Here is a 57,671-nt window from a genome sequence, read left to right on the forward strand (position 1 = left end):
TTGCCTGGCGGCCATAGCGAAGTGGAACCACCTGACTCCATTCCGAACTCAGACGTGAAACGCTTCCGCGCCGATGGTAGTGTGGGGATTCCCCATGTGAGAGTAGGTCACTGCCAGGCTCCTATCCCAATCCCTCGTCCTTACGGACGGGGGATTTTTTATTGCCTGCCTATAAGTGATAAAGGGTGATATGATTACGCCATCATGAAAAGAATCGTTAATACATCGCTGCAACCTTACCACTCATTTCGTTTAGCAACGCAAGCGACGGAACTTATTTTTCTTGAATCTCCTACTGACTGTTCTGTTGTACAAGACTCTGATTTCCTTATGCTCGGCGAGGGCAGTAATACCATTTTCACAACTGATTTTATGCGCCCGATTGTGATCAATCGTATTCGCTCGGTTGTTATTGAGCATTCAAGTTCTTCATTTGATATCACTGTCGGAGCTGGACTTAATTGGCACGCGTTCGTTGAGTCTTTGATGCAGCAACAGATTTATGGTCTCGAGAACCTTGCGCTCATACCTGGAACAGTCGGTGCTGCACCGGTACAAAATATCGGTGCGTATGGTCGTGAGGTAGGCGAACTTATTAACCAAGTTGTCGCCTGGGATAGGTCTAGCGGTCAGCTGGTAAAATTATCGAAAGCGGAATGTGAATTCGGTTACCGTGACAGCATATTTAAACGGCAACCGGAGCGTTGGATGATCACCCATGTGCAGTTTAGTTTACCGATCAAGTGGCGCCCTGTTGTTCACTATGGAGAACTAACATCACTTGGCGACAATTGCACTGCTGAGCAGGTTTTTAATAAAGTCATATCCATTCGTCAAAGCAAGTTACCTGATCCTGCGGTTATCCCAAATGCGGGGAGTTTCTTCAAAAACCCTGTTGTTGATAGGCATCAGTTCACTGAAATTAAGAAGAGCTTCCCAGATGTTATCGCTTACCAGTTGAGTGATAACAAGTTCAAACTTGCTGCTGGCTGGCTGATCGATAGGTTAGGTTTGAAAGGCTATTCTATCGGCGCTGCTGCCGTTCATGATAAACAAGCTTTAGTGCTGGTGAATCGAGGCAATGCAACGGGTGAAAACGTCATTCAATTGGCGCAATATATTCGGCAACAGGTGGCATCATCTTTTGGCGTTAAACTCGAAGCTGAAGTACGCCTCATGGACAGCCATGGGCTAATTGACCTGGATGTTTGTGAATGAGTAAAACTGACGATAAATTAGCGTTTATCATCGCAACCCTTGCTGATGGTCAGTTCCATTCCGGGGCGGACTTAGGTCGCAATCTTGGTATCTCACGTGCGGCAATCCATCAACTTGTGCATCAACTCGAAACGCTCGGTCTGGATATTTACAGTGTCCCCGGAAGAGGCTATCGACTTGCCCGAGGATTTACTGTGCTTGATCAAAGTAGCATCGCTGACCTACTTGGCACAGACGGGCAGCAATTTGAGCTCGAGCGTATCGTAACGTCCACCAATGATGTTTTGAAAGAGCGGATAAGATCGCAGCAATTGCAATCTGGCTATGTGGTCGTGGCTGAAGCGCAAACGGCTGGTCGTGGCCGGCGTGGACGCATCTGGCAATCGCCTTTTGGTGCGCACCTTTATCTCAGTATGTATTGGCGCCTGGAACGAGGGATGTCGGCTGCGATGGGGCTAAGCATTGCCGTCGGGGTTGCTGTCGCTGAATTATTGCAACAGCAGGGTATTGCTGGAGTTGAACTCAAGTGGCCAAATGATATTTTGATTCACAAGGCCAAATTAGCGGGTATTTTAGTTGAACTAGAAGGCCAAGCGGCAGCCGGTGCTGACGTGGTGATCGGTTTAGGACTAAATGTAGCAATGCCAGACTCAGTGGCGGATAAGATAGAGCAGGATTGGACGGATTTGAGTCAGTTGCTTGGTTCATCAGTCGATAGAAATTTTTGGGTTGCCGCACTTATCAAGGCTATTCGTGATTGTCTGGTATTATTTGAGCAAGAGGGGATTGCACCATTTATTCAGAGGTGGAATCGTTTTGATGCATTTCTTGGTCAACCGGTACAGTTAAAGCTCGGCGAACATCAAGTTATTCGCGGCATGGTACTCGGCATTGATGAAAGTGGTGCGCTACTGCTAAGGCGAGATGGTATAACCGAGCGATTTCACGCCGGAGAGGTGAGCTTACGTCATGACAACTAAATTATTACTGGACGCAGGAAATAGTCGTATTAAAGCCGCTCTACTGAGTTCTGAGTATCAACTCGAACCGCTATTTAATTACAGCTATGAAGAGCTTGAGGCACACCCGTTTGTGCTTCCAAATAACATCACTGAAACTCTGTTAGCCAGTGTTGCAAGCCAAACAAACGAAGCCAAAATCCGCGCATGGTTAACAGAGGCTATGCCGATCCATCATGTTAGTTCTGAAACCAGGGCCTTTGGGGTAACCAATAGCTATCAATCACCACAGAATTTGGGTGTTGATCGATGGTTAGCCATGATTGGTGCCTATACTGAGCGCCAGGAAAATACGCTAATTATTGATGCGGGTACAGCAATTACAGTGGATTGGCTCGCGGCGGATGGTGCTCATTTAGGTGGTTGGATTGTGCCGGGTGTGAGCCTTATGCAGGAGTCTATTGTCGCTCGAGCGCCGCGAGTCTTTAATGATCTCGATAGTGCTTTTGGTCGCGTCAATGAACTCGGGAATTCGACTCCTGACGCGCTTTTAAACGGCTGCGCAAATGCTTTTGTCGGGCTGGTAAAACAAGCCTTATCAGTAAGTGAGACAGAGCTTGATTGGTTTGATTATCGGATCATTTATCTCGGTGGCTCGCTGCCACTGCTGCCTGCTGAGCTTAAACGTCGTGGTGAATCGAGAACGGATATGGTGTTACAGGGGCTGGCAAAATATGCAACCCAAGCCAGTTAGGCTTGGGTTACATTGACATCGCATTATTTACGAGAGCTTATCGCGAAAATCCTCGTATTCGAATTTTCGAACCAGGTCAAAGTGTCCGTCGCGGCGCAAAATGCCAATACTCGGATGCTCCACACCATTAAAGAAAGTGGTCTTTACCATAGTGTAATGCATCATATCTTCAAAGATGATCCGAGTCCCTACCGCTAACGGTTCAGCAAAACTGTAGGAACCAATTACATCCCCTGCAAGGCATGAATTACCGCCGAGCTTATAAGTATGAGGGTACTCGTTAGGTTCTCCTGCGCCGGTCACTGTAGGCCGATAAGGCATTTCTAACACATCAGGCATGTGTGCGGTGGCTGAAATATCGAGGATCGCGATGTTGCCGTCATTTTCCACAATATCAACAACCTCAGCCACGAGAGGACCAGTTTGCCAAGCCACAGCTGAGCCTGGCTCCAAAATAACTTGTACCTGATAGGTCTCTTGAATTCGTTTGAGCTGCTGAATCAGGTGTTCAACATCATATCCAGCTCGCGTCATCAAGTGACCACCACCTAAATTGAGCCATTTCACCTTATGTAACAGTGCCCCGAACTTTTCTTCAACGGCAGCTAAAGTGCGTTCAAGAGCGACGGAGTCACACTCGCAAAGATTATGGACGTGAAGCCCTTCTAAGCCCTCAAGATCAGCATCGACAAGCTCCGCTGCGCGGACGCCTAAACGTGAACCGGGTGCACTTGGGTCATACAGCTCAGTGCTTGCTTCTTGATGCTCTGGGTTGACTCGCAAGCCAGCAGAGACGCCCGCAGCAAGTGTCTGGTCACGATAACGCAGCCATTGACCGATGCTATTGAAAGAGATGTGCTCACAAAGCGGAAGGATCTCATCAATATCTTTTTGCTTGTAGCCAGGTGCATAAGCATGCACGCTGCGACCAAACTCATATTTCGCCAACTTAGCTTCCCACACCGAACTCGCGGTACAGCCGACGAGGTATTCGCGAACGAGCGGAAAAGTCGACCACATTGAGAACCCTTTCAAGGCGAGAATGATTTGCGCACCACTCTCGTCTTGAACACGCTTCATCAATTGCAAATTACGCTCGAGCAAAGCCTCGTCACAAACGTAACAAGGCGATGGAATAGCGTCGTTGTGATAGGGCGTCGACATCGTTGTGATTATTCCTTAAAAGGTGATTCGCATTCGACCACGTGCCAAGGTAGGCCATATTTGTTAAGGCGCTCCATGAACTCATCCGGATCGAATTGCTCCATATTCCACACACCTGGTTTCATCCAATGGCCTTGCAGCATCATTGAAGCACCGATCATTGCAGGAACACCCGTCGTGTATGAAACCGCTTGAGCGCCGACTTCAGCGTTACAGACTGCGTGGTCACAGTTGTTGTAGATAAAGATAGTTTTTTCTTTACCATCTTTGATACCGGTGACGTAGGTTCCGATACAGGTTTTACCTGTGTAGCCCTCGGCAAGCGAGCCTGGGTTTGGCAGAACCGCTTTTAAGAACTCAAGAGGTGCGATCTTTTGACCTTGAAAATCAATCGGCTCGATCGAGGTCATGCCGATGCCTTCTAGTACTCGTAAGTGGTTCAAGTACGCATCGCCGAAAGTCATCCAGAAGCGAGCACGTTTTAAGGTCGGGAAGTGCTTAACCAATGACTCCAGTTCTTCGTGGAATAACAAATATGATGGGCGGACACCGACATTTGGATAGTCGAGGTCTTTGCGCACGCTAATCGGCGCAGTTTCATGCCATTCACCATTCTCCCAATATTTACCTTTTTGGGTGATTTCACGAATGTTGATTTCAGGGTTAAAGTTGGTTGCGAAAGCCTGACCATGGTCACCACCATTACAATCAACAATGTCGAGATAATGGATTTCGTCGAAGTAATGTTTCGCAGCATAGGCCGTATAAACGTTGGTCACGCCTGGGTCGAAACCTGCTCCGAGTAGGGCCATGATACCTTTTTCTTTGAATCGCTCTTGATAAGCCCATTGCCACGAGTATTCGAATTTGGCCTCGTCTTTGGGTTCATAGTTTGCGGTATCGAGATAGTGCACACCCGTTTCAAGGCAGGCATCCATAATAGGTAAATCTTGATATGGAAGTGCGACATTGATAACTAGGCTAGGCTCAACTTTACGAATCAGCTCTGCTACTTCGTTAGCGTTATCGGCGTCAACAGAATAGACTCCAACGACGCGATCACTCCCGACTTCTTGTTGTAGCTTTTCGCACTTTGAAACCGTCCGACTTGCAAGGTGTATTTCGCTGAAATACTCAGGCAACATGGCGCACTTTTTCACGACGACACCAGCTACGCCACCGGCACCTATAATCAATACTCGAGACATAGTAATAGACCCTTTAATTGCATCCAAAATTGGCATGATTTAAAGCGTGAAAGATAGCATAGATTGGCGCATTTCGCATATCTAATAAGATGTATTTTCGAGCAAAGATTTTGCCATTCTACGTAAGTTTTGCGTCGCTTGCTGTTGGCTCGAGCACTGAAGGTCGTGACAGATCGTATTGCTACTGACCTGTGCGGGCCAACTCTGGATAAAGTGGTACTGTCCTTGCTGATTGACATGACCGTCTAAATAAACAATCCAAGCGAAATGCGCATCATAAAAGGGTAAGTGACCAGAGCTAAAGCCCGTTAGGATTTGTTTTGCGCCATCCATGAGTTGTGGTGTTGCTGCATAACGTCCGCTTCGACGCCACCGTTGTTCCTGTTCGCAATAAAGCGCAAGGCTCTGCAGTAATTGTGAGCTGCCGGCACTAATTGGCACAGCCATAAGCGAACTCGGTGCGCCGCTACTCATATTCTTTTTGAAGCCATAGCGCAGTGGGACAAATCCGTTTACTTGCCAGAATCTATGTAACTCGGCAGTGTCACCAAAGCTGGTCCCAATCGCATCGATGCCAGCATTAGCAGCCTTGCTTTTCAATTCCCTCAGCATTGCACTGGCGTGGCCTTTTTGGCGGAACTCGGTGGTGACTGCGATGCGTGAGACACGCCACCAATACAGTTGCAACGCAAGCTCTGATTGCCGATAAAAACCTAAGGCTTGGGGAATCAAACCTCCCCCTTTAAGGCGTCGTGTGCCAGCCATGACAGAGTCTCGCAGGTCTGCCGCTAAAGCCGGTTCATCACAGTACCAAATAACGCCGATTAATTGTTCCTGCAAGCACAGTAACAAGCGCTGCTTCGGATCATCGAGTAATAAGCGCAGATCGTTAGGGCTGGTTTGGTAATGCGCATCAAGGAGTAATCGAACGACCCGGTGGAGCGTGTTCTCGTCGAGTTCAGCAGCGTGGCAATCGCGATAGTGAAATGAAGCCGCGTGTTGTGTGACCTCGGTTGCGGTTATATCTGTGAGCAGTAGTAATTTGTTGAGCCAGTTTTCAAGCGGGTCATCAGCTGCCCAGCGAAGCGGCTGGGTAAGTTGGTAGTGGTTATAATCAGTACGCTTGGCTAACCACTCTAAGAAACGCAGGATAAAGCCCCGACCACAGCCTTCATAGCCTTCAACTGTTGTCGCAATGGCTAATACCTCGAATGACTCGACCAGCTGCTTGAGAATATGCAGTGGGATCGCTGCCGCCTCATCAATGACCAACAGCTTTGATTGCGAGCGCTGTGTAGGATTATCCAGGAGTTTGTCCCAGGCTACAAATTGAGCACAATTCTCAGCATATTTAAGTAAGGTTGCGACCGCATTTGGGTGAGGCCCCGTCACTATGACATCTAACTCTGGCTGTCGAGCAACGAGAGCTTTTAGCGCAAGCCCTAAAGTCGTACTTTTTCCGCGACCACGGTCGGCGGTAAGCACGATACAGTCATGATCATGGCGCAGTAAACTTTGGATAACTTGCTGTTGGCTGGGTGTCGCTATGACACCCGTTTGTGCTTGTGTTGTTTGTTTGCGTGGTTTAGCCGCCTCGATACGAGACCAAATATTTTCCTCGGTGGTTGGTGTCACCGTGGTGACATAAGCTGTGGCTGAACTGAGTTCTAGCATTCTTTTAATAAAAGGTGTTTGCTGCTCGGGCAGCAACAAACAAAGGATGCCCCCAGCTTCAATGGTTCCGCTTAGTGCAGCTAATGCATCAATATTTAAATCGCTACTGAAATCGAGAAAGACTAACCGAGCATCTCGCCCTAAAAAGTCTCGATAACGATTCAGCTTGGGACCAAACTCGCCATCTCCATCAAGGGTAATGCAGGGATTTGCTTGGTGCAGCCGAGTTCTAATTCGGTCACGCCAGTTTTTGGGACCAGTAAATAAAAAGACAGCACGCTCAGGTGCTGCCTTTTGCTGAGTCATCTTTACGCTCACCCTAAATTAAAAGAGTTGCAGCAATGATGTGCCGAAGTATTTAGTGGCGACAGTATTGATGAAAATAACTGCCAAGATAACGGGTATAAAGGTCGTTATCGAGAAATTCACATAGCTGTGGAGCCATGACTTCGCATAGGCTGCATTACCGTCACTAAGCTCTTCAGTGAGGCGCGCGCGTTTCCAGCGGAAGCCGACAAATAAGCAAATTAACAGACCATTAAGCGGTAAGATGGTGTCATAGAAAATGTCATAGATGACATCAAAGACTGATTTTGATTGGTCTGCGTAACTGACAAACTCAGTGAAGAACGGCACTAATCCAAATGAGGTTGCCGCAATCAGAGTTAATACGGTCATACTCGATGCCATAACCAGCAATGAACGCTTCCGAGAAACGTTAAATTTCTCCATGAAAGACGAAGTAGGCACCTCAATGATCGAGACCAGCGAGGTAATTGCAGCCACAAACGCGAGCAAGAAGAACACGGTTGCAGCGACACTTGCTGGGAAGTAACCAATGATCTCGGACAATGCGAGGAAGATTTTCGGGAAGAATGAGAAAATCATGCTGACACTGCTATCGCTGAGAGATTCAGGGTTAGTGTCAGGATAAATCGCAAAAATCGCAGGAAGTGTCATCAAACCGGCAATGAACGCAACAGAAGTATCGGTTACTGCGACCAGTTTACCCGAAGTGACAATATCATCATGACGGCGGAAGTATGAGCCATACGTGATTAAAATCCCCATACCGAGTGACAGCGAGAAGAAGGCTTGCGCAAGCGCACCATTGACCACATCACCAGTGATTTTGCTGAAATCGGGAACGAGATAAAACTCAACGCCGGCCCAGGCATTATCAAGAGTCAGTACGAATACAACCAGTGATAACAGCATCACGAACAATGTTGGCATCAGTACTTTTGATGCACGCTCGATACCATTCTTAACACCGCCCATCAGAATCACGTTAACGACTAAGGTGACTGCGATAAGGTAATAGACAAAGTCATAATTTTGGACAAACTGACCGAAATACCCGTCACTTGCTAAATCATTGAGGTTGCCCATCAAGGATTGGACTAAGTAGCCAAATATCCAAACAGTGATCACCATATAAAACACGGCAATCATAAAGGGGGTAATGGTTGCCAGGATGCCAGCTAAACGCCACTGTGGTTTGTTATCGCCAAGTTCGGTGTAAGCACGGTAAGGACTATGCTGAGTTTTTCGACCTAAGCCCATCTCAGCCAACATGACAGGTAGACAGATAAACGCGACAAATAAAGCATACAAAATCAAAAATGCACCACCGCCATTTTTGGTGGCGGCTACCGGGAAGCCCACTAGGTTCCCAATACCAACTGCAGAGCCTGCTGCGGCTAGAATGAATCCAAGTTTGGAACTGAAGTGTTCGCGCGATGTGGCCATCTTAGTTACCTTGTTATTATGATGATTTGGTGTCTACGCATTCGCTGCGTGCAAAGTTGCTCAATCCTAGCGCAATGCGGTTTGAGCGGCAAGTGAGCTGACTGTAACAAAAAAGCCAGCCCCAAATCGGGGCTGGCAACCATGTCAATCGTATGGAGAAGTCGTTCATTAGCGGAGCTAATAAAGCATACTGTATAATTTTCTACGATAAGCAGCGGCGAGTGGATCACCTGCGGGTAAAGAATTAATGACGCGCAGGGCTTGCTCTTTTGCATTCGCAAACCCAAGCTCACGACTCAAGACGAAGAAAATATGCTCTAGAGCCTCTTCGTAACGCTGCACCTCAAACAGTTTAGCCGCCAGTTCGAGTCGTAATTCGAATTGCTCGGGTTGCGCCTCAACTTGTTGCTGTAATTGTCGCAACTCAGGTGAGTCGGCCGCTTGCTCGGCAAGCTCAATTAAGCTCAGAACATGATGATAGCTCTGATCGTGATCAGCCATCGAAATTGTCTCAATAAGCTCTTTTGCCTGCTCGATTCGACCCACTCTGGCTGCCGCTTCGGCCAGTACTAACCTCACATCCACACGTTCTGAGTTGAGATCATAGGCTTGTTTGGCTGCACTGTAGGCGTCCGCGTAATTTTCTTCTGCTAGCAGGGCTTGCGCCTGAGTTAACGATTCATCTTCAGCTTTAGGTAGATGGGGCTCAAGTCGAGCGCGAATGGCGGCTTCGGGTTCGACCCCCGCAAAACCATCAATGGCTTGTCCATTTTTAAATAAGGCCACAGTAGGTAGACTACGAATGCCAAATTGGGCCGCTAATTGCTGTTCTGCTTCACAATCAATTTTTGCCAATACCAAATCGTTTGGATATTCTGCCGCGATTTTCTCCAGTACCGGCATCAGCTGCTTACACGGCTCGCACCAGTCAGCCCAAAAATCGACCATGACTAACTTGTCTTGTGAGCCAACTAAGATTACTTGTTGAAAGTTCTCCAAGGTGACGTTGACGATATTATTTGTGTTCACTACTTCTATCACTCCATCTCTAATTTCGGTTTAACCTAACCAGCGCAGTAGCTTTTGTTTAAACGAGGTATAGGGAGGGTAACGAAAATTCGGGTCACTCCAAAACGGTCGAGACATGACAGACTTTAAATGCGAGAAGGTATCGAAACCGAATTGGCCATGATAGCGCCCCATGCCGCTTGGTCCAACGCCACCAAAGGGCAGTTCAGGGTTGAGCATGAACATCAAAGTATCGTTGTTGCACTGATTTCCTGCATGGGTTGCTTGGGTTAATTGGTTGAGCTTAGCTTTGTCTTTACTGAACCCATATAGTGCAAGCGGCTTATCACGATCGCAGATGAAATCAATCGCCTGCTGTAAATCAGTAATTTTGACGATCGGTAAAATCGGACCGAAAATTTCTTCCGTCATCACCGCACTTTCTAAATCCACGTCAGTGAGGACAGTCGGTGCAATAAAGCGTTCCTGCTCGTCATAATCCCCTCCAATCGCGATAGTGCCATCCTTGAGGTATTCGACTAACCGCTGCCAATGACCGGCAGAAACGATGCGACCATAATCTTCAGTATCTTGCGGGGAGCTGGAATAAAACTCAGTAATGGTTGCTTTGAGCTGCTCGACGAATTGGTCATGCACTTCATCGGCCACCAGAATGTAATCAGGGGCGATACAGGTTTGTCCCGCGTTGAGCCATTTGCCCCAAGCGATGCGCTTTGCCGCAACCTTTAGGTCTGCATCTGCAAGAACTACTGCCGGACTCTTACCACCGAGTTCTAGTGTCACTGGCGTTAAATACTCTGCAGCAGCTTTCATGACGATTCGGCCGACACGGCCACCGCCGGTATACATGATATGATCAAACCGCTCGCTTAGCAGTTGCTGAGCAACCTCGGCGCCTCCAGTTTGAATCCAAACGGCTTGTTGGTCGAGATATTCAGGAATTAACTTAGCCAGCAAATCGGCTGTTTTAGGGCTCAACTCTGAGGGCTTTAAGACAACACAGTTACCGGCAGCTAAAGCAGCGACTAACGGACTTAACAGTAATTGAAGAGGGTAATTCCAAGCACCAATAATAAGCACCACCCCAAGTGGCTCGGGGTATAAACAGCTTTTGCCTGGCCAAGCCATCAGCGGCTGCGAGACGCGCCGCGGGGCACTCCACTTTTTCAAGTGCTTGAGAGTATGTTTAATATCGCTATGAAGATAACCCAGTTCCGTTAACCAGCCTTCGGCTGCTGACTTGCCAAGATCGCTGGCGAGCGCATCGAGTAGCTCTTGCTCATGTTCAGTAAGGAGTAAATCCAATTGATTCAACTGCTTGCGACGCCAGTCTAACGGACGTGTCAGGCCGCTGCGATAGGTTGCGCGTAATGTTTCGATCATAGGGTTCCCTTTTCTTATCTGTTAAAGCGGTTGCGCTATAGCACCATCATCTAGTGAATACGTAAGAATGGCAACTGCGACCACAATAATTTTGCACTCAAGCCCATTTTAGCGTATAGTTCGCGCACTTCAGGGTCACTACCGCTATTGATGGGAGCGGCTTTACCCCTGATACGTTGGGGTAGCACGCACCTGAAACACGCCAGAGTGTTCATCATGTTCTGTAGCTTGGTGCAAATCCCCTTTGCATGACAGAAATGATGTGAGAAAAATATGTCTGATAAAATGACAGAGCTATCCTTTGCGGATATGGCTCTACCTGCGCTTGTGCTCAAGCAACTTGAAAAATTAAATTTCACCACTCCTACTCCGATCCAAGTTCAGGCGATCCCAGCCCTTATGGCGGGCAGTAATGTGCTTGGTGAAGCGCAAACTGGAACAGGGAAAACCGCCGCTTTTGGTTTGCCTGGAATTGCGATGGTTGACGCTAAGCAACGGGCGACACAAATGTTAGTGGTTGCCCCAACTCGTGAATTGGCGATTCAGGTTGCTGATGCCTTGACCGAGTTTGCGGCTATGGTCCGTGGCTTAGAAGTCACTACAGTTTATGGTGGGTCAGCGTTTGGTCCACAAATCAAAGCATTACGTGGTGGTGCTCAGATCGTCGTGGGTACTCCAGGGCGCTTGTTGGATTTGCAGAAGAAAGGTGTATTAAACCTTAATTCATTGCGCTTCGCGGTTTTAGACGAAGCAGATGAAATGCTCAATATGGGCTTTATTGAAGATATCGAAGCAATCATGAGTGCAGTGCCTGAAACTGCACAACGCGCGTTATTTTCTGCGACTATGCCAACTGCGATTCGCAAGCTAGCGAAGACTTTCTTGGTCAACCAAGCGGGTGAGCAACCGCTGAATATTCAAATTGCTCCGAAAGAGAAGAAAACAGCGACCATTCGTCAGCGTGCATGGCAAGTTCGCGGTTTCACGAAACTCGTTGCATTAACTCGTTTACTTGAAACGTTAGAGTATCAGCGTGTTCTTATTTTTGTCAGAACGCGCCAAGATACTATGGATTTAACCGAGCAGTTACAGTCGAGTGGCTTTAAAGCATCTCCGTTAAGCGGTGATCTCACTCAAGTACAACGTGAGCAAACCGTGAGTCAGTTGCGCAGTGGTCACATTGAAATTTTGGTTGCGACCGATGTTGTTGCCCGTGGTCTCGACGTGCCAGAAATCACTCATGTGATCAATTACGATTTGCCTGGTGATAGCGAATCATATGTGCACCGGATTGGCCGCACGGGCCGAGCAGGGCGCAGCGGCGAGGGAATTTTATTTTTCCGCAATAAAGAGCGTCATTTGTTGAAGCAATATGAGCGTTTGACGAATGGTTCAATTGAGTTTTTCGAAATTCCGAATGCACAAGAGCTCGGAAAATATCGTCAACAACGTTTGAAAGACCAATTGGTACATACAAATGCGACCAGCGAATTAACTGAGTTGACTGCCATTGTGCAACAAATTCAAGCAGATACTGGCTTAACTGCAGAGCAGGTTGCGGTGGCACTGTTAGCCAACCAACAGCAACAACGTCCGTTAATCGTTCCTGCAGATCCACCAATGAAGAAATTTGCTGAGCGCAGTGAGCAAGATGCACGTCGTAAAGATAAACGTCGCGGTGATCGACCTGAGCGTGGGCCTCGTGTGAATGATATCGATTTTGAAACCTATAAAATCAAGGTTGGTCGTGAGCATGGTGCGCGCCCGCAAGATATCGTTGGTGCGATTGCTAATGAAGGGGAAATCGATAGCCGTTATATCGGTCAAATCCAATTGTTTGACCAACATAGTTTGGTGGAATTACCGAAAGGAATGCCAACTGCTGTATTGCGAATTCTGCAACGTGCTCGAGTTCGTCAGCAGCAAATGGGGCTGGAATTAAGCGATGAGCAGGTCACGCGCCGTCCCAAGCCAAATTTTGGCAAAGGACGTCCTGAGCGCAATGGCCCTCGTCGAGCTCCTCGTTCAAACGGCTCAGCGCGCAACAGCCGTCGACCAGCGTAATATTGAAAAGGCCGCATTTGCGGCCTTTTTTAATGTTCTCACAACGTGTTGATCTGTTCTAGGTACTGCTCGGCCTGATTGAGTAGAGCCTGACGCTGACTTGGGTCGCGTTTCTCCCATTGCTTCAAAATTAAGCTCATTCGATGATTGCCTGCCAGTTTGTCGCGATGACGGTCAATGAAGTGCCAATACAAGCTATTGAAAGGGCAAGCTTTGGCGCCCGTTTTTTGCTTCACGTCATAATGGCACGAGCCACAATAGTCCGACATTTTGTCGATGTAATTACCACTCGAAACATAGGGCTTGGTGGCCAGTAACCCGCCGTCGGCATATTGGCTCATGCCACGAGTATTTGGCATTTCAACCCATTCAATCGCATCAATATAGATACCGAGATACCAGGCATCTAATGCGTCAGGGTTTATGCCACTTAACAACGCAAAGTTTCCAGTTACCATGAGGCGTTGAATATGATGAGCATAGGCATATTCAAGTGACTGCTCGATACTTTCACGCAGACACTTCATATGTGTTTTGCCCGTCCAATAGAACTCAGGAAGAGGGCGATTGTGGTCGAAGAAATTAAGTTCGGCATATGCTGGCATTTGTTGCCAATAAATTGCTCGAATGAATTCACGCCAACCAATAATCTGCCGGACAAAACCCTCTATTTGCGCTAAGTCGATTTCATCTTGGTGGGCTTGCCAATAATCGATAGCGCGCTCAACAACTTCTGCTGGACTTAACATTTTACTGTTCAGTGCGAATGAAATTCGAGAGTGAAAAAGCGACCAGCCGCGATCAGTGAGCGCATCTTGATAAAGTCCAAAATTCGGTAAGCAAGTGGTTAAAAAGTGATTGAGTAATTCACGGCTTTGGCGTCGAGTTGTCGGCCACAGCAGTTGCTTCGGATTTACCTCTCCTAGGGTTTCAATACCTCGCGCATTGAGCATCTGGTCAAGTTCGGTCACATCGTTGGCAAATAAAAGCGGGGCTGGGATAGACGCATCTTGTGGGAGTGCATTGCGGTTTGCTTTGTCAAAATTCCACTTCCCGCCAAGTGGTTTGTTCGCTGTGTCCATCAAATACCCGGTTTGCTGGCGCATACGGCGATAAAAACTTTCCATCAAGTAGCTTTTGCGCTCTCCAAACCAGTCGACCAAGACCGTTCGCTCAGTCATGAAGTGTTCACTCGAGCACCACTTCATCGCAACTGCGCTATGCTCATTTTGCCACGTTTCTAGCGCCTGTTGGAGGCGATACTCATCGGGTTCTTGCAGCGTAACAAGGTGTGGTTCAAGTTGCTCGACTAAGGCACTTAATGTCGTAGTGATGGAGCCGGGATTTTGCGGATTATCGAGCGTCAGATAGAGAACTGTGTGGCCTTTGTCTGCCAGCGCTTGCGCAAAATTGCGCATGGCTGCAAAGAAAGCGAGGACTTTTTGGCGATGATGGCGCACATAACTCGCCTCTTCTGCAGCTTCAACCATCACGACGAGTCTGTTCGGGATAACTTCTTGCCACCAGCTGTGGCGAGCATTGAGCTGATCTCCGAGGACTAATGCCAGTTGCTGAAAGGCGTGCTCACTATGGCGATTTAACAGGTCGTCAAACTTGAGGATCAAATTAGCAGAGGTCAGCACAGGTTACTCCATCGTCTTCATTGAACCCTGAATTACGTTAAAGCAAAGTAAAAAGATCCGCTCAAACAGTCTTTTGATAGCGCGCAAACATAGCGATTTTGCCGAGTTTTTGGCATTATGAACGAATTCATTAAAGAGCGAAGGAATTCATTATGCAACCCGTTAACGTCATCTGTATTAAATGGGGTAATAAATACGGTTCTGATTATGTTAATACGCTTTACTCAATGGTCAGTCGTAACTTATCACGACCATTTCGTTTTGTTTGTTTAACAGATGATGCCTCAGGGATCCGTGATGAAGTTGAAGTTAAAGATATTCCACAGGTCGGTTTTAGCGATTTTGATGAACGCAAGCCTTGGACATTTGCCCATGGCTGGTTGAAATTAACTTGTTTTGCGGAACCGCTCTACGATTTGGAAGGGCAGACGCTATTCCTCGATTTAGATATCGTGATTGTGGGCAGCCTTGACGAATTCTTTGAGCCTGAAGGTGACTTCTTGGTGATTAAAGAATGGGATAAATCTGATGCGACCGGCAATACTTCAGTCTTTCGCTTTAATATTGGTGCGCATGTCGATGCCTTAGAACACCTTAAAGCTGATCCTGTTGCGGCGAAGAAAGATGTTCGCAACGAGCAAGAGTACATTACCCAATTTGTCGCGCGCCAAGGGAAGTTAAAGTACTGGCCGGCAGAGTGGTGTCGGAGTTTCAAACGCCATTGTCTGCGACCGTTCCCGCTCAGCTTTTTTCAGCAACCTAGAATTCCTGAGGGTGCTAAAGTCATCATCTTCCATGGTCGTCCACATCCAGATGATGCGATTGCAGGACGTAGCGGCAAATGGTACCGCAAGGTTCTCCCGACTACTTGGATTAAAGATTACTGGCGCTAAGAGGCAAGCATGACGGCTCTTTATCGGGGCATAATGACGCTGGCTGTGCCGCTCGCGCGGGGATACTTTTGGTGGCGAGGGCGCAAAGCCAGCGCCTATCGCGAGCGCTGGTCTGAGCGCGTAGGGCGCGGGGATTATCCGCCACAGAGCCGAGATGGCATTCTCATTCATTGTGTTTCGGTGGGGGAGACGGTTGCCGCGCGAGCTTTGATTGAGCAGGTCATCGCGACCTATCCAAGCTTACCTATCACCTTGACCTCAATGACGCCAACAGCGGATAACCTCGCCCGCAAGATGTTCGGTGATAAAGTCATGTATCGGTACTTGCCGGTTGATCAGAATCACGCAGTTAAGCGGTTTATTGATGCGCTTCAACCGCGAGCAATTTTAATTCTAGAAACCGAGTTATGGCCAAATTTGTTGGCTTACGCTCAGCACCGTGATATCCCGGTTATATTGCTCAATGCCCGATTATCTGAGCGCTCTGCACGTGGCTATCAGCGGTGGGGCAAACTGATTGGTCCCGTTTGGCAGCGCCTAAGTTTCGTAGCCACTCAGGATCAAGCTACTCTTGAGCGCATGCAAGCCTTGGGTTTAGCTAAAAATGCTGGAGCTGTGCTCGGTAACCTTAAATTAGATGCTCAAGTCCCCGACTTAATTCAACAACAAGGGTTGAATCTTCGCCAACAGCAAAACCGTTTTATCTGGGTTGCAGCGAGCACTCACGCGGGCGAAGACGAACTTATTCTGGCAGCTCATAAGCAATTACTTCAGCAACGCCCTGGGAGTTTATTGATTATTGTCCCGCGTCATCCCGAGCGCTTTGAGGCGGTATATGAGCTCGCTCAAGCTACACAATTACGGGTGCAACGGCGCTCTCAACACGAGCAATTAGATACTGATACCGATATTCTAGTCGGTGACACTATGGGTGAACTGTTGCTGTGGTATGCAGCTGCAGATGTCGCCTTTATCGGGGGGAGTTTGATTGAGCGTGGCGGTCATAATCCACTTGAAGCGATTGCGGCAAATACAGCTGTTTTGTCTGGACCACATGTTTTTAATTTTGAAACCCTTTATCAGCGACTCGATGCCGTTCAGAGCGTAAGTTGGGTGACCGATGCTGACACACTTAGTCAGGCTTTAGGTCGTTTTGAGCCTACCCAGGCACAGCAATCAGTACAGCGCGCTAGAGAGGAATTCGCGCAAGATTATGGCGCGACGCAGCGGATGTTCGAGTTAGTTCAAAACTATCTCCCGGTGCCGAAAAATGAACCGCACAATGTTCCGCTAAGGACAATGAAAATGATTAAGACGACTGAACTTTCAACGAGCCATCAGATTTGGTTTGATAGTGATTTTTTCTCCGAGTTATCAGCCGAACAGTTTAAGCCCGAATATTGGCAACAGCACGACGCAGTTGTCGGGGCAGCAACCGGCAGAGCAAAAGCATTTTTTATTCAACATGGCCCGCATCAGATTTTGTTGCGCCATTATTATCGAGGTGGCTTAGTCGGTAAATTCAATACCGACCGGTTCAAGCGCGAGCCCATTGTCCATAGTCGTGCGATGGCGGAGTTCGCCTTATTGTTGAAGTTGCGTGAACTCGAGCTGCCTGTGCCACGACCTGTAGCTGCGCACTTTGAAGCAGCACCGGTATGGGGGTATCGTGCCGATATTATGGTTGAGGTGATCCCAGGTGCTGTCGATATTTTTAAACGCTTAAGCGAGGCAAAGATTGAAGCTCCTGAGTGGCAAAAGCTCGGTATAGCAATTGCCGAATTGCATAAAGCAGGCGTCTACCATTCAGATTTAAACTGTCATAACTTGATGTTGGATCAAGCAGGCAAAGCTTGGATTGTCGATTTTGATAAATGCGGATTTAAGGCTGAGGGTGATTGGCGTGAGAAGAATTTAGAGCGGCTGTTACGATCGTTCCGCAAAGAAAATGAAAAAGCCAGTGCCAAGGCACTGACTTTTGCGTGGGATGAGGAGTGCGATTGGCCACTCCTAGTTGAAGCCTATCGCAGCCATATTAAGGCTGGTTAAGCTCGAGTTTGGCCGGTACCAGTGACCACAAACTTCTCTGTTGTGAGCGCTTGCAACCCCATCGGACCATAAGCGTGTAGCTTGCTGGTCGAGATACCAATTTCGGCGCCTAGCCCAAGTTGGCCACCATCACTAAAGCGTGATGAGGCATTGGCCATGGTTACCGCCGAATCAACTTCGCGAATAAAGCGCTCAGCTGTTGCTTTATTTTCGGTCGCAATCACTTCGGTATGGCCACTGCCAAACTGATCAATATGCTGTAGTGCGTGATCAAAGTCTGCAACTGTGCGTACCGCAAGTTCTAGAGCGAGATATTCTTCGCCAAACGCATCATCAGCAATAATGTCTGGCTTGTCGAAGAAGCGAGCTGATGCTTGGTCAGCATGAATTTTGACGTCTTTTTCTGCTAATGCAGCAGCGGCCAACGGTAAAAATTTATCAGCAATATCTTGGTGAACCAGCAAGCCTTCAAGTGCATTACAGACTCCGGTTCGCTGGGTCTTACCATTGAGCAATAAATTAAGCGCTGTCTCAAGATTTGCATCTTTATCGACGTATAAGTGACAGACCCCTTTGTAGTGTTGAATGACAGGGATTTTGCTGTTGTCACTCACAAAGTGAATCAGGCCTTCGCCGCCGCGTGGAATCACTAAATCGATATAGTCTTTCTGCTGCATCAGGTCGAGCAATAAATTGCGATCAGGCGTTGGAACGACTGTGATCACATCTGCGGGTAAATCGCTATCGATTAGCGCCTGATGAAGAGCCGCAGCAATGGCTTTACTTGATTCAATGGCTTCGCGACCGCAGCGCAGAATAATCGCATTACCTGATTTGAAGCACAAGGCACCGGCATCAGCGGTGACGTTTGGACGCGCTTCATAGATCATGCAAATAACGCCTAAAGGAATCCGCATTTTATCCACTTGCAGCCCATTCGGACGTGTCGTAAGCGGATAACGTTCGCCGACTGGATCGTCGAGTTCAATAATTTCCTCGATAGCTGTTGCCATGTCTTCGATACGCGCCTCATCTAGCGCGAGGCGATCGAGCATTGCTGCTGCTAAGCCTTTCTCTTGCCCGGCAGTTAAGTCGGTTTGATTGACTGCGATAATTTCATCTGTAGCCGCACGCAAGGCGTTTGCCATGCGTTCTAACACAGTATTTTTTTCTGCTGTCGTTAAGTTCGCGACCGCTTTTGCTGCGGTTGCTGCGCGTTTTGCAATCTGCTCTGCAGATTCGGTACTCATGCATCCTCCAATGTGGTTAAATCTTGACTCTCAATCACTTGAGTTTTCGGCGTGTAACCGAACTGTTCGGCAATAAGACTGGCGTCTTGCCCTTTCAAGTGCAGCAACTCATGTGAGCTGTATTGAGAAATTCCTTTACCAATCGCGTCGTGAGTTTCTTGACTGCGAATCAGAACTGCGTCGCCACGATTAAAATCACCGGCAATATCGACAATTTCGAGGGTACTTAAACCATCGCCTTCGCGAATAGCGTGCGCGGCATCTTGGTCGACAAAAACTTCCCCTTTAGAAATCAAGGTATGACGTAGCCAATGTGTTTTGTTGTTCATAGGCTCAGGCTTACCTTTAAATAACGTACCTGGGTTGAAGCCTTGTAACAGTTGTTCGAAGGTTTCGCCTTTGCGGCCATTGACGATGTAGGTATCGATACCATGCGAAGTTGCCTTCTCGGCAGCTTCTATTTTGGTTCGCATTCCGCCCGTTGCGATGGCATTGGTTGTGCCTCCGGCTAAGGCAAAAATCTCTGGAGTAATATCCTCGACCACCTCGATCTTTTCAGCATCTGGTTTTACCCGAGGGTCGGCATCATACAAGCCATCAATGTCTGAACAAATGAACAGCGCATCGGCATGAACAACGGTCGCAACCATTGCTGCAAGGTTGTCATTATCACCGACTTTTAATTCGTCTGTTGCGAGCGCATCGTTTTCGTTCACTATGGGTAAGACATCGTGCTCAAGCAGGGTATAAATCGTATCTCGAACAGAGATATAGCGTTTACGGTTACGCAAATCACCATGGGTCATCAGTACCTGCGCACAAGGGAAGTCAAAAAACCGCGACCAGTTCGCCATCATGTCGTTTTGACCAACTGCTGCCATTGCTTTTTTGACTGTAACTGGCAATGAGTCTCCATCATATTCGATGTGTTTGCGCCCAGCAGCTGCGCTGCCTGACGAAACGAGGACAATTTCTTGGCCGCGCTCGTGACACTCAATAATAAAGCGCGCAATCGCAAGCAAATACTTAGAACTCGTACCTTGTGCATCGGGAGCGATGAGTGCGCTCCCGACTTTTAAGACTGCTCGACGCCATGTAGGCATTTGCATAACCGTTAAATCTCCTTACTGAAAAATTGTTCGTACTCTAACATATTTTGCCGTTCTAGGCGAGTTTGCAGGTATCAATAAAGGTTATGGTAGGTATTGATTGTAATAATCTGTATAAATACCCTTCTAGGATGAATAAATACCCAGATAAAAACAAAAAAAGCCTCCAGAAGGAGGCTTTAAGTGCGGCAACACTCAGTTTGTGTTGGTTAGGATGAAGGAGGCTGATACCCTTCGATCTCAATTTCTTTTCCTTCGAATAAGAAATCGACCATGGCTTGCTCGAGAAAAGCGCGCGCTTCTGGATCCATCAGGTTGAGACGCTTTTCGTTGATCAGCATGGTCTGCTTTTTCTGCCATTCAGCCCAAGCTTGCTTCGAAATATTCTCGAAAATTCGCTGACCGAGCTCGCCGGGATAGAGTTGAAAATCCAGGCCTTCAGCTTCTTCTTTTAGATATTGACAGTATACGGTACGGCTCATATCGCTCTCTCTGCTATCAGTTTGATGGGCTATTCTAATTGTTGTCCGCGGGCTTAAGCAAATGCTGTTCGATGAATTTACGGATAGGGGCTGGCATACCGATGTCTTGTAGCTGGTCGATCGCGAAGCGTTTAGTGAGGTTGTTTGTCTTAAACTCTGCGCCTTGGTAGACCACAGCATCTAACTTGTAGTGAGAAAAGGTATGCTTAAAACGTCCAAGAACAGGCGCTTCTGTATCTTCGTCAACAAGTTCTGGAAGCGCCCACAAGCGCGGCCAAATCGTATCTGCTGGGCGCTGTTCTAGCACAATACCTGCATCACTTTTGTTGAGCACAAAATATCCTGAACGTGTTGGTAGTGGGGATTTTTTAAATCGTTGCGGAAACTCATTCACAGTATTATGGCTAAATGCCTTGCACTTTAACTGTAACGGGCATTCCTGACATCTAGGCTGGCGCGGAGTGCAGATGGTTGCCCCTAGATCAAGTAAGCCCTGGGCAAATTGTCGGTTGTTGGTGGTCGGGGTGTAGCGCTCGACTAACTCCCATAATTCCCGATGGCGGGCGCCTGTATTAAGGTTCCCCTCAAGTTCAAACAGGCGCGCAAATAGTCGCTTCACATTTCCATCAACAATTGTTCCTGGCTCGTTGTAGGCAAACGCAGTTATTGCACCGGCAGTGTACGGGCCAACTCCGGGTACCTCGCGTAGTTCGGCTGGAGTTTTGGGGATTTCGCCAGCTAGTTCATGAACCACATATTTTGCGGTCTTATGAAGATTTCTCGCTCGGGAATAGTAACCGAGTCCTTGCCAACAGCTCATCACATCATCTTCAGCTGCAGCTGCTAAGCTGGCAATGTCCGGGAAACGCGCGAGCCAGCGCTGGAAATACGGGATCACGGTTTTGACCTGAGTTTGTTGCAACATAATTTCACTGACCAGCACTTTATAGGGCGTTATATGCTGCTGCCAGGGCAAATCATGGCGTCCATATTGCGCCTGCCAATTTAAAACAACCTCTTGAAAATATTCAGGTTTCAACATCATAAAAGGAAGCCATGCAAAGCTTGTGTAAAGATTAAATTTACAAAGCAAATGAAAGTAATTTGTTCTATAATAGTAGTGGATTTTAAATTGGTGATTGAGAAATACAACAGGGAGACTCTCATGAAACATTCAAAGGTCATTTCATCTGCTATTTTAGCATCGCTTCTCGCAGCACCTTCTATAGCGTCTGCGCAGGACAATGAGAGTGCAGTTGAAAAGTTTTATGTTGGACCTCGAATTGGTCTATATGGGACTGACTCAGAACGTTTAGGTCTAGATGGGACGCAAGTCGTTAGCTTTGCCGGTGGTTTGGATAGCATCTTTGGTGGTGTTGAAGTTGGATTTAACTTCACTCCTGAGTGGGGTTATCGAGCTTATTATGATTACCTGAATGGTGATACACAACAATCAGGCAGTGTAGACGGTCGTATTTTTGGATTCGATGTGCTCTACAACTTTAACCAAAATATTTATGCGGGTGTGGGCTTAAATCAAACGAAACTTGGTGAAATTAATAACCGTTTTGTACGCGTAAGTGCGGGTTATAAGGATTTTGTTGCTGATAATTTAGCTTTTACTGTTGAAGGTGCGGTTCAGCAAAATGATGGGAACTTGACCGAATTTATGGTTTTGACCACGTTGCGTTATTACTTCGGCTTTAGTGAGTCGACTGCCTCAACCTACGAATCAGCAGCACCGGCAGAGCCTGCACCAGCGCCTACTCCAGTAGTCGTTGCCGATACTGATGGTGATGGGGTTCGTGATGACCGTGACCAGTGTGCAGATACCCCGATGGGCCATAAGGTTGATAGTAGCGGTTGTACACTCTATGCAGAGCGTGAAATTACCCGCGAGCTGCTGGTTATTTTCCCACTCAATTCATCGTGGATTCCGGCTGACCAAAAAGCAGATATCGCAGATACAGCTGAGTTTATGAAAGAGCATCCACAACTTAACGTCACCATTGAAGGGCACACTGATTCAAGTGGTGAGGAAAAATATAATCAATGGTTATCTGAACGTCGTGCCAAGGCGGTGAGTGATAGCTTGGTGAATAATTTCGGGATTGCAGCAAGTCGTGTGACGACTATCGGTTACGGTGAGAGCCGACCTAAAGTTGCCAATGACTCTGCGGAAAATCGTGCGATGAACCGCCGTATCGAAGCGAAACTTTCAGTAACAGAGCGCGTTCCAGTCCAAGACTAAGCTCAGTTACGAATAAGAATAAGGCGTAACAAACTTGCGTTTGTTGCGCCTTTTTGCATAATGGCGTCCGATTTCTATTCAAACCTGCTTAAAGGATGACAATGACCAGTAAAGATAACCTTGAGAATGCGCTGTCTGAGGGAAAGTACATCCGCCGTATTCGGAGTTTCGTAAAACGCGAAGGCCGTCTCACCAAGGGGCAGGCTGGCGCTATCGAGCGTAACTGGGATTCAATGGGGCTAGTGCACCAAACTGCGCCATATGACTTTGATCAGATTTTTGGGCGTGAAGCTGAAACGGTCCTAGAAATTGGTTTTGGCATGGGGCATTCACTGGTGACCATGGCTAAGGCCGCTCCTGAGAAGAACTTTATTGGGGTTGAGGTGCATCGGCCTGGGGTTGGCGCATGCATGCTTGAAGCGGAGCAACAGAGCGTTAGCAATTTACGTGTGATCGAGCATGATGCAGTCGAGATATTAACGGACTCTATTGCTCCAGCGAGCCTGTCTTGCGTACAAATATTTTTTCCAGACCCATGGCATAAAAAGCGTCATCATAAACGCCGTTTGATTCAGCCTGAATTCATTCAGTTATTGCGCGATAAGCTCAAGTTGGGTGGAGTGATTCATCTGGCTACCGATTGGGAAAACTATGCTGAGCATATGCTCGGGGTGCTGCAAGCTGCGCCGGGATTCGAGAACTGTGCGGCGGATAATGGTTATATCCCGCGTCCAGATAATCGTCCATTGACCAAGTTTGAACAGCGCGGTGAACGCCTCGGCCATGGTGTTTGGGACCTGCAGTTTAAACGCACCAGCTAGAGTAATTGGTCGAGAATGGTGTTTAAAAATAGATAGCCTTTTTCGCTAACACGCCATTCTTGTGCCGTTGATTCGATTAAATTAGTTGCAATACTGGCAGCTAAGGCTTCATCAGCACGGGCTCGCGGTAGCCCCGTTCGTTGTTCGAATAACTGCTTCGCAATCGGCTGGCGCAGGCGCAGTGTATTTAGAAAAAACTCAAAGATCATCTCATCTGTATCGATTTGCCATTGGCGATAACGCAGCGGTTTGGTCAAATCCAAGTAACCGCGCGGATGCTTTATCTTTTCACAACGAATCAGACGCTGTTCGTCGGCAAGTGTGATCTTGCTGTGAGCGCCGCAGCCGATGCCAAGATAATCACCGAATTGCCAGTAATTCTGGTTGTGAACACTTTTATGGTCAGGCTTTGCATAAGCGCTCACCTCGTATTGTTGGTACCCAGCAGCCAAGAGTTTGGCGTGTCCATGTTCTTGGATCGACCATAAGAGTTCATCTTCAGGGAGTTGCGGTGGGCGACTCGCAAACTGAGTGTTGGGCTCAATGGTGAGTTGATACCAGGAAATATGAGGCGGCTGGAGAGCAATCGCTTGATCCAGGTCGGCCATAGCTTGGGATAAACTTTGCTCCGGCAAGCCATGCATTAAATCAAGGTTGAAGCTCACTAAACCAAGCTCTTGCAGATGTTTAGCAGCTTGTCCTGCTTGGTCTGGATTATGAATGCGACCCAGTCGTTCGAGGTGCGCTGCATTAAAACTTTGCACCCCAAGTGATATCCGATTTACCCCAACCCGTTGATAATCCGAAAAACGTGCCGCCTCAAATGTACCCGGATTTGCCTCCAGCGTGATTTCACAATTTGGGTGCAAGTTACAGAGAGCTTTAATGCCATCAAGTAGCTCGCCAATTGCAGCAGCGGAGAACAAGCTCGGAGTCCCACCACCAATGAAAATACTCTCAAGGGGGCGTCCTTGTGCCCAACTCAAGTCGGCGCGCAAATCATCAAGTAAGCGCGCTACGTACTCTTGTTCTGGCAGGGCAGCCTTTTGCGCATGAGAGTTGAAGTCACAGTAGGGACACTTTTGAATGCACCAAGGAATGTGCACATAAAGTGAAAGTGGTGGGAGTGTCAGCATAGTCTAGCGATACAACTGCGCTAATTGCGGTAGCAGCTGCTGTAGCGCCTTACCACGATGGCTAATCTCGCGCTTACGCTCAGCAGGTAATTCAGCTGCACTTAGGCCTTCTGCGGCGACCCAAAAAATCGGATCGTAGCCAAATCCACCTTGCCCTCTCGGTTCAGGTAAAATAGTTCCCCGCCACTCGCCTTGGCTGATGATAGGAGTTGGGTCGGATGCGTGACGGACAAGCGCTAACACACAAATAAAGCTGGCTGCGGAATTTTCAATTCCACGCGCTTTGAGCTGTTGCAGAACTTTATCAATATTCGCCGTATCTGATTTATCCGTACCGGCGTAGCGCGCTGAGTAAATTCCAGGTTCACCATTTAAGCCGTGGACGGCCAAACCTGAATCATCGGCCAAAGCAGGAAGTCCGGTTAGTGCCGCGGCATGACGCGCTTTCAAAATAGCGTTCTCAATAAAGCTCAAGCCAGTCTCGTCAGCATCACTTACCCCAAGTTCCCCTTGTGGGATAATCTCGATGGCTAACGGTGCAAATAACTCTGAAAATTCACGCAACTTGCCCTTATTACCGGAGGCCAGCACGATTTTTTGCTTGTTTGACATTAATTCTTCCAGAACTCTTGGTTGAAGCGCAGTTCATGCTGTTCGTTGCCATCACTAACCGTTATAAAAAACCGCAATCTTTCGTTGGGAGTGAAGTCTACTTCAGTAATGTAATAGACAGCTTCGCCCTCAACCACCTCAGTAAAATCTAACCGTTGTTGTTGACTGAGTGGGTTCATGACATAACCGCTCACATTAACCTGTTGTGCTGGCTTACCGGGTAGCTCAGCGGCAAGTACAGCAATGTTCAAAACAGCATTGGTTTGGCTTCGGGTAATATCATATTGGCGCGCCATTTCCGCTCTTAAGAAGGTGGAATTAAACGCATTATAATGAATTTCCCACGGCCCTAACCGAGTGCTCTGTTCGGCCACAGCAGAATTGCTCCAAGCGCCTAATAGCAGCGCCAACATTAGCAGTAGCTTCGGCATATCAAATCTCCGTTTCGCTTCGATTAAACGCCAAGCACAACGCGCACGGCTTGAATGGCGATAAGCACGATCAGCACGGATAGATCGAGTCCGCCAAGTGGAGGAATAATTCTGCGCACAGGGGCGAGAATCGGCTCTGTCAGTTGCACCAATAGACCAACCATCGGATTATAACCCTGCACAAACCAGCTCATGATGGCGCGAATAATGAGTACCCAAAAGAGCAAATCAAAAAACTGTTGCGCGAGTCCTAGCAGCCCGAAACGGAGCAAGTCTGGCACGTTCGATGCGTAGCCAAGCATGGCAAATAGTGCCAGAAACTTACTGACACTTATCACATAAGCAAGCGTGAGTGCGGCTAAATCCCAGCGTCCGACAGTGGGAATGACACTGCGTAGTGGGGTTACGATCGGATTGGTTGCTTTGACCACGAACTGCGACAAGGGGTTGTAAAAATCGGCCCGTGAAACTTGCAACCATACCCGCAAGATCATCACCATGAGATATAGTTCGAAAGCAATTCGAACCAGAAATTCGATTAATTGCATAATGCACTCACTTTACTATCAGGCAGACTTAAAATAATTCGGCCATTTCTTGATTGCGCTTCACCGCAGCGCGAACTGCATCCGCTGAAATCTGCTCGAGGTTAGCTTGCTGGTAAACCTCAACACCTTTCGCGGTAGAGCCACCTTTACTGGTCACCTGACTGCGCAAATCCGCTAATTCGAGGTCACTGTGTGATGCCATTTTAGCAGCGCCAAGGGCAGTTTGCTGCACCATTTCACGTGCTTTATCGAGGTCAAATCCAAGTGCCTCTGCGGCTTTCTGCAAGGTCGCCATAAATTCAAAGAAATACGCGGGGCCACTACCTGCTACTGCCCCAAGAATATCGAGTTGATCTTCATTTTCGACCCAAACGCTTTTGCCGACACCATTGAAAGTATGTTCAATAAAGTCACAATCGGCAGATGTTGCGCGATCATCACTGACAAGTCCTGATAGACCCTCACCAACCAGAGAGGGGGTATTTGGCATCACCCGAATCATGCGAATATCTTCGTTTAAGTAGTTTCTATATTTATCGAATCGAATACCTGCAGCAATCGAAACGATGAGTTTGCTTTCTAAATCTGTGACGGTTGTGCGTAAATGTTCACACACATCTGCCATAAGTTGTGGTTTGACAGCCAACACTATCACTTCTGCGGCTTCGGCGATTTCGACATTGTCTTGACTGGTTTGAACATTGAGTTCGTTCTTTAACTTGTCGAGTTTAGCGGTGCTTGGGTTACTTACAAAAATATGATCCGCTGGGTAGCCACTGGCAACCATCCCGCCGACAATACTTTGGGTCATATTTCCAGCGCCAATAAAACCGATTTTGCGAATAGGTGTTGTCATCAATTCCTCCATTAGGGGATGGGGAGAGCTAGGTACGTGCGCCGAATATAGCGGTACCCACGCGAACGAGTGTTGAGCCGCACGCGATTGCTAACTCAAGGTCACCGCTCATGCCCATCGAGAGTGTATCTACTTCAGGATATTGGGATGAAAGCTCAGAATACAAGTTTGCCATATGCTCGAAACTTTGTTGTTGTTGTGCTTCATCACTGTTAGCTCGCGGTATCGTCATCAAACCGCGTAATCTGAGTTGTGGATAATCATCGACAAGCGCGGCAAGCTCGGCAATTTGACTCGGAGCAACTCCTGATTTGGTTTCCTCATCATCGATGTTAACTTGAATCAGTACGTTGAGAGGCCGCAGTCCAGAGGGTCTTTGCTCCGCTAAGCGGCGAATAATTTTAGCGCGATCAACTGAGTGAACCCACGCCGCTGTTTTGGCGATATCTTTCGTTTTATTCGATTGAATGGGTCCAATAAAGTGCCACTCTATATCTTTCAAATCAGCTAGTTGTTGTGCTTTAGTGACAAGTTCCTGCACATAATTTTCACCGAATTTGTGTTGCCCTTGCTGATAAGCTGCTTGGACAGCCGTTGCCGGTTTTGTCTTGCTCACAGCTAATAGCTGCACAGAGCTTTGCTCGCGCTGTGAGTTTTCGCAGGCAATTGCAATTTGTTTACGGACTTCAATTAAACCTTCAGCTATGCTTTTCATCGAGTTCATATTTTTCGTTAGAGTGACCTTGTCATCAAATTCACTGAGTTGCCCATGAGGATACCACATGGATATTACTGAACTGCTCAGCTTCGCAGTAAAACACAAATCGTCAGACTTGCACCTTTCAGCAGGCTCGCCACCTCTGATTCGGGTCGACGGCGATGTTCGCAAGATCAATATACCAGAGCTTGATCATAAACAGGTACAAGCCTTGGTTTACGAAATTATGAACGATCGGCAACGACGTGAATACGAAGAAAACTTAGAATGCGATTTCTCTTTCGAAGTTCCTGACTTAGCTCGCTTCCGGGTTAATGTGTTCGTTCAGAACAGAGGCGCAGCTGCTGTTTTACGGACTATCCCGAGTGATGTGTTGACACTTGATCAACTCGGCGCGCCGGAAATATTTAAATCGATTTCTGACTATCCGCGAGGATTAGTATTGGTGACTGGACCAACCGGTTCGGGTAAATCAACCACACTGGCGGCGATGATCGATTACATTAATGAAAATAAGTATCACCATATTCTTACCATTGAGGATCCGATCGAATTTGTTCATAAGAACAAGCGAGCACTGATTAACCAGCGGGAAGTGCATCGTGATACCCATAGTTTTAACGCAGCCCTACGTTCCGCTTTGCGGGAAGATCCTGATGTTATTTTGGTCGGTGAGATGCGCGATTTGGAAACCATTCGATTAGCGATGACTGCGGCAGAAACCGGCCATTTGGTGTTCGGGACCTTGCACACTACTTCGGCTCCGAAAACGATTGACCGGATCGTCGATGTGTTCCCCGGAGATGAGAAGCCCATGGTGCGCTCAATGCTCTCAGAGTCGCTACGCGCAGTTATTTCACAAACTTTGTTAAAGAAAGTCGGGGGCGGGCGTGTTGCTGCGCATGAAATCATGATTGCCACATCAGCGATTAAAAACCTGATTCGAGAGGACAAAGTAGCGCAGATGTATTCATCTATTCAAACGGGAGCCGCGCAGGGCATGCAGACACTCGATCAGAGTTTACAAAACCTGCTTAACTTGGGACTTATTTCTCGTGTTGATGCTAAAGCCAAAGCAACCAGCAAAGATAGCTTTAATTAATTCTAGCGAAGGACCTTGTTCATGATTCTCGATAAATTACTTGCCGCAATGCTTAAGCACGATGCTTCAGATTTATTTGTATCGGCCGGCTTGGCGCCCAGTGTAAAAGTTAACGGTGAATTAACCCCGCTAACTGATAAACGGTTATCGAGCGAGGCCGCCCTTGCAGTGGTGAAAGAAGCTCTCGGTAAGGAGCACGAGGAAGAGTTCTTCGAGCACAAAGAAGCCAATTTTGCGATTGCACGAGAAGGCATTGGCCGTTTCCGGGTCAGTGCATTTTGGCAGCGACAACAAGCCGGAATGGTGATTCGTCGGATCGTGACTGAAATACCGACAGTCGAACAACTCAATCTGCCTAAGAGTTTAGTTGATTTAATTATGGCCAAGCGTGGTTTGATGTTAGTGGTCGGTGGCACCGGGACAGGTAAATCAACCAGTTTGGCGGCCCTCATTGGTTATCGGAATCAGCACTAGCGTGGGCATATTTTGACGATTGAAGATCCTGTCGAATTCGTGCATCAACATGGTCAAAGTATGGTAACGCAGCGTGAAGTTGGGGCCGATACAGAGTCATTCGAAGCCGCTTTGAAGAGTTCATTACGGCAAGCTCCGGATGTGATTATGGTGGGTGAGATCCGCTCGCAAGAAGTGATGGAGTATGCACTAACTTTCGCCGAAACTGGCCACTTGTGTGTGGCAACCTTGCACGCCAACAATGCCAACCAAGCGATTGAGCGGATCATGCAGATGGTTCCCGAGGACAAGGTGAATAAGCTGATGTTCGATTTATCATTAAACTTACGTGGTATTGTTGCGCAACAGCTTATTCCAACCACCGATGTTAAGCGGGTCGCAGCGATTGAAATCCTGCTTAATACTCCAAGTGTTTCGGAAAAAATTGCGAAACATGATATGGGTGAAATTAAGTCAATTATGGCTAAGTCAACTGAGCTGGGAATGCAAACCTTCGACCAAGCTCTATTCAACCTCTACAAAGAGGGCCGAATTACCTATGAAAATGCCCTGCGCCACGCTGATGCACCAAACGATCTTCGCTTAAAAATCAAACTCTCTGGTGAGAATACTGATGATGACGGCGATAGTGCGTTAAAAGGCGCGACGCTAGACCTTGATGATTGAGCAATCTAGTCCGCTACGGTAAACTATGCGCCCTTTAATTCAGCCATCTTAGGCGCAGGTGAGACCGGCATGCGAGTAGTAGGTATTGAGAGCTCTTGTGATGAAACTGGCGTAGCGATCTACGATACAGAGCGTGGACTACTGGCCCATAGACTCTACTCACAGGTCAAGCTGCATGCCGATTACGGTGGGGTGGTGCCAGAACTCGCCTCGCGCGACCATGTGCGCAAGACCCTGTCGTTGCTTGATCAAGCGCTCGCCGACGCTGAATTGACGCGCACCGACATCGATGCTGTGGCATACACTATGGGCCCAGGTTTAGTGGGGGCTTTGCTAGTTGGCAGTTGTATTGGCCGCAGCTTAGCATTCGGACTCGGCGTACCTGCGCTTGGGGTTCATCATATGGAAGGTCATCTGCTGGCGCCAATGCTCGAGGATGATGCACCAGAATTTCCATTTATTGCCCTGTTGGTTTCTGGCGGCCACACGCAACTGGTTGAAGTCCGTGGCATCGGTTCCTACCAACTGCTGGGTGAGTCAATTGATGACGCAGCCGGTGAAGCGTTTGATAAAACCGCTAAACTCATGGGGCTTGAATACCCTGGTGGCCCACGACTCGCTGCGCTTGCCGCAGAGGGGCGGGCTGGGCAATATCGATTCCCACGCCCTATGACCGATCGCCCTGGTCTCGACTTCTCCTTTAGTGGTCTCAAAACATTCGCTGCAAACACCATTGCAGACTCGGATAAATCACAGCAAGCGCTTGCTGATATTGCCTTTGCGTTTCAAGAGGCGGTCATCGACACCCTGGTGATTAAAGCGCGTCGTGCGATTGAGCAAACTGGACTCAAACGCTTAGTCGTCGCAGGTGGGGTAAGTGCCAATATTGCCTTGCGGGAGCAACTCACTGAGTTTATGCAGAGGGTCGGCGGTAAGGTTTACTTTCCGAGACCCGAGTTTTGTACCGATAATGGTGCGATGATTGCTTTTGCCGGAGCGCAACGCTTAGTTGCAGGCGAACGTCAGGATCTGGCCGTGATCACTAAGCCACGCTGGCCACTTGCTGAATTATCGGCGCTTGATAGGGGTCTCGCTTCCGGCGCGTAAGCGCGCGATATTACTTTGGTGACGCCACATGATGAGAACCGAAATCATGATGGTTGGCACCGTGTATTGTGGCTTAATCCAGTAGGCGTAAAATGGCGCAAGGCTGACGGTAATGATCGCAGCAAGCGAGGATACCTTGCTGATTCTAAACACCAAGAGCCAGGTGAGAATGAGCAGAAGAGCCATTTCTGATGCGACTGGGAACATGGCTCCTAGAGCAGTTGCGACGGCTTTACCGCCTTTGAAGCGAAAATAAAGTGGGTAAATATGGCCAAGGCAGGTCGCAACACCGATTAAGCCAAGATAAAACGGTTCTATACCAAGAAAATATGCGCCCCACACGGGTATCATGCCCTTGAGGACATCGAAAAATAGCGTTAGCGCTGCGGGGAGTTTGCCGCCAATCCGATAAACATTGGTCGCGCCCGGATTGTGTGAACCTGTGGTACGTGGGTCAGGCAGTTTGAATAGTTTACAGATAAGCACAGCGCTGCTTATTGAGCCAAATAAGTAGGCTGTTAGAATAGTCAGAATGATCAGCGCGCCCATTACGTTTGCTTCTCTGTGTCGTTGAAACGTATCGTGCTTATAGCATACGGGGATTTATTGCGAATTTCCATGAATCAAAGAGTGATGGTGTGAATGGATAAAGTTTTAATTGAGCAACTCGTTATTGATGCCTATATCGGCGTCTATGATTGGGAGCACGATGCTCCGCAACCTTTGGTATTTGATATTGAAATGGCTTGGGACAATAAGCCTGCGGCGGCAACTGATGATATTGCGCTGGCGCTAGATTACGACAAAGTAAGTCAAGCCTTGCAGAAGCTGGTACAAGATCGACCACGACAGTTAATTGAGACGATCGCTGAGGAGGCGGCAGCGCTCATTCAAACGGATTTCAAGGTCAGCTGGGTACGGGTCAAAGTAGGCAAGCCAAAAGCCGTCGCGGCGGCGCAAACCGTTGCGGTAGAAATCGAGCGAGGCTCAAAATAAAACCATGACGCATGTACTGCTAGGGGTAGGGAGCAACCGGCAACGCCAGTATCATCTCACTGAGGGACTCATAGCCCTGCATCAAGAATTTGCGACGGCGGACAACCCGTTATACGTGTCGCGGGTGTTCGAGAGCGCTGCAGTCGGCTTTGATGGTGCCCCTTTCTACAATCTCGTGGTTGGCTTTACAACAGCAGCGTCGGTTGAGTTCATTCAGCAGCGCTGTAAGGCGTTAGAGATACGGTTTGGTCATCAACCTGGAGTTGCAAAATACAGCCCGCGTACACTTGATATCGATATATTACTTTATGATCAGATGGTGATGGAGCACCCCGTACAACTGCCAAGGGCTGAAATACTGCATAACGCGTTTGTTCTGTGGCCACTGGCTGAGCTGGTTCCGAACTTTATTCATCCGCTTGAACAGCGTACACTGCAAAGCCTTTGGGATGAGTATGAATCTACACAACAACTTGAACCCATCGAGTTTAGTTTTCCGCAATTACCTTACTTACAACAGGGACGTATGTTATGAGCACAGTTGAAGCAATTTGGTTGGCGCTGATTCAAGGCATCACCGAGTTTTTACCTATTTCAAGTTCAGCTCATTTAATCCTGCCGTCGCAGTTATTAGGATGGAATGACCAAGGCCTAGCCTTCGATGTAGCGGTTCATGTCGGTACGTTGCTTGCAGTGGTGACCTATTATCGCCGCGAGGTCCTTGGCTTGGTGAAGGGCTGGTTTGGCTCCTTTACGGGGAATTACAACGCTGATGGACGGCTTGCTTGGTTCATCATTGCCGCAACCATTCCAGCGGGGTTGGCGGGACTATTTGGCAATGACCTGATTGAAAATTATGCGCGCTCAGCGTTAGTTATCGCGACCACAACTATTTTGTTTGGCCTGTTACTTTGGTACGCAGATGGGCGTGCGGCCGAACATTCTAATTTGGCGAAACTCTCGTTTAAGCAAGCTCTCCTTATCGGGGTTGCCCAAGCGCTTGCGTTAATACCCGGGACTTCGCGCTCTGGCATTACGATCACTGCGGGCTTATTACTTGGTTTGACCCGAACTGATGCGGCTAGGTTCTCTTTCCTACTTTCGATTCCTGTCATTGCAATGGCCGGCCTTTATCATGGCGTCAACTTAGTCGAGCAAGGCGAGGCTGTACAATGGCAACCTGTCTGGATTGGGGTCGTGGTCTCTTTTGTTGCCGCGTACCTCTGTATTCACTTATTCCTAACCGTCATCGAGCGGATGGGAATGTTGCCTTTTGTGCTTTATCGATTGGCGCTAGGAGCGCTGCTTTTTACTTTTGTATTCTGGTAAATTGAGCGCTGATGAGGTCGCGGCGAGCTGCTTTAATGGCGGCTCCTAGTTCGCGACCGGAAAGTTCGCCTTCGGCGCTGTTCAAAATCGCTTGCGCATCAATTTTCAAAGCTTGTTCATGAATGCTTCTAAGGCTCTTCAGGATGCTTTCGGACAGTCCTAAGCGATGCCATACTCTTGTTATCGCCGTTAAACGCTCGGGCTTACGCCACATATCATTACGTTCAATTAACTCGATGAAAAGCTCAGCGTCTAATTGTTGCGTCTTATAAATCGGATAGTCGACTAAGATCTCGGCGCGCTGACCGAGTTCTTTTGGAACGCGTAAGCGCTGATTGAGGCGTTTTACCTGCTCCTTAGAGAGCGGACTTACCAAGCTTAAATAGCTGAGCTCGAGATTGGTTCTATCAGCACTATCACGAACTTTAAATACCGACCGAAGTTGAGCACGCGCAGTAACATCCGAGAACTCATTAAACCAAGGTGAGAGAGCCTTGGCTTCTGCAAGGACTTCAAAAAATATGTGTGGATGCTCAGTTGCAAGCGCCTTCGTTAATTCAAGCCAAACTCGCTCAGGACTTAAACTATCGAGCTCCGAAGCCAGCTTGCGCATCAACTCGAGTGTCTCAGCAGCAACTTTGAAACCAAGATGGTCAAAGCGAGCTGCAAAGCGCGCTACGCGTAATACCCGCAAAGGATCTTCAATGAAGGCGTCCGAGACGTGTCGAAGGATTCGTAGACTGAGATCTTGTTGACCATGGTAGGGGTCAATAATGTGCCCTGTTTCATCTTCTGCCATGGCGTTGATGGTTAGGTCGCGCCGTTGCAGGTCTTCTTCCAACGTGACTGTTGGTGCCGCATTGATGGTAAAACCATGATATCCACGACCGCTTTTACGCTCAGTTCGAGCGAGCGCATATTCAGCCTTAGTCTGGGGGTGCAGGAATACCGGAAAATCTTTTCCTACCTGCTGATAACCACGGTCGAGCATGTCCGTTGCGGTTGCCCCAACGACAACATAGTCGACATCCGTTACCGGGATGCCGAGTAAACGGTCGCGAACTGCTCCACCTACACGATATATTTTCACATCAATCTCTCTCTGTTGAGTTAGATGATCGCGAATCACTAGCTCTTAATCAAGTGAGTCGTTACACTTGAAGCATACTCGCAACAGAACTTGAACACTATGGCAATGTATTTAAATCATTTTGGGCTGCATACGGTACCGTTTTCGATTGCGCCCGATCCACAATTTCTTTATATGAGTGAACGCCATCAAGAAGCCCTGGCGCACTTAAGCTATGGTCTTCAAGGAAGTGGTGGTTTTATTCTGCTTACTGGCGAAGTCGGCACCGGTAAAACGACGGTGTCTCGAGCTTTGCTGACGCAGTTGCCAGAAACAACACGCACAGCCTTCATTCTTAACCCCATGCTTAATGAGCAGGAGTTACTCGCCACCTTGTGTGACGAGTTTGGGATTCGCTATGCCAAGCGCAATTTGACCAATAAAAAACTCACCGACAAATTGAGTCAATTTTTACTCGATGCTCATGAAGCCGGAGAGCAATGTGTTGTGCTTATCGATGAGGCACAGCATCTACAGCCGCAGGTCCTTGAGCAACTTCGGTTATTAACCAACCTCGAGACCAACCAAGAAAAATTGTTAAGAGTCATTTTGATTGGTCAGCCTGAGCTGCAAGACCTTCTCCGCAGACGGGAATTAAGACAATTGGCACAGCGTATCACCGCCCGTTACCACTTGCTGCCGTTGCAAGCGAGTGATACCGAGCGTTATGTGCATTATCGATTGCAGGTGGCGGGAGCGACCCAAGGTATATTTACTGCAGCGGCGATTAAACGTATTCACCAAGTTAGAGAAGGTATTCCACGGCGGCTAAATTTGCTCGCAGATAGAGCCTTGTTAGCGGCGTACAATGATTCAGCGCAAGTGGTTTCAGTGAAGCATGTCAATGATGCAGCTCAAGAACTTGATGGTGATTCACAACAACAAAAGTCCGCGCGAGTCGGATTACCTATGTTGGCCGCGCTGCTGGTTATCGCAATTTTGACCGGCATCATACTCGCGTCTATTTGGCAAAACTCAGAATCTCCGCGAGCGTCTATGGAGGCCTCTACTGTACAAGAATCAAGCGCAGGTAAGGCTGAAGTCAACTCGAACAATGCACTTGGCCAGTTACTACGAAACTGGCAGCTTCCTGCTTATTCGCAACAGCAACCCTTATGTCCTTGGTTAGAGTCATTCGATTTAGGTTGCTTACAAGGTCAACTGAGATTTGATCAGCTGGTGCAGATTGGCTATCCGATGTTGTTGGAGCTGAGTGATGGCGGGTATCAATTTATTTCGTCAACGGAGCAAACTCCCGCAGCGGAATGGAATGGGCGTTACCTTCTTATTTGGCAACTGCCCCCAGATTACAAGAGCGCCGATTCAGATGTGTATCAGACTTGGCTCGAGCGCCAACTAGTCGGTATTGCCCAGCAACCCGAGTCAGATTTAGTCAGTTTGGTCCGCAATGCACAATTGGAATTTGGACTCCCCGTCACCGGTCAACTTGATGGCACCACATTGGCGGCACTCACTGCACGTGGTTTTGCCAATGGCCCGCGTTTACAAGGCTGGGGAGGTTAAGGCATGTCATCAGTGCTAAAGGCTTTGCAAAAGAATTCGGCGCCGAAACTTCACTTCGGGCAACCGCTCGAGTTGACTGCGGCAAGCGAGCGCAAAGGCAAGAGCTGGCGCCTCGTTCTCGGTATTGTGATTTTTACTCTCGTTGCGAGTGTGACGGCTTGGCTGGTGATGTCCATGCAGCCAGAGCCACAACACGTGATTGAACCGCAATTGACGCAAGTGGTGGCAAGTAATGCTGAGCTTGAACTTGGTCCGGTGACGCAAATTATCGTGCCAACTTGGCCTACTGACCAGCAGGGCCAACGCCTCAATCCAAGCCGTGAAATCATTTCGACTGGTAAAGCAACAGGCGCACCCGAGCCGGTCAATTTGGACCAAGTATCGCCTGAGCTGTTGGCAAACTTTGAGGAAGCGCTTGCGGCCAGTGGTGAAGCGCAAGTTCCTGCAACCGTGATCCCAAGCTTGGCCGAGTTAAGTCGACCATTGCAGCGCCAAATTGCCTCATTTAAATATGACAGTCACCAATATTCCTCGCGCCAAGCGAGCCGTTGGATTGAATTAAGTGGTGTGCGTTTACGCGAAGGCGAGCAATGGCAAGGATTACAAGTTATTCGCATCGCACCTGCTCATGTGGTCTTGAGTTTCGGCAACCGTGCTTTCCAGCAACCCGCCTTAGAAGACTGGACAAACCCAGGTTAGATCTGCTATTAAAACACCTGTTTGAATTACATGTTTGAATATTTCGACAGGATAGCAAGAGGTAGTAACCATGGCAGATTACCGCGTACCAAGAGAAGACATGCAGTTTGTCTTGCAGGACGTCTTTAAAGTAGATCAAGACTGGGCTCGTTTCGAGCCGCTCGCCGAGCTTGATTTTGATACCGCTGCGGCAATTATTGACGAAGGAGCGAAGCTAGCCGAAACGCTTATCGCTCCAAATTGCCGTGCTGCAGATGAGGAAGGGGTAAAGTTTGTAGATGGTCAAGTCACCACTCCTAAAGGCTACAAAGAGCAATTTCAGCAACTTGCTGAAGGCGGCTGGGTCGGGGTAACGGCGAATCCTGAGTGGGGCGGCATGGGGCTGCCAAAATCAATTTCTGCGCAGTACGAAGAGATGCTTTGTGCTGCTGACATTTCTTTCTCGCTCTATTCAGGTTTGACCGCAGGCGCGATTATGACGCTTGATTTGCATGCGACCCAAGAGCTTAAAGAAACTTACCTAGAGCGCATGATTTCAGGCGAGTGGACCGGAACAATGTGTTTGACCGAGCCACATTGTGGTACCGACTTGGGTATCATGCGTACCAAAGCAGTTCCTCAAGATGACGGTAGTTTTGCTATTTCAGGTACGAAAATCTTCATCACCGGTGGTGAGCACGACTTAGTTGATAATATTGTCCATCTGGTCCTTGCTAAGCTGCCTGATGCACCTGCTGGAAGCAAAGGCATTAGCTTATTTGTTGTGCCGAAGTTCTTAGTCAACGAGGATGGCACATTAGGCGAGCGTAACCCTGTGTTCTGTGGCTCAATTGAACACAAAATGGGGATCCATGCTTCTGCGACCTGTGTGATGAACTTTGATGGCGCAAAAGGCTGGATGGTTGGCGAGCCGAACCGCGGCTTAGCTGCGATGTTCACCATGATGAACTATGAGCGCCTTGGAGTCGGTATCCAGGGGCTTGGCGCCGCGGCGCGTTCCTATGTGAATGCGGTAGAGTATGCTAATGACCGCATCCAAGGACGTGGTGCAAAAGCAACACAAGATCAGAGTAAAGACGCTGATCCGCTCATCGTTCATGGTGATATCCGCCGGATGTTGCTCACCATGAAGGCTTTTGTCGAGGGTGGCCGCGCATTTTCAACCTACGTTGGTCAGCAGTTAGACATTGCGAAATACGCACAGGATGACGCTGAGCGAACCCGTGCTGATGCTCTCGTTGCATTATTGACCCCAGTTGCCAAAGCCTTCTTAACGGATACTGGCCTGGAGGCGACAATCTTGGGTCAGCAGGTGCTTGGTGGTCATGGCTTTGTTCGCGAGTGGGGCCAAGAGCAGTTAGTGCGTGATTGTCGTATCGCTCAGATCTATGAAGGCACCAACGGTATTCAAGCGCTTGACTTACTGGGGCGTAAGGTCGCAGGCTCTCGTGGTGAATTACTGAAGCCGCTAGCAGAAGATATTGGTAAGTTTCTTGCTGAGGGGCCGATTGCGGGCTTTGAACAAGAATACCAGCAGTTGCAGCAAGGACTAGAGATGGTAGAGCGTGCAACGAAGAGCGTGCTGACTAAAGTCATGCAAGGTGACGAAAATGTCATCAATGGCGCTGCGGTCGAATATTTGCACTTGATTGGATATGTATGTTTTGCCTACATGTGGCTGCGGATGGCGAAAACTGCCGAGCCGTTAGTTGCGGAGCGCCCATATTTGGCCAGCAAGGCCAAAACTGCGAAGTTCTATATGGCCCGCTTGTATCCAAGAGTACATGGTTTATTGGCTGCTATCGAAGATGGGAGCGATTCATTGTACTTACATGAAACTGGCGAGTTTTAACTCGCCAGTTATCATCAAGATCGCTTTATTGTATCGCGGGATCAGTCACCGAGTGATAACAAGGTGGCGTTCCCGCCTACTGCGGTAATGTTGTTAGTCCGCGTCTTTTCCGTTACAAAACGGCTTAAGTAGTGTGGACCACCTGCTTTGGGGCCTGTTCCTGACATTCCACGCCCGCCGAAAGGTTGCACCCCGACCACAGCACCAATCTGATTCCGGTTGATATAAACGTTACCCGCTTCGATACGGCTCGCAACATCAGCTGCGAAGGTTTCGTTGCGACTGTGAATGCCGAACGTCAAGCCATAGCCAGTGCCATTAATCGTATCAATAACTTCATCTAAGTTATCTGCACGGTAGCGGATGATGTGCAGTATCGGCCCGAAGTTTTCTTTGACCAACTGATTGATGCTATCGATTTCGATCGCTGTAGGCGTGACAAAGGTTCCGCCGTTGGTATATTCAGGCATTTTTGCTTGGGCAATAATACGACCCACTTGAGAAATATCATTGATGTGTTGCTCAAGGTTAGTTTTCGCAATGCCATCAATGACCGGACCGACATCGGTCTCATGAAGGAGTGGATCGCCAACTTTTAACTCAGCCATCGCGCCGACTAACAAGTCGGTGACACGATCAGCAATGTCTTCTTGCACGAATAACACCCGCAATGCTGAACAGCGTTGTCCCGCGCTTTGGAAGGCACTGGCGACGATATCCGTAGCCGCTTGCTCAGGGAGTGCGGTCGAATCGATCAGCATGGCATTTTGACCACCTGTTTCGGCAACCAATGGCACGATTGCTCGAGTACGTGCAGCAAGCGCGCGGTTGATTGCTTGCGCTGTGTATGTTGAGCCGGTGAAACAAACGCCACCGATATCCTCTTGGCTCACCAAAAATGATCCAACTTCGGCACCACTGCCCGGAATAAAGTGCAGCACATCACCAGGGATACCTGCTTCCAGTGCCAATTGGATCGCACGGTAAGCAATTAAGCCGGTCTGTTCGGCCGGCTTGGCGATAACGCAGTTACCAGTGACCAACGCGGCGGCAATTTGTCCTAGGAAAATCGCCAGTGGGAAGTTCCATGGACTGATACAAATAAAAGTCCCACGACCTTCAAGGAAGAGTTCATTCGTTTCGCCAGTTGGCCCTGGTAGGGTCACACCTTGTGCCATCATTTTACGTGCTTCACCAGCGTAATAGCGGCAGAAGTCGACGGCTTCGCGAACTTCATCGATGCCATCTTGCATGACTTTACCCGCTTCGATACAGCACAATGCGACAAACTCATTGCGATTTTCTTCGAGTAAGTCAGCAAGCCGCTCAAGGGCTTGAGCACGCACATTGACGTCAGTATCACGCCAGCGACGATAGGCTTTGTTAGCAATCATTAGGGCTTCTTCGGCTAACGCTTTATCACCCCAGCTAATGGTACCGATTTGCTTCGCAGTTTCTTGCGGCGAGGTGATCGAAACACAATGATGGGTCTCGAGAGTTTTGCCATTAATGATCGGTCCTGCTTGCCATTGATGGTCTCGATAACTCGCGACTTCGGCAATGAATGCATCGGCTTGTGAATGAATGTTCATATTGAGTCCTAATGAATTCCGGCGATCACTAAAAATCGCGGTTGGCAGAGGTATTTTTGAATTATAAAAGGTGTCAAAGCTCTTCGCTGTCACCAATGGGTGAGTGACCAACTGATCGACTGGCACAGTTGGGTCAACCAGTTTATGCACAAACGAAGTATTGGCGCCGTTTTCGAGCAAGCGCCGCACTAGGTATGGAAGTAATTCCTTGTGGGCGCCCACGGGTGCATAAATTCGCACGCGAGTACCGGGTTGTTGCTCAAGTAGCGTATCGTAAAGCGCATCACCCATACCATGTAAGCGCTGAAACTCCATTGCGCGCTGGTAATTAGCGTTAAGCTGCTGAATTGCTGTAACCGTTTGTGCATTATGAGTCGCAAACTGCGGGTAAATGGCACCTTTAGTGGCATCACTTAACAGATAATGGGCGCACGCTAAGTAAGAGATATCAGTATTTACTTTGCGAGTGAATACCGGGTATCCGGTTAAACCTCCGACCTGACATTCTTTGATTTCGCTATCCCAATAAGCACCTTTTACCAAGCGCACTGGTATCTCATCGCCAACATCATTGGCTAGGGCGGTGAGCCAGCATAGGGTTGGTAATGCACGTTTTGAGTAGGCTTGCACCACGATTCCAAACTGTGGCCAGCCTTTGCAGACACCACTACGATACACCCGTTCGAATAGTTCGAGTGAGAGTTCGTGTCGATCACACTCTTCGGCATCGATGGTCAAGCCGACATTCAGCTCGCGTGCAAGCGCAGCAAGTTGTTTCAAGTCACTGCCGAGCTCTTCTAAAACGCGTTGATGATTTGCAACTTCATAGCGCGGATGAAGTGCTGATAACTTGATAGAAATTGCTGGTCGCGGAGCGTCCGGATTATTCAATTTTTCGGCCGCAACCGCTTTGATCGCATCCACGTAGTCAGCTAGGTAGCGGGCTGCATCTGCTGCTGTTAAAGCTGCCTCGCCGAGCATATCGTAGGCGTGAGTATAACCTTTTTCGCGATTCTTACGACTCTTCTTCAATGCTTCTTTAATATCACGGCCCAAGACAAACTGAGCCCCCATGATTTTCATGGCCGCGTAAGTTGCTTTGCGAACGACCGGCATACCTAGCCGCTTGGTCAAGCGTCTGAACACCTGTCGCGGTGTCTCCATCGCAATGCCGTTGGGATTGATCACTGAGTTGGTGAGCACTAGCCCCCAAGTACCTGAGTTGACTAACCAAGAAGCACTCTCGCCCATATGCTTTGACCATTGTCCATGGGAAAGTCGATCTTGGATTAGGGCGTCTGCTGTCGCGCTATCAGGGATCCGCAATAAGGCCTCAGCCAGACACATCAATACGATCCCTTCTTTGGTATCGAGACTGTATTGTTGCAAAAAGGCATCAACGCCTACTTTGCCGCTGTGCTCGCGAACTTTTTCGACCAGTGCAGCTGCGCTCTCGGTGGTGTGCGTGATGGCTTCTTCTGATGATGGCACCAATTGCACCAGTTCTTTCAGATAAGCATCTTCGTCAACAATGTAGTTAGCACTCACGGCCTGTTGAAGGGCAGCAAGATTTTCACCGTTATAACGTGCGGTTAAGACGTCGCTCGCTTTGAACATGGGCGCTCCTGAAAACCACGCTTATTGCGTCGGTATAAAAGACCAAAATTTCGGCGCAAGTATATGCTTTTTTTGAGTGGCGTAAAGCCCAAAAATTGACTTTTTTTCACCGCCCCACGGTGCAATTTTTAAGCGTACCTGTCAACCTTTCTGCAGTTGATTATAAGACGTCCTCGGAGTACCGTATAAAACAGTGTTTTTAATGCCTTGAGGGCGAATCTTTGAGTAACGAAGTTGAATTAAAATTACTGGTAGAACCAGCACAAAAAGATGCGGTTGTGAGTTTGTGTCAGCAGTTGGCTGGTGGCATTTCCCCGACCACTGCGCAGCTCAAAAACACTTACTACGATACTGAGGATTTGCGCCTGCGACAGTTTGATATGGGCTTGCGGATGCGCACCACTGAAGCCTATCAAGAGCAAACCATCAAGCTTGCGGGGGAGGTACTCGGAGGGCTGCACCAGCGTCCCGAATATAGTGTCCAGACATTATTGGATCAGCCAGATTTGACTCTGTTTCCGGAGGATATCTGGCCCGATGATTTCCCTTTATTCGATGTCCAGCGGGAATTGGTGGCGATTTTCACAACTAATTTTGAGCGTTTCACCTGGCGTATCGATAGTGACAATGATGGATATATCGAATTGGTTTTTGATTATGGACGAATCGAGACTGGTGCGCGCGAGCAGGTTCTTTGTGAAGTGGAGATAGAAGTTCATCAAGCTCCGATGCATGAGGCATATAAACTTGCCCGACGCTTGATCACTCGACTTGGAGCGCGCGTGGGGAGTTTAAGTAAAGCGGCTCGAGGTTATTTACTGGCGGAAAAAAGTGTCCTCGAACCCTTTATTCATGAGAGTTTTGTCGAACAACACAGTGGTGATGATATTGGGGTCGGTCTTTACCGATCGCTTAATTATGCCCTGCAATACTGGCAGCACAACGACGCTTGCTTTAGTTTGAACCCGAGCGTTAGGGCTGTTGCTGGGATTACTGAAGGGATTCGATTAAGTAAAGTGATTTTGCAGCAGTTAACCATGCTCGAGGTTGACGTTAATGATCATATTTTACGATTAGAACAAATGCTTGGTCATCTTGGCTGGTTGAGTCGTTATGATGGGTTGACTGAGTTAATCGCTGAGGATGGTGCCTATCATCGAGCTTTAAAGAACTCTCCCAAACTTTATGAGCAATTATTGCAGCAACAAGAACATGCAGTGCAAACCGAGTTGGTGCAAAAGCTCACAGCGCGAGATGACTATCAACTTACCTTACTCGAGTTAGGTGAACTATGTCAGCGCCAACCTCGGCACCCCGAATTAATGGAGATCCCGCTGAAACAGTGGGCGGTACAGAGATTGCGCGATGACTGGCAGCGGGTGACTGAACAGTTCGCACGAACCGAGGAACTGCGGCCAGAACATTATTTGAAGCAATTACCGCAACTACAGAGCTCGCTCCAGCTTGGTTATTGTGTCGGCTATTTATTTGATGCCGATTACCGTGAGCGGTTCCGCGCCCCATGGCTTGATATGGTGCGTGGTATTCGCGAGATTATGGCGCTACGGTTACTGCGCGAAGCGATTAAGGATTCCGATGAGCCACAAACGGAAAAGCTGCTGAACTGGCAACAAGTACAGCTCGAATCCTTGCTTTACGCGCTTGAGTATTCGCGTCGCTCAGCACTTAAGCAGGAACCCTATTGGGAACTTTCGTAGATGAGTGCTAAGCAGCAGGTATGTGATTACAGCACTTTTATTGCTTCGGTCGCAGCATCAGATGACCAATTTAATACATGGCTACAGCAGCCTCAGCTTACCCTTCCTGAATTGGCAGAATATAGCGACACGCTCTTACAAAAAATGCGTGGATGCGACTCCGAGGAGGCGGCTGCAGCTTGTTTGCGTCAGTATCGGCAGCGTTGGTTAGCGCAACTCGCGAGTCTCGATATTGTTAATGAAATTAGCGTAAAACAGATGCTTCAGCGACTCTCAAGTCTCGCTGATCTCTTTATCAGTGCTAGTTATGAATGGCTCTATCCTCGGTTTTGTGCGCGCTACGGGACGCCAAGAGACTCAGCTGGCGAGCCACAGCCATTACTTATTGTTGGAATGGGAAAGCTTGGCGGGAGGGAACTGAACTTCTCATCGGATATTGATCTGATGTTTACCTTCCCTGCCAACGGTGAAACGGACCATCCGCGAAAACCAATTGAAAACACAGTTTTTTTTACCAAACTTGGGCAGGCCCTTATTCGACTGCTCGATGAAATAACTGTTCTAGGTCGTGTTTATCGGGTCGATATGCGCTTACGTCCATTTGGACAATCAGGTCCGCTAGTAGTGAGTTTGGCAGCATTTGAGCAGTATTATCAGGCCCAAGGCCGAGATTGGGAACGCTATGCCATGGTTAAAGCCCGTTTGATTGGTGCCTCAGCAGCCTGGCAAGCAAGCTTCCAAAATTTAATCCGTCCCTTTGTGTATCGTCGTTACATTGATTTCTCAGCGATTGACGCACTGCGTAAAATGAAGGCTTTGATCCAGCAAGAGGGACGGCGTCAAGCATTATCAAACGATATCAAGCTAGGTCCGGGAGGAATTCGTGAAGTTGAATTCATCGCTCAGGTTTTTCAACTGATTCGGGGCGGTCAGCAACGCAGTTTGCAAACAAGCTCGCTATACCAGGCCTATCGCGCTATTGCCGAACTGGGTTTACTTACACCAGACGATGTTGACCAGTTACTAAGCAATTATGAATTCTTGCGTAAGCTCGAACATCTATTACAAGAGCGCGCTGATGAACAAACCCAACGGCTACCGGATTGCCCGCAGCAACAGTCACAACTTGCCCAAATCTATCAGTTAGACTGGCCCCAACTACACGCAAAAATACGCTCGGTCATGGCCGAAATACATGCCCAATTTAACAAGGTGATTGGTACCCAAGCAGATGACGAAGAGAGTTCGCTACAGATTTTATGGCAAGAGCTCGTGGATGAATCTGCAGTCTTCGAAGTGTTGGCTGAATATGGTTTAGATAAGCATCGCGCCGAGCAGATTTGGCGCGAAATTCAACAGTTCAGAGCTGAAGCAACGCGGCGTCCGAGTGGTCCAAGAGGTCGCAGTGCTCTCGCCCGGTTGTTACCGAGTTTACTTGAGCAATTACTACCCTGGGCAGATGCAGAAGTTGTTTTGCAACGAATTCTCACCATCCTCCGAAGTATTTTATCCCGTACCGCTTATGTGGAATTGTTGGTTGAAAATAAGGGCGCGTGTCAGCAACTCCTTAAACTGTGCAGAGCAAGCCAATGGGTTACTGATCAATTAGCGCGCTACCCCTTATTACTCGATGAACTGATCGACCCCCAGTTGCTTCATCAGGTTCCTGACCTGGCGGAATACCCGCAGTTAGTCCGTGATTATTTAATTCGCATTCCTGAGGCGGATCTGGAAGCTCAAATGAATGCGCTGCGCCAGGCTCGAAAGGGTTTACAGCTTAAAATTGCAGCAGCAGATATCAGCGGTAGTTTGCCCCTGATGCAAGTCAGTGATCATTTATCGCGGCTAGCGGAGACAATTTTGAGCGAAGTGATTCAACAAGCTTGGCTGCAGGTTACCGAGAAGCATGGTGCTCCAGCGGGGTGTAATCGTCAACATACCGGGCTCGGTGTGGTTGCATACGGTAAACTCGGTGGGCTGGAGTTGAGTTATGACTCTGACTTAGATCTGGTTTTTTTAACGGATAGCGACTACAAAGGATTAACCAATGGCCGCAAGCCTATCGAAGTCCAACAATTCTATTTGCGCTTAGTTCAGCGCATTCTTCATCTGTTCACGACGCAGACAACGGTCGGCAGTTTATATGAGGTCGATATCCGACTGCGTCCCTCAGGTAAAGCGGGGTTGCTGATTAGTCGCGTGGATACTTTTGCCGATTATCTTCGTGATGAAGCGTGGACTTGGGAATCACAAGCGCTAGTGCGAGCTCGACCGGTTTTTGGTGAAGTGGGTTTGCGTAAGCAAATCGAACACGTGCGTACCCAACAATTAACGCAACCACGAGTGAGCGATGAGTTGCGCACTGAGATCATTGCCATGCGCGACAAAATGCGTGCGCATCAAGCGAGTGATTCGCTCAAGCACGCTCCGGGTGGGATTGTGGATTTAGAGTTCTTGGTGCAGTTTTTAGTCCTGAATTACGCCCATCAGTATCCGCAGTTGCAAACCTATACCGACAATATTCGAATTCTTGAACAAGCGGCCGAGGTTGGATTGATTACCGCAGAGCAGAGCGAGCAGTTACGCGATAGTTACCTGTGTCTGCGGCAGCGAATCCATCGTCACGCACTCGATGGTGAGACGGCGCGGCTTGATGCTGAAACTCAAGCCGCACGTGAATATGTGCAACAGATTTGGCAACAATGGTTGGGTTAAAGGTACAGATCTTGATCGGTCTCATTTGGCCGTGTTTTAAAACGTCGATGAATCCATAAGTATTGTTCAGGACGTTGTTGAACGGCGAATTCAACCATTTTGTTCACCCGCATGGCATCGGTTTCATCATCCCCAGTTGGGAAGTTTTCAAACTGCGGGTAAAAGGTAATATCATATCCGCTGCCATCGTCGCGGCGATAACAGGTCGTTGGAACCGTGGCACAATTGGCATTGCCGGCGAACAACATGGTTCCCGTAGTAGTGCTGGTTTTCTCTACCGCAAAAAATGGCACAAATACGGTACGGCGGCGACCATAATCTTGATCCGGAAGGTAGCCGGCGATATCTCCCTGATTGAGGGCTTCGAGCATACCTTTAACGTCTTTACGTGGGATCATGTACTTATTTGAGCGTGCTCGCCCGCGCGTCTGTAAAAACTCCATCAAGGCATTATTGTGCGGCCGATACAAGCCTACGGCAGGTTTGATTAAACCATGCAAACGTGCGTGCATCTCAAGACTCAGAAAGTGAAATAGCAGGAGCAGAACGCCTTGGCCGTGTTGCAGCGGAGCCTCGAGGTGTTCGATACCATGCACATGAAGTTTGCGCTGAATCCGCCAGTTTGGCCACCACCACGCCATACCGGTCTCAAAAAAGGCAATTCCAGTATTTTCGAGGTTCGTTTTAACCAGGGTTTCGATATCTGCGGCGGATTTTTCCGGGAAACACAACTCGAGGTTGCGTCGGGCAATCGCGGCACGGCGGGGCATGAACCGATAAAACAAACGCCCGATCAACCGACCGAGCGCTAGCTGTAACTTATAGGGTAACCATGAGATGGTATATAGAACAGCAACTCCAAGCCAAGTTAACCAGTACTTTGGAAGTAAAAACTTGGCTTGGAATTTAGGTGTTTCAACTATTTTCATTCGTCAAACTTGCATTAATCGCGCTTAGGTCTTGTTCGCTTATTTGACCAGAAGCTTGCTTCAATGCCAAGTACTGACGGATATATCCATAACGTGCTTGTGACAAGTTACGACGCGCGTTGAATAAATTCCGAGTTGAGTTGAGTACATCAACAATCGTTCGCGTACCTACTTCAAAACCGGTTTGCGTTGCTTTCAATGCACTCTCAGCCGAGACCACAGCCTGCTCTAACGCCCGAATGGTTGAAATCGAAGCAACCACGTCATAATAGGCGCTGCGCACTTCACGCTCGACTGAGCGACGGGTAAATTCGAGTTGCTGCGATGAAGCCACGTAATTCTCACGAGCTTGATCCACTTGCGAGCTCACGCGGAATCCAGAGAACAGTGGAACCCGCAAGGTTACACCAAGTGAGCGTGAATCAAGACGTGGTGGATCGTTGGTAATACCGTTGGCTTCTGACTCCGAGTCACTGGTACCGATTGAACCTGTCAGGCCAAGCGTTGGATAGTGGCCATTGCGGGCAACATCAATTTGTTGCTCGGCGATTTCAACGGCTACGCGCTGGACGAGTAACTGCAGGTTTTTATCTTCAGCAGTAGTTACCCATGAATCCGCGGCTTGCGGTTGTGGTGATGCTGGAGAGAAGGTCGCAGTGTCGAGTTGAGCGAGTTGTTCGTGATAGCGGCCAGTAATCTCGCGTAAACTTTCTTGCGCTACTTCAACCGCGTTTTGTGCTTGAATCTCAAGGGCGACTGCATTATCAAATTGCGCTTGCGCTTCATGCACATCAGTGATTGCAGTTAAACCAACAGAAAACCGTTGTTTGGTTTGCTCAAGCTGACGTTCAATCGCACGTTTTTCTGCAATTGCGAACTCTAGGTCGTCTTGGCGCTCTAGCACTGTGAAATAGGCATTTACAACGCGAATCATGAGCTGTTGACGAGTGTTAAGGTAATTCACCTCAGCTTGGTAGGCTTGTTTTTCGGCAATTTCTGTTTGGTCCCAAACCGACATATCAAACAGGGTTTGGCTCAGTGAAACACCCGCATCCCAACCGGTGCTGGTCACGTCGAACACAAACAGTTCGCCGGTTGAGCTGAATTGGGTCCGGTCAGCTGTTGCTCGCGAATAACCCGCTTCAAAGTTCAACTGTGGCCACCAAGCTGCCTCGGCAATGTTAACACTTTCTTGTGCGGCGCGACGTTCAGCATCTACACGTTGCAAGGTCGGATCGTTTTGTAACGCAAGCTGAAACACTTGGGCGAGGTCATCAGCGTAAGCTGAGACGCTGCTTGCCGCGAAAGATAACCCGACAAGCGCGGATAAAACGTGTTTTTTCATGATGTCCTGATTCCTAGTAATATGCTGACTACGTTGTTCAATGTACCTTATTTTACCAATAATCGAAATAACAACCAAAGCCGCAGTTGCAACAATTGTTCAGCAAGTGTAAGCAAGTATGTGCAGAATGCTATTCTGTCGAGACGATATTGTGAACTCAACTAGGGTAAAATGGGTATTCTAGGCGGTAAATGTAATTTGCTCAAAGCACTGAGGAGATAGAGTGCAAAAATTTCATCGTGAAGATGTCGATATTATTGAACGCACACAGGTGCGCAAAGGTTTTCTCAATCTGTATCGATACCGACTAAGGCATCGACTATTCGCTGGCGGCTGGTCGGCGACTATGGAGCGCGAGGTGATGGATCGTGGCCATGCGGTCATGGTCATCCCATATGACCCTGAGCGCGACGAATTAGTGTTGCTTGAACAATTTCGAATCGGTGCCATCGACGTAACCGAAGCCAGTGAAGAGAGTCCATGGCTACTTGAATTTGCTGCGGGCATGATGGATAAGCCAAATGAGCAACCAAGTGCCGTTGCTGAACGCGAATTAGAGGAAGAAACAGGGCTTAAAGCGCAATCAATGCATTACGCACTGACCTACTTTTCGTCTCCCGGTGGTTGTACTGAAAAAATTTCGATCTTCATTGCTTTGGTCGATGCAAGTGGCGCTCAAACTGTGGCTGGACTTGCAAGTGAGAATGAAGATATTCGCGTGCATCGCGTGCCACGGCAGCAAGTTTATCAGTTGCTCGAGCAGGGGCGTATTAATAACGCGGCGAGTGTGATCGGGTTGCAATGGTTACAATTGCATGGTCACAAACATGGCTTGGTGAGTTGTCATGACGAATGATGTGAAACGGCAACGTTATCATTTCGATCTGGCCGGTTTTCAGCGGATGGCCAGTTTGAACTATGCGCGCTTGCGACGCCTGGTTGAGCGTCTTGGCGTGAACCAGTCACTCACCTTGGTGACACCGTCCACGATGCAAGTTGAATGCAAGTGTCTTAATCATGCCCCCTATACCAGTGACATTGAGCTGACCCAAGTTGCAAACTTAGGCGAGCTACCTGGCACGCAACCGGTCCATCTGGAAGTACGCCTGTATCATGATGCAAAATTAGCCGAGGTTACTGCGGCGCAGGGGGTGCGTCGACTTGCTGCGGTTTATCCGCAACCGAATCAGGCCATGCATCAAACCAACGAAAAATATCAAGTGAACCAATTCCTGCACGAATGGTTGCAGCTATTAAAGCAGCACTAGCGAACGTTGCTCAGATTAATGATGGATTAAACCCGATGTTATTGTATTTACATGGCTTTGAGAGTTCGCCTGCGTCGCCCAAAATCTTAGCGACCGAACAACACCTACAACTGCAAAATCGCGCGTCGCTCTTACGAGCCCCGCAGCAGCCGGCTAAAATGTCCGAAAACTTGCGCTATTTGAATGCGCTGATTGGAAAAATTGATGAGCCTATCGCGGTCATGGGAAGCTCGCTTGGTGGCTTTTGGGCACACTACGTCGTGAGTCAGTTACAGTTACGCGGTGTGGAGGCTCGGGCAGTACTGATAAATCCTGCGGTCTCGCCAGCACAATGGATGCCGCGAGAAACAGAACAACGGATTCATCCCTATACCGCTGAACGCTATCAACTCGATGACAGCGATCGTGCGGCATTATTGAAGGCTGAACAGGCACTCAGTGAGCAAGTCGAATTATTGGTATTGTTGCAGCAGGGCGATGAAACGCTTGATTTTCGTGATGCGCGGACGCGTTATCGGCATCAGCGTATGATTGTCGAAGCAAGTGGTGACCATAGTTTCGTCAACTTTTCACGCTACCTGCCCATGACGCTTGAGTTTCTGCGCGTCCTGTAACAGTATAAAGGCATTCTAATAACAATCATTCTCGCAATGAGAATCGGCCAAGTAGAAGAAGAGCGGATGTCAGATTATAAAGCTGATGCGATAGAGGTCCTTAACGGCCTCGAACCGGTGCGAAGACGCCCGGGTATGTATACCGATACCACCCGTCCCAATCACCTTGGGCAAGAAGTGATCGACAATAGTGTTGATGAGGCGCTCGCTGGGCATGCCCGCGAGATTCTCGTAACGCTCCACCCTGACTCTAGTTTGGAAGTGCAAGATGACGGCCGTGGCATGCCAGTTGATGTGCATCCAGAAGAAGGGCTGCCGGGGGTCGAATTGATCATGACCAAGCTCCATGCTGGGGGCAAATTCTCGAACAAGAATTACCAGTTTTCGGGTGGTCTGCACGGTGTCGGGATTTCAGTTGTAAATGCGCTGTCAACCAGAGTTGATGTGAAGGTCAAACGCGATGGTCAAGTGTACGAAATGGCCTTTGAGAATGGCGATAAAGTCACCGACCTTGAAATTACCGGTACCGTCGGCAAGCGCAATACTGGAACCATCATTCGATTTTGGCCTGATCCGCAGTACTTTGATTCAGCGAAGTTTTCAGCATTAAAGTTGAGCCACTTGCTGCGTGCTAAGGCGGTGCTTTGTCCGGGTTTGAAAATCACTTTCAAAAACCTTATCGATGACACCGAGCAGAGTTGGTTCTATGAGGATGGCTTACGGGATTACCTCGTCGAAGCCGTTGCTGAAGTTCCTACGCTGCCAGAGGAGCCGTTTATTGGTGAGTTAGCCGGCCAAGAAGAAGCTGTTAACTGGGCGGTCACGTGGCTTCCAGAGGGCGGTGAAGGAGTTTACGAAAGTTATGTGAACTTGATTCCAACACCACAAGGCGGAACGCACGTTAATGGCTTGCGACAGGGGCTGCTAGAAGCCATGCGAGAGTTTTGCGAGTTTCGCAATTTGCTCCCGCGTGGGGTGCGTTTAACTCCAGAGGATATTTGGGAGCGTTGTAGCTACATTCTCTCGGTAAAAATGCAGGACCCACAGTTTGCTGGGCAAACGAAAGAACGCTTAAGTTCTCGGCAATGTTCTGCATTCGTGTCGGGAGTGGTCAAAGATGCCTTTAGCTTATGGTTGAATGAGCACACCGAACAAGCTGAGCAACTTGCTGAGTTATGTATTAACAATGCTCAAAAGCGGATGCGTGCGAGTAAAAAAGTGGTCCGCAAGAAAGTGACTCAAGGACCACCCTTGCCGGGTAAGTTAACGGATTGTGCGTCACAAGATATCTCTCGCAGTGAAATCTTTTTAGTAGAAGGTGATTCTGCTGGTGGCTCAGCAAAACAAGCGCGCGACCGAGATTTTCAAGCAGTTATGCCGCTTCGAGGCAAGATTTTAAATACTTGGGAAGTGGAGTCGGACCAGATTCTTGCCTCTCAGGAAATCCATGATATTTCGGTTGCTCTAGGCGTAGATCCTAACTCCGATGACCTCGAAAAACTGCGCTACGGTAAAATTTGTATTCTTGCTGACGCCGACTCTGATGGCCTACATATTGCAACGCTCTTGTGTGCTCTATTTACCCGCCATTTCCGTGCTTTAGTCGACCAGGGTCATGTGTATGTGGCGATGCCGCCCTTGTATCGGATAGATGTGGGCAAAGAAGTTTTTTATGCGCTTGATGAAGATGAGAAACAGGGAATTCTTGATCGGATTGAGGCGGAAAAGAAAAAGGCTAAGGTAAATGTGCAGCGCTTTAAAGGCTTGGGTGAGATGAATCCACTGCAATTGCGGGAAACAACGATGGATCCAAACACTCGCCGCTTAATTCGTCTGACCGTTGATGATGTTCAGGCCACGGAAGAGTTAATGGATATGCTGTTAGCTAAAAAGCGCTCTAATGATCGCAAAGTTTGGCTTGAGAGCAAAGGTAACCTCGTTGATTTGGCTGAGCTGTAAGGAGCAGAATGAATATGTCGATGGATAATGTCGAAACATTACCGTTACGCCGCTTCACTGAGGATGCGTATCTCAATTATTCAATGTACGTCATCATGGACCGTGCATTACCGCATATTGGTGATGGCTTAAAACCAGTTCAGCGTCGAATTATATATGCGATGTCTGAACTGGGGTTATCAGCGCTTGCGAAGTATAAAAAATCAGCACGTACCGTTGGTGATGTGCTAGGTAAGTTCCACCCCCACGGTGATAGTGCGTGTTATGAAGCCATGGTGTTAATGGCGCAGCCGTTCTCGTACCGTTATCCGCTCGTTGACGGACAAGGGAACTGGGGCTCAGCAGATGACCCGAAATCATTCGCGGCGATGCGCTACACCGAAGCTAGACTTTCCAAATTTAGTGAAGTTTTGCTGACCGAGCTTGGCCAAGGCACGGTTGATTGGATTCCAAACTTTGACGGAACCATGAAAGAGCCGAAAATGTTGCCGGCTCGATTACCTCATATTTTACTTAACGGCGTCACTGGTATTGCGGTGGGCATGGCGACGGATATTCCTCCTCACAATGCCCGCGAAGTTGCTCAAGCCTGTGCATTATTGTTGGATAAGCCGAGTGCTGACTTGAGTGAAGTAATGGAACATTTGCTGGGGCCAGATTACCCAACTGATGCTGAAATCATCACATCGCGCGAGGATATCGTTAAGTTATACGAGAGCGGTAAGGGCTCGATTCGGATGCGCGCGAAGTATCAACTTGAGGATGGTGAAGTGGTGGTCACGGCATTGCCACATCAAGCCTCAGGAGCCAAGGTGCTCGAACAGATTGCTGCGCAAATGCAAGCCAAAAAGCTACCTATGGTCAATGACTTGCGTGATGAGTCCGACCATGAGAATCCGACTCGACTGGTGATCGTACCGCGTTCAAACCGAGTTGATGTCGAACAAATGATGCAACATTTGTTTGCGACCACTGATCTCGAGAAGAATTATCGAGTCAATATGAATATGATTGGTCTCGATGGGCGTCCGCAAGTTAAGCCCATGCTGTCAATTCTTAAAGAGTGGATCGAATACCGCAAAACAACCGTTACCCGTCGTTTGCAATATCGTCTCGATAAGGTCCTTGCGCGCCTACATATTCTCGATGGTTTATTAATTGCTTATCTGAACATTGATGAAGTGATCGCCATTATCCGCGAGGAAGATGACCCAAAAGCAGAATTAATGCAGCGCTTTAAGCTCAGTGAAAAGCAAGCTGAAGCTATTCTTGATTTAAAACTTCGTCACTTAGCTAAGTTAGAAGAGATTAAACTCAAGAGTGAGCAAGACGAACTTAATGAAGAACGGCAACAATTGGAATTGTTGCTCGGCTCCGATCGCCGTTTGAAAACCCTTATTCGTAAGGAAATTCTTGCGGATGCGGAGAAATATGGCGACGAGAGACGCTCACCTTTAGTTGAACGCGAAGAAGCGAAAGCTCTGAGTGAGCGCGACCTTACTCCTGCTGAATCTGTGACGGTTGTATTGTCACAAAAAGGCTGGGTGAGAGCTGCAAAAGGGCATGATGTCGATGGTGCGGCACTTGCTTATAAATCTGGAGATAGTTTTGCGAGCTCCGCTCAGGGTAAGAGTAACCAACAGGTTGTCTTTATTGATTCGTCAGGGCGTAGCTTCTCCTGTGAAGCTCATCTACTGCCAAGTGCGCGAACCCAGGGCGAGCCATTGACAGGACGCTTTAACATGGTTGCAGGTGAGACAGTCGAGCATGTTTTGATGGCAAAGGATGAGCAACGCTACTTGCTTGCATCTGACGCTGGATATGGGTTTGTCACTAAGTTCGGAGATTTGGTTTCGCGTAATAAAAATGGGAAAGCAATCCTGAACTTACCAACTGGCGCAAAAATTTTGCCGCCAAGTCTCGTACAAAACACTGAAAGTGATTTGCTCGCGGTGGTGTCAAACGAGGGGCGAATGTTGATTTTCCCACTCGCAGATTTACCTGAGTTGGCGAAAGGTAAAGGCAATAAAATGATCAGTATTCCTGCGCTACGGGCTCAATCGCGTGAAGAATATGTTGTTGCAGCAGCAGCGATTCCGGCCGATAAAGCGATTACCTTGCTAGCAGGGAAGCGTAAATTGACTCTGAAGCCCTCAGATCTAGAACATTATCGAGGCGAGCGAGGACGTCGCGGCAACAAGCTCCCGCGTGGATTACAGCGAGTGGATGCAATTGTTGTTGAAAACGACGACTGATCAGAGGTTCTTGAGGGTTAAATCAAGGTATACTAGCGAGCATGAAAAGAAGGAGAGGTCATGCTCGCGTTAGCCCGTATTATTATTTTTAGTATCTATATCGCCATAGTCAGTATTTTTGGCGTTATTTTTTGTCTATTTCGCCCGTTCAACCCGAACAACACTCCTTTATTCGCCCATTTATACGGTCGCGCGCACCGTATTTTCGGACTGAAGCTCGATATCCGCGCCCCGAACCACATAAATCATGGCGATCATGCTCACGGTGGTCCGTTCGTCTACATTGCTAACCACCAAAATACTTGGGATATTTTTACACTATCGCGAGCCATGCCATTTAATGTGGTCAGTATTGGTAAAAAAAGCTTAAAGTGGATTCCATTTTTTGGGCAGCTCTATTGGCTTGCTGGGAATATATTAATCGACCGAAAAAATTCGGGCCGTGCGCGTGGCACGATTGCTCAAGCCGCTGACGCGATCAAACAACGCGGGATCTCGATTTTATTATTCCCAGAGGGGACTCGAAGTAATGGCCGGGGATTATTACCTTTCAAAACAGGGGCTTTTCGGACTGCGGTGCAGGCTCAGGTGCCGTTAGTTTTGATCTGCGTTTCGGATTTGCACGACAAAATACGTTTAAACCGCTGGAATAATGGTACCTTAATTATTGAATACTTACCGCCGCTCGATGTCAGTCAATACGATGGTGACTCAGTGAAACAGCTGGTGGAACATTGTCACGAACTGATGAAGCAGAAAATTGAAAGCTTGAATGCCGAGCTTAAGGAAAGCAAATGAGTATTGATATTGCAGCACTCGTCGCCGAGAGCCATGCCACAGTTGAGGCATTAATATCTGATGGAGCTGATCCAGAAGCCAAGTTCGAAATTGAACATCATCTGGCGAGTAACGATTTCAGTAAACTCGAAAAGGCCGCGGTAGAGCTGGTGAAAGTTGGTTATCATGTTGATGATGCTGATGAATTTGAACTCGATGATCAATCCACCATATTTGCTTTCGTAGCGGTTAGCCGGGTGGTTTTGGATGCTGATATACTCGAGCAACAAACCCGTCAAGTAGCGAATATTGCACAGCAAGCTGGGGTTGAATACGATGGTTGGGGTACGTATTTCGGTGCGCTTGATGATGAAGAAGAATAATAAATAAAGGTGAACTTATGCTTGGTGACCTTGGTTTAATCGCAGGACTCGCCCTACTGATTATATTGGCTTTACGTGGCATAAATATTTTAGTGGCGGTCCTTCTTTCGGTGTTAGTTATCGGGGTCAGTAATCAAATCCCCATTCAAGATATTTTCCTGAAACACTTTCCATTTGGCCCCTCTGGTGCGTTTAGTTTTGCTGGCAATTTTTTACTGTTGTTTTTGTGTGGAGCTATTTTTGGTCGAATGATGGCGGCGTCACACGCTGCTCAGGGCATTGCCGTGGCGGTCATGGAACAGCTTGGTAGTAAACGGGCGTTATGGATTGCCATGTTAGTCTGTGCTTTGCTGACTTACGGTGGAGTTGTAGTATTTGTGGTGATGTTCACTATGTATCCGATAGGCGTGACGTTAATGCGCCAAGCTAATATCCCGCGACGACTTTATGCGGCGGCGATTGCACTTGGGGCTGGAACCTTCACCATGACCGCATTACCCGGTACGCCATCGATCCATAATGTGATCGCTGCACGCAGTCTCGGCACTGATTTATTCGCGGGAGGCTGGTATGGCGTTCTTGGTGGTCTCGTCATGGCGCTTGTTGGTATGTGGTATCTGCAAACGCAGTGGCAGCGCTCCATCGCGAAAGGTGAGGGGTATCAGGCTCATGTGAAAGATGAGCAAATGGCGGCCTTAGCACCAGCAGAAGGACAACAGCTGCCAAGTTTAATGCGTTCGGCATTACCAATTGTCGTGGTGCTTGCGACCATTATTATTCCACGAATCTTGCAAATGTCTGGAGTCGAAGCACCTGTTTTAAGTTTTGCTGCATCGCAGCCAGTGCTGTGGGCGAGCTTTGCTTTATTACTTGGCGGTGCAAGCTGTTTTGTATTATTTGAGCCACTGCGGCAAAACCTAATGGCAGTCGTAGGACAGGGCGCGGATGATGCGTTACTGCCACTGATTAACACTGCGGCGGTGATAGGCTTCGGTGGTGTGGTTATCCAGACCAGTGGCTTTCATGAGTTTGCAAAGTGGTTGCTGGACTTACCCGTGCCGGAGTTGGTGTCGGTATTTTTATCAGCCAACCTGATTTCAGGGATCACTGCGTCAGCTTCGGGCGGCTTACAGATATTCATGTCTAGTTTAGCCCCTGCTTATTTGGAAGCTGGAATTGCCCCAGAGCTACTGCACCGGGTCGCTAATTTAGCTGCCGGTGGACTCGATTCTTTGCCTCATTCTGGGGCAGTCATTGCGCTCTTTACCTTGATGGGACTCACTCATAAAGAGGCCTATAAAGATGTTTTTGTAGTGACGGTTGCGATTCCAATGTTAGCTGCTTTGATTGTGGTTGCAGCAGCAATGCTGCTTGGCTAATTAACACGAATAAAAAAGCACCCCTCGGGGTGCTTTTTAGTTATCCAGCTCTCACGCAACTCAGAGCGCTGCAATTTTGTCATATTGCTGCTGTAATTGCGCTTTGGTCTCTTCCGCTTCAGCAAGCTTCTGGCGCTCTTTCTCGATTACCTCAGCTGGCGCTTTGGCGACAAAGTTTTCGTTTTCCAGCTTACGGCCAACTTGAAGGAGCTCTTTATCAACGCGCTCGATTGCTTTT

Annotated in this window: 49 protein-coding genes, 1 rRNA gene and 1 pseudogene (1 of these 51 running past the window's edge); 28 read left to right on the forward strand and 23 right to left on the reverse strand. The window is 48.3% G+C overall.

The window, feature by feature from the left end; translation table 11 throughout:
* Window positions 1–3 precede the first annotated feature (3 nt).
* The 4 genes from rrf (at window position 4) to CWI83_RS00020 (ending at window position 2,931) form a co-directional block, all read left to right on the forward strand.
* Window positions 4–119 (forward strand): 5S ribosomal RNA (rrf, locus tag CWI83_RS00005).
* 85 nt (window positions 120–204) lie between these two features.
* Window positions 205–1,218 carry a UDP-N-acetylmuramate dehydrogenase gene (murB, locus tag CWI83_RS00010; protein ID WP_126824021.1) on the forward strand — a complete coding sequence of 338 codons (1,014 nt, stop codon included), beginning with the start codon at window positions 205–207 and terminating at the stop codon, window positions 1,216–1,218.
* Window positions 1,215–2,198: a bifunctional biotin--[acetyl-CoA-carboxylase] ligase/biotin operon repressor BirA gene (gene birA / locus CWI83_RS00015; RefSeq protein WP_126824023.1), complete on the forward strand. Its 984-nt coding sequence runs from the start codon at window positions 1,215–1,217 to the stop codon at window positions 2,196–2,198. Before murB ends, birA begins: the two co-directional genes overlap by 4 nt.
* Window positions 2,188–2,931 carry a type III pantothenate kinase gene (locus tag CWI83_RS00020; protein WP_126824026.1) on the forward strand — a complete coding sequence of 248 codons (744 nt, stop codon included), beginning with the start codon at window positions 2,188–2,190 and terminating at the stop codon, window positions 2,929–2,931. Before birA ends, CWI83_RS00020 begins: the two co-directional genes overlap by 11 nt.
* A 27-nt stretch (window positions 2,932–2,958) precedes the next feature.
* On the opposite strand, the gene nspC is transcribed toward CWI83_RS00020, so the two are convergent.
* The 6 genes from nspC to CWI83_RS00050 form a co-directional block, all read right to left on the reverse strand.
* The gene (nspC, locus tag CWI83_RS00025) at window positions 2,959–4,095 is read right to left on the reverse strand and encodes a carboxynorspermidine decarboxylase (protein ID WP_126824029.1); all 1,137 of its coding nucleotides are present in this window, start codon (window positions 4,093–4,095) and stop codon (window positions 2,959–2,961) included.
* 8 nt (window positions 4,096–4,103) lie between these two features.
* Window positions 4,104–5,303 (reverse strand): saccharopine dehydrogenase family protein, encoded by a 1,200-nt coding sequence (locus CWI83_RS00030; protein ID WP_126824031.1) that lies wholly within the window; start codon window positions 5,301–5,303, stop codon window positions 4,104–4,106.
* 81 nt (window positions 5,304–5,384) lie between these two features.
* A complete protein-coding gene (locus tag CWI83_RS00035) occupies window positions 5,385–7,283 on the reverse strand; it encodes a tRNA(Met) cytidine acetyltransferase TmcA domain-containing protein (RefSeq protein WP_126824034.1) in 1,899 nt (632 codons plus the stop codon).
* 18 nt (window positions 7,284–7,301) lie between these two features.
* Entirely contained in the window at window positions 7,302–8,729 is a 1,428-nt protein-coding gene (locus CWI83_RS00040) for a sodium-dependent transporter (RefSeq protein ID WP_126824036.1), read from the reverse strand.
* Between the two features lie 177 nt (window positions 8,730–8,906).
* Window positions 8,907–9,758, reverse strand: coding sequence for a thioredoxin (trxA, locus tag CWI83_RS00045; RefSeq protein ID WP_126824039.1), 852 nt, complete (start codon window positions 9,756–9,758; stop codon window positions 8,907–8,909).
* Between the two features lie 30 nt (window positions 9,759–9,788).
* Window positions 9,789–11,141, reverse strand: coding sequence for an aldehyde dehydrogenase family protein (locus CWI83_RS00050; RefSeq protein ID WP_126824042.1), 1,353 nt, complete (start codon window positions 11,139–11,141; stop codon window positions 9,789–9,791).
* Window positions 11,142–11,414: 273 nt separating this feature from the next.
* On the opposite strand from CWI83_RS00050, the gene CWI83_RS00055 reads away from it, so the two are divergent.
* Window positions 11,415–13,205, forward strand: a complete 1,791-nt coding sequence (locus CWI83_RS00055) for a DEAD/DEAH box helicase (protein WP_126824045.1) — start codon at window positions 11,415–11,417, stop codon at window positions 13,203–13,205.
* A gap of 38 nt (window positions 13,206–13,243) precedes the next feature.
* Here CWI83_RS00055 and CWI83_RS00060 read toward each other — a convergent pair whose 3' ends face one another.
* Window positions 13,244–14,848 carry a cryptochrome/photolyase family protein gene (locus tag CWI83_RS00060; protein ID WP_241969841.1) on the reverse strand — a complete coding sequence of 535 codons (1,605 nt, stop codon included), beginning with the start codon at window positions 14,846–14,848 and terminating at the stop codon, window positions 13,244–13,246.
* Between the two features lie 152 nt (window positions 14,849–15,000).
* Here CWI83_RS00060 and CWI83_RS00065 point away from each other — a divergent pair, with 152 nt between their 5' ends.
* Both CWI83_RS00065 and waaA read left to right on the forward strand, forming a co-directional pair.
* Window positions 15,001–15,741, forward strand: coding sequence for a glycosyltransferase (locus CWI83_RS00065; RefSeq protein ID WP_126824048.1), 741 nt, complete (start codon window positions 15,001–15,003; stop codon window positions 15,739–15,741).
* A gap of 9 nt (window positions 15,742–15,750) precedes the next feature.
* On the forward strand, window positions 15,751–17,790 hold the full coding sequence (gene waaA, locus CWI83_RS00070) for a lipid IV(A) 3-deoxy-D-manno-octulosonic acid transferase (RefSeq protein ID WP_126824050.1): 2,040 nt from the start codon (window positions 15,751–15,753) through the stop codon (window positions 17,788–17,790).
* Here the strand turns inward: waaA and CWI83_RS00075 are convergent.
* The 4 genes from CWI83_RS00075 to mutY all read right to left on the reverse strand — a co-directional run bounded on the left by CWI83_RS00075 (window position 17,787) and on the right by mutY (window position 21,676).
* Window positions 17,787–19,040 carry a glutamate-5-semialdehyde dehydrogenase gene (locus tag CWI83_RS00075; protein ID WP_126824053.1) on the reverse strand — a complete coding sequence of 418 codons (1,254 nt, stop codon included), beginning with the start codon at window positions 19,038–19,040 and terminating at the stop codon, window positions 17,787–17,789. The genes waaA and CWI83_RS00075 overlap by 4 nt on opposite strands.
* Complete coding sequence (proB, locus tag CWI83_RS00080; RefSeq protein WP_126824056.1) at window positions 19,037–20,149, reverse strand: glutamate 5-kinase; 1,113 nt, start codon at window positions 20,147–20,149, stop codon at window positions 19,037–19,039. Before proB ends, CWI83_RS00075 begins: the two co-directional genes overlap by 4 nt.
* 209 nt (window positions 20,150–20,358) lie before the next feature.
* Window positions 20,359–20,631: an oxidative damage protection protein gene (locus tag CWI83_RS00085; RefSeq protein ID WP_126824058.1), complete on the reverse strand. Its 273-nt coding sequence runs from the start codon at window positions 20,629–20,631 to the stop codon at window positions 20,359–20,361.
* A 34-nt stretch (window positions 20,632–20,665) separates the two neighbouring features.
* Window positions 20,666–21,676 carry an A/G-specific adenine glycosylase gene (gene mutY / locus CWI83_RS00090; protein WP_126824061.1) on the reverse strand — a complete coding sequence of 337 codons (1,011 nt, stop codon included), beginning with the start codon at window positions 21,674–21,676 and terminating at the stop codon, window positions 20,666–20,668.
* Window positions 21,677–21,796: 120 nt separating this feature from the next.
* Here mutY and CWI83_RS00095 point away from each other — a divergent pair, with 120 nt between their 5' ends.
* Complete coding sequence (locus CWI83_RS00095; protein WP_157980342.1) at window positions 21,797–22,882, forward strand: OmpA family protein; 1,086 nt, start codon at window positions 21,797–21,799, stop codon at window positions 22,880–22,882.
* Window positions 22,883–22,977: 95 nt separating this feature from the next.
* The gene (gene trmB, locus CWI83_RS00100) at window positions 22,978–23,703 is read left to right on the forward strand and encodes a tRNA (guanosine(46)-N7)-methyltransferase TrmB (protein WP_126824067.1); all 726 of its coding nucleotides are present in this window, start codon (window positions 22,978–22,980) and stop codon (window positions 23,701–23,703) included.
* Here trmB and hemW read toward each other — a convergent pair.
* The 6 genes from hemW to CWI83_RS00130 are packed head-to-tail and all read right to left on the reverse strand — an operon-like array spanning window position 23,700 to window position 28,001.
* Window positions 23,700–24,836, reverse strand: coding sequence for a radical SAM family heme chaperone HemW (hemW, locus tag CWI83_RS00105; protein WP_198677237.1), 1,137 nt, complete (start codon window positions 24,834–24,836; stop codon window positions 23,700–23,702). The genes trmB and hemW overlap by 4 nt on opposite strands.
* 6 nt (window positions 24,837–24,842) lie before the next feature.
* Window positions 24,843–25,451, reverse strand: coding sequence for an RdgB/HAM1 family non-canonical purine NTP pyrophosphatase (gene rdgB / locus CWI83_RS00110; RefSeq protein WP_126824072.1), 609 nt, complete (start codon window positions 25,449–25,451; stop codon window positions 24,843–24,845).
* Window positions 25,451–25,882 (reverse strand): DUF4426 domain-containing protein, encoded by a 432-nt coding sequence (locus CWI83_RS00115; RefSeq protein ID WP_126824074.1) that lies wholly within the window; start codon window positions 25,880–25,882, stop codon window positions 25,451–25,453. Before CWI83_RS00115 ends, rdgB begins: the two co-directional genes overlap by 1 nt.
* 23 nt (window positions 25,883–25,905) lie before the next feature.
* Window positions 25,906–26,430, reverse strand: a complete 525-nt coding sequence (locus CWI83_RS00120) for a YggT family protein (RefSeq protein ID WP_126824077.1) — start codon at window positions 26,428–26,430, stop codon at window positions 25,906–25,908.
* Window positions 26,431–26,458: 28 nt separating this feature from the next.
* Window positions 26,459–27,286 (reverse strand): pyrroline-5-carboxylate reductase, encoded by an 828-nt coding sequence (proC, locus tag CWI83_RS00125; RefSeq protein ID WP_126824080.1) that lies wholly within the window; start codon window positions 27,284–27,286, stop codon window positions 26,459–26,461.
* Window positions 27,287–27,314: 28 nt separating this feature from the next.
* Complete coding sequence (locus CWI83_RS00130) at window positions 27,315–28,001, reverse strand: YggS family pyridoxal phosphate-dependent enzyme (RefSeq protein ID WP_126825968.1); 687 nt, start codon at window positions 27,999–28,001, stop codon at window positions 27,315–27,317.
* Window positions 28,002–28,068: 67 nt separating this feature from the next.
* Between CWI83_RS00130 and CWI83_RS00135 the strand changes: the two genes are divergently transcribed.
* From CWI83_RS00135 to tsaD, 3 genes and pseudogenes are all read left to right on the forward strand, one after another.
* Window positions 28,069–29,106 carry a type IV pilus twitching motility protein PilT gene (locus CWI83_RS00135; RefSeq protein WP_126824083.1) on the forward strand — a complete coding sequence of 346 codons (1,038 nt, stop codon included), beginning with the start codon at window positions 28,069–28,071 and terminating at the stop codon, window positions 29,104–29,106.
* 21 nt (window positions 29,107–29,127) lie between these two features.
* Window positions 29,128–30,246 (forward strand): annotated as a pseudogene (locus CWI83_RS00140) (PilT/PilU family type 4a pilus ATPase).
* Window positions 30,247–30,315: 69 nt separating this feature from the next.
* Window positions 30,316–31,353 (forward strand): tRNA (adenosine(37)-N6)-threonylcarbamoyltransferase complex transferase subunit TsaD, encoded by a 1,038-nt coding sequence (tsaD, locus tag CWI83_RS00145; protein WP_126824086.1) that lies wholly within the window; start codon window positions 30,316–30,318, stop codon window positions 31,351–31,353.
* Here tsaD and plsY read toward each other — a convergent pair.
* A complete protein-coding gene (gene plsY / locus CWI83_RS00150; RefSeq protein ID WP_126824089.1) occupies window positions 31,315–31,902 on the reverse strand; it encodes a glycerol-3-phosphate 1-O-acyltransferase PlsY in 588 nt (195 codons plus the stop codon). The two genes, tsaD and plsY, sit on opposite strands and share 39 nt — an antisense overlap.
* Before the next feature lie 93 nt (window positions 31,903–31,995).
* Between plsY and folB the strand changes: the two genes are divergently transcribed.
* The 3 genes from folB to CWI83_RS00165 are packed head-to-tail and all read left to right on the forward strand — an operon-like array spanning window position 31,996 to window position 33,678.
* A complete protein-coding gene (gene folB, locus CWI83_RS00155) occupies window positions 31,996–32,349 on the forward strand; it encodes a dihydroneopterin aldolase (protein WP_126824092.1) in 354 nt (117 codons plus the stop codon).
* A gap of 4 nt (window positions 32,350–32,353) precedes the next feature.
* Window positions 32,354–32,884, forward strand: a complete 531-nt coding sequence (gene folK / locus CWI83_RS00160) for a 2-amino-4-hydroxy-6-hydroxymethyldihydropteridine diphosphokinase (RefSeq protein ID WP_126824094.1) — start codon at window positions 32,354–32,356, stop codon at window positions 32,882–32,884.
* Window positions 32,881–33,678 (forward strand): undecaprenyl-diphosphate phosphatase, encoded by a 798-nt coding sequence (locus CWI83_RS00165; RefSeq protein ID WP_126824097.1) that lies wholly within the window; start codon window positions 32,881–32,883, stop codon window positions 33,676–33,678. The genes folK and CWI83_RS00165 overlap by 4 nt, the downstream gene beginning before the upstream one ends.
* Here the strand turns inward: CWI83_RS00165 and CWI83_RS10665 are convergent.
* Window positions 33,659–34,768, reverse strand: a complete 1,110-nt coding sequence (locus tag CWI83_RS10665; protein ID WP_126824100.1) for a tRNA nucleotidyltransferase/poly(A) polymerase-related protein — start codon at window positions 34,766–34,768, stop codon at window positions 33,659–33,661. The genes CWI83_RS00165 and CWI83_RS10665 overlap by 20 nt on opposite strands.
* 99 nt (window positions 34,769–34,867) lie before the next feature.
* Here CWI83_RS10665 and CWI83_RS00175 point away from each other — a divergent pair, with 99 nt between their 5' ends.
* The 3 genes from CWI83_RS00175 to CWI83_RS00185 all read left to right on the forward strand — a co-directional run bounded on the left by CWI83_RS00175 (window position 34,868) and on the right by CWI83_RS00185 (window position 38,882).
* Window positions 34,868–36,331, forward strand: a complete 1,464-nt coding sequence (locus CWI83_RS00175) for an ExeA family protein (RefSeq protein WP_338053316.1) — start codon at window positions 34,868–34,870, stop codon at window positions 36,329–36,331.
* Window positions 36,332–36,334: 3 nt separating this feature from the next.
* Window positions 36,335–37,030 (forward strand): general secretion pathway protein GspB, encoded by a 696-nt coding sequence (locus CWI83_RS00180; RefSeq protein WP_126824103.1) that lies wholly within the window; start codon window positions 36,335–36,337, stop codon window positions 37,028–37,030.
* Between the two features lie 70 nt (window positions 37,031–37,100).
* Window positions 37,101–38,882: an acyl-CoA dehydrogenase C-terminal domain-containing protein gene (locus CWI83_RS00185; protein ID WP_126824106.1), complete on the forward strand. Its 1,782-nt coding sequence runs from the start codon at window positions 37,101–37,103 to the stop codon at window positions 38,880–38,882.
* A 41-nt stretch (window positions 38,883–38,923) separates the two neighbouring features.
* Here the strand turns inward: CWI83_RS00185 and putA are convergent, their stop codons facing one another.
* Window positions 38,924–42,091, reverse strand: a complete 3,168-nt coding sequence (putA, locus tag CWI83_RS00190; RefSeq protein WP_126824109.1) for a bifunctional proline dehydrogenase/L-glutamate gamma-semialdehyde dehydrogenase PutA — start codon at window positions 42,089–42,091, stop codon at window positions 38,924–38,926.
* A 221-nt stretch (window positions 42,092–42,312) separates the two neighbouring features.
* Here putA and CWI83_RS00195 point away from each other — a divergent pair, with 221 nt between their 5' ends.
* Both CWI83_RS00195 and glnE read left to right on the forward strand, forming a co-directional pair.
* Window positions 42,313–43,809: a CYTH domain-containing protein gene (locus CWI83_RS00195; RefSeq protein WP_126824111.1), complete on the forward strand. Its 1,497-nt coding sequence runs from the start codon at window positions 42,313–42,315 to the stop codon at window positions 43,807–43,809.
* Window positions 43,810–46,524 carry a bifunctional [glutamate--ammonia ligase]-adenylyl-L-tyrosine phosphorylase/[glutamate--ammonia-ligase] adenylyltransferase gene (gene glnE, locus CWI83_RS00200; protein WP_126824113.1) on the forward strand — a complete coding sequence of 905 codons (2,715 nt, stop codon included), beginning with the start codon at window positions 43,810–43,812 and terminating at the stop codon, window positions 46,522–46,524.
* Here the strand turns inward: glnE and lpxL are convergent.
* Window positions 46,521–47,447, reverse strand: a complete 927-nt coding sequence (gene lpxL / locus CWI83_RS00205) for an LpxL/LpxP family Kdo(2)-lipid IV(A) lauroyl/palmitoleoyl acyltransferase (RefSeq protein ID WP_126825974.1) — start codon at window positions 47,445–47,447, stop codon at window positions 46,521–46,523. The two genes, glnE and lpxL, sit on opposite strands and share 4 nt — an antisense overlap.
* Window positions 47,440–48,798 (reverse strand): outer membrane channel protein TolC, encoded by a 1,359-nt coding sequence (gene tolC / locus CWI83_RS00210; protein WP_126824116.1) that lies wholly within the window; start codon window positions 48,796–48,798, stop codon window positions 47,440–47,442. Before tolC ends, lpxL begins: the two co-directional genes overlap by 8 nt.
* Before the next feature lie 223 nt (window positions 48,799–49,021).
* On the opposite strand from tolC, the gene CWI83_RS00215 reads away from it, so the two are divergent.
* The 8 genes from CWI83_RS00215 (at window position 49,022) to CWI83_RS00250 (ending at window position 57,433) form a co-directional block, all read left to right on the forward strand.
* Window positions 49,022–49,654, forward strand: coding sequence for an NUDIX domain-containing protein (locus tag CWI83_RS00215; RefSeq protein WP_126824119.1), 633 nt, complete (start codon window positions 49,022–49,024; stop codon window positions 49,652–49,654).
* The gene (locus tag CWI83_RS00220) at window positions 49,644–50,066 is read left to right on the forward strand and encodes a DUF1249 domain-containing protein (protein ID WP_126824122.1); all 423 of its coding nucleotides are present in this window, start codon (window positions 49,644–49,646) and stop codon (window positions 50,064–50,066) included. Before CWI83_RS00215 ends, CWI83_RS00220 begins: the two co-directional genes overlap by 11 nt.
* A gap of 35 nt (window positions 50,067–50,101) precedes the next feature.
* Complete coding sequence (locus CWI83_RS00225; RefSeq protein ID WP_157980343.1) at window positions 50,102–50,680, forward strand: YqiA/YcfP family alpha/beta fold hydrolase; 579 nt, start codon at window positions 50,102–50,104, stop codon at window positions 50,678–50,680.
* A gap of 66 nt (window positions 50,681–50,746) precedes the next feature.
* Window positions 50,747–52,639: a DNA topoisomerase IV subunit B gene (gene parE / locus CWI83_RS00230; RefSeq protein ID WP_126824128.1), complete on the forward strand. Its 1,893-nt coding sequence runs from the start codon at window positions 50,747–50,749 to the stop codon at window positions 52,637–52,639.
* A 14-nt stretch (window positions 52,640–52,653) separates the two neighbouring features.
* Window positions 52,654–54,894 carry a DNA topoisomerase IV subunit A gene (gene parC, locus CWI83_RS00235; protein ID WP_126825977.1) on the forward strand — a complete coding sequence of 747 codons (2,241 nt, stop codon included), beginning with the start codon at window positions 52,654–52,656 and terminating at the stop codon, window positions 54,892–54,894.
* 60 nt (window positions 54,895–54,954) lie between these two features.
* On the forward strand, window positions 54,955–55,692 hold the full coding sequence (locus tag CWI83_RS00240) for a 1-acylglycerol-3-phosphate O-acyltransferase (protein WP_126824131.1): 738 nt from the start codon (window positions 54,955–54,957) through the stop codon (window positions 55,690–55,692).
* Window positions 55,689–56,054: a ribonuclease E inhibitor RraB gene (gene rraB / locus CWI83_RS00245; RefSeq protein ID WP_126824134.1), complete on the forward strand. Its 366-nt coding sequence runs from the start codon at window positions 55,689–55,691 to the stop codon at window positions 56,052–56,054. Before CWI83_RS00240 ends, rraB begins: the two co-directional genes overlap by 4 nt.
* Before the next feature lie 17 nt (window positions 56,055–56,071).
* Window positions 56,072–57,433 carry a GntP family permease gene (locus tag CWI83_RS00250; RefSeq protein ID WP_126824137.1) on the forward strand — a complete coding sequence of 454 codons (1,362 nt, stop codon included), beginning with the start codon at window positions 56,072–56,074 and terminating at the stop codon, window positions 57,431–57,433.
* A gap of 60 nt (window positions 57,434–57,493) precedes the next feature.
* Here CWI83_RS00250 and CWI83_RS00255 read toward each other — a convergent pair whose 3' ends face one another.
* On the reverse strand, window positions 57,494–57,671 hold the end of the coding sequence (locus CWI83_RS00255) for a valine--tRNA ligase (RefSeq protein WP_126824140.1). It continues 2,675 nt past the right edge of the window; only the last 178 of its 2,853 coding nucleotides appear in the window; its start codon lies beyond the right edge, outside the window — the gene reads right to left on this strand; it ends in the stop codon at window positions 57,494–57,496.

The sequence above is a fragment of the Pseudidiomarina taiwanensis genome, from assembly GCF_003987435.1.
Taxonomy (GTDB): Bacteria; Pseudomonadota; Gammaproteobacteria; order Enterobacterales; family Alteromonadaceae; genus Pseudidiomarina; species Pseudidiomarina taiwanensis.

Excerpts from the sequence above, each read along its gene's own strand:
- murB (WP_126824021.1), top strand. The coding sequence starts at position 205 with ATGAAAAGAATCGTTAATACATCGCTGCAACCTTACCACTCATTTCGT.
- birA (WP_126824023.1), top strand. The coding sequence starts at position 1,215 with ATGAGTAAAACTGACGATAAATTAGCGTTTATCATCGCAACCCTTGCT.
- CWI83_RS00020 (WP_126824026.1), top strand. The coding sequence starts at position 2,188 with ATGACAACTAAATTATTACTGGACGCAGGAAATAGTCGTATTAAAGCC.
- nspC (WP_126824029.1), bottom strand. The coding sequence starts at position 4,095 with ATGTCGACGCCCTATCACAACGACGCTATTCCATCGCCTTGTTACGTT.
- CWI83_RS00030 (WP_126824031.1), bottom strand. The coding sequence starts at position 5,303 with ATGTCTCGAGTATTGATTATAGGTGCCGGTGGCGTAGCTGGTGTCGTC.
- CWI83_RS00035 (WP_126824034.1), bottom strand. The coding sequence starts at position 7,283 with ATGACTCAGCAAAAGGCAGCACCTGAGCGTGCTGTCTTTTTATTTACT.
- CWI83_RS00040 (WP_126824036.1), bottom strand. The coding sequence starts at position 8,729 with ATGGCCACATCGCGCGAACACTTCAGTTCCAAACTTGGATTCATTCTA.
- CWI83_RS00050 (WP_126824042.1), bottom strand. The coding sequence starts at position 11,141 with ATGATCGAAACATTACGCGCAACCTATCGCAGCGGCCTGACACGTCCG.
- CWI83_RS00055 (WP_126824045.1), top strand. The coding sequence starts at position 11,415 with ATGTCTGATAAAATGACAGAGCTATCCTTTGCGGATATGGCTCTACCT.
- CWI83_RS00065 (WP_126824048.1), top strand. The coding sequence starts at position 15,001 with ATGCAACCCGTTAACGTCATCTGTATTAAATGGGGTAATAAATACGGT.
- waaA (WP_126824050.1), top strand. The coding sequence starts at position 15,751 with ATGACGGCTCTTTATCGGGGCATAATGACGCTGGCTGTGCCGCTCGCG.
- CWI83_RS00075 (WP_126824053.1), bottom strand. The coding sequence starts at position 19,040 with ATGAGTACCGAATCTGCAGAGCAGATTGCAAAACGCGCAGCAACCGCA.
- proB (WP_126824056.1), bottom strand. The coding sequence starts at position 20,149 with ATGCAAATGCCTACATGGCGTCGAGCAGTCTTAAAAGTCGGGAGCGCA.
- CWI83_RS00085 (WP_126824058.1), bottom strand. The coding sequence starts at position 20,631 with ATGAGCCGTACCGTATACTGTCAATATCTAAAAGAAGAAGCTGAAGGC.
- mutY (WP_126824061.1), bottom strand. The coding sequence starts at position 21,676 with ATGATGTTGAAACCTGAATATTTTCAAGAGGTTGTTTTAAATTGGCAG.
- CWI83_RS00095 (WP_157980342.1), top strand. The coding sequence starts at position 21,797 with ATGAAACATTCAAAGGTCATTTCATCTGCTATTTTAGCATCGCTTCTC.
- trmB (WP_126824067.1), top strand. The coding sequence starts at position 22,978 with ATGACAATGACCAGTAAAGATAACCTTGAGAATGCGCTGTCTGAGGGA.
- rdgB (WP_126824072.1), bottom strand. The coding sequence starts at position 25,451 with ATGTCAAACAAGCAAAAAATCGTGCTGGCCTCCGGTAATAAGGGCAAG.
- CWI83_RS00115 (WP_126824074.1), bottom strand. The coding sequence starts at position 25,882 with ATGCCGAAGCTACTGCTAATGTTGGCGCTGCTATTAGGCGCTTGGAGC.
- CWI83_RS00120 (WP_126824077.1), bottom strand. The coding sequence starts at position 26,430 with ATGCAATTAATCGAATTTCTGGTTCGAATTGCTTTCGAACTATATCTC.
- proC (WP_126824080.1), bottom strand. The coding sequence starts at position 27,286 with ATGACAACACCTATTCGCAAAATCGGTTTTATTGGCGCTGGAAATATG.
- CWI83_RS00130 (WP_126825968.1), bottom strand. The coding sequence starts at position 28,001 with ATGAAAAGCATAGCTGAAGGTTTAATTGAAGTCCGTAAACAAATTGCA.
- CWI83_RS00135 (WP_126824083.1), top strand. The coding sequence starts at position 28,069 with ATGGATATTACTGAACTGCTCAGCTTCGCAGTAAAACACAAATCGTCA.
- tsaD (WP_126824086.1), top strand. The coding sequence starts at position 30,316 with ATGCGAGTAGTAGGTATTGAGAGCTCTTGTGATGAAACTGGCGTAGCG.
- plsY (WP_126824089.1), bottom strand. The coding sequence starts at position 31,902 with ATGGGCGCGCTGATCATTCTGACTATTCTAACAGCCTACTTATTTGGC.
- folB (WP_126824092.1), top strand. The coding sequence starts at position 31,996 with ATGGATAAAGTTTTAATTGAGCAACTCGTTATTGATGCCTATATCGGC.
- folK (WP_126824094.1), top strand. The coding sequence starts at position 32,354 with ATGACGCATGTACTGCTAGGGGTAGGGAGCAACCGGCAACGCCAGTAT.
- CWI83_RS00165 (WP_126824097.1), top strand. The coding sequence starts at position 32,881 with ATGAGCACAGTTGAAGCAATTTGGTTGGCGCTGATTCAAGGCATCACC.
- CWI83_RS00175 (WP_338053316.1), top strand. The coding sequence starts at position 34,868 with ATGGCAATGTATTTAAATCATTTTGGGCTGCATACGGTACCGTTTTCG.
- CWI83_RS00180 (WP_126824103.1), top strand. The coding sequence starts at position 36,335 with ATGTCATCAGTGCTAAAGGCTTTGCAAAAGAATTCGGCGCCGAAACTT.
- CWI83_RS00185 (WP_126824106.1), top strand. The coding sequence starts at position 37,101 with ATGGCAGATTACCGCGTACCAAGAGAAGACATGCAGTTTGTCTTGCAG.
- putA (WP_126824109.1), bottom strand. The coding sequence starts at position 42,091 with ATGTTCAAAGCGAGCGACGTCTTAACCGCACGTTATAACGGTGAAAAT.
- glnE (WP_126824113.1), top strand. The coding sequence starts at position 43,810 with ATGAGTGCTAAGCAGCAGGTATGTGATTACAGCACTTTTATTGCTTCG.
- tolC (WP_126824116.1), bottom strand. The coding sequence starts at position 48,798 with ATGAAAAAACACGTTTTATCCGCGCTTGTCGGGTTATCTTTCGCGGCA.
- CWI83_RS00220 (WP_126824122.1), top strand. The coding sequence starts at position 49,644 with ATGACGAATGATGTGAAACGGCAACGTTATCATTTCGATCTGGCCGGT.
- CWI83_RS00225 (WP_157980343.1), top strand. The coding sequence starts at position 50,102 with ATGTTATTGTATTTACATGGCTTTGAGAGTTCGCCTGCGTCGCCCAAA.
- parE (WP_126824128.1), top strand. The coding sequence starts at position 50,747 with ATGTCAGATTATAAAGCTGATGCGATAGAGGTCCTTAACGGCCTCGAA.
- parC (WP_126825977.1), top strand. The coding sequence starts at position 52,654 with ATGTCGATGGATAATGTCGAAACATTACCGTTACGCCGCTTCACTGAG.
- CWI83_RS00240 (WP_126824131.1), top strand. The coding sequence starts at position 54,955 with ATGCTCGCGTTAGCCCGTATTATTATTTTTAGTATCTATATCGCCATA.
- rraB (WP_126824134.1), top strand. The coding sequence starts at position 55,689 with ATGAGTATTGATATTGCAGCACTCGTCGCCGAGAGCCATGCCACAGTT.
- CWI83_RS00250 (WP_126824137.1), top strand. The coding sequence starts at position 56,072 with ATGCTTGGTGACCTTGGTTTAATCGCAGGACTCGCCCTACTGATTATA.